At 69.6% G+C, this 56,714-nt stretch carries 49 protein-coding genes (2 of these 49 running past the window's edge); 29 read left to right on the top strand and 20 right to left on the bottom strand.

What is annotated here, in order from left to right; genetic code table 11:
• Positions 1-700, top strand: the final stretch of a protein-coding gene (locus tag HUA74_RS24380; protein ID WP_174456469.1) for a hypothetical protein. 1,214 nt of this gene lie to the left of the window's left edge; only the last 700 of its 1,914 coding nucleotides appear in the window; its start codon lies off the left edge, out of view; its stop codon occupies positions 698-700.
• A 14-nt stretch (positions 701-714) separates the two neighbouring features.
• On the top strand, positions 715-1,848 hold the full coding sequence (locus tag HUA74_RS24375; protein WP_254614574.1) for a hypothetical protein: 1,134 nt from the start codon (positions 715-717) through the stop codon (positions 1,846-1,848).
• 28 nt (positions 1,849-1,876) lie between these two features.
• Here the strand turns inward: HUA74_RS24375 and HUA74_RS24370 are convergent, their stop codons facing one another.
• Positions 1,877-3,157: a TldD/PmbA family protein gene (locus HUA74_RS24370; RefSeq protein ID WP_254625216.1), complete on the bottom strand. Its 1,281-nt coding sequence runs from the start codon at positions 3,155-3,157 to the stop codon at positions 1,877-1,879.
• Between the two features lie 183 nt (positions 3,158-3,340).
• Here HUA74_RS24370 and HUA74_RS24365 point away from each other — a divergent pair, with 183 nt between their 5' ends.
• Positions 3,341-4,702, top strand: coding sequence for a metallopeptidase TldD-related protein (locus HUA74_RS24365; protein ID WP_174456467.1), 1,362 nt, complete (start codon positions 3,341-3,343; stop codon positions 4,700-4,702).
• A 4-nt stretch (positions 4,703-4,706) separates the two neighbouring features.
• Here HUA74_RS24365 and HUA74_RS24360 read toward each other — a convergent pair whose 3' ends face one another.
• Complete coding sequence (locus HUA74_RS24360; protein ID WP_174456466.1) at positions 4,707-6,029, bottom strand: cupin-like domain-containing protein; 1,323 nt, start codon at positions 6,027-6,029, stop codon at positions 4,707-4,709.
• 151 nt (positions 6,030-6,180) lie between these two features.
• Between HUA74_RS24360 and HUA74_RS24355 the strand changes: the two genes are divergently transcribed.
• Both HUA74_RS24355 and HUA74_RS24350 read left to right on the top strand, forming a co-directional pair.
• Positions 6,181-7,065: a pirin family protein gene (locus HUA74_RS24355; protein ID WP_174456465.1), complete on the top strand. Its 885-nt coding sequence runs from the start codon at positions 6,181-6,183 to the stop codon at positions 7,063-7,065.
• Between the two features lie 91 nt (positions 7,066-7,156).
• Positions 7,157-7,801, top strand: a complete 645-nt coding sequence (locus HUA74_RS24350) for a hypothetical protein (protein WP_174456464.1) — start codon at positions 7,157-7,159, stop codon at positions 7,799-7,801.
• A 37-nt stretch (positions 7,802-7,838) separates the two neighbouring features.
• Here the strand turns inward: HUA74_RS24350 and HUA74_RS24345 are convergent, their stop codons facing one another.
• From HUA74_RS24345 to HUA74_RS24330, 4 genes are all read right to left on the bottom strand, one after another.
• Complete coding sequence (locus HUA74_RS24345; protein ID WP_217443555.1) at positions 7,839-8,432, bottom strand: 50S ribosomal protein L11 methyltransferase; 594 nt, start codon at positions 8,430-8,432, stop codon at positions 7,839-7,841.
• 3 nt (positions 8,433-8,435) lie between these two features.
• Positions 8,436-8,864 carry a 2TM domain-containing protein gene (locus tag HUA74_RS24340; protein WP_174456463.1) on the bottom strand — a complete coding sequence of 143 codons (429 nt, stop codon included), beginning with the start codon at positions 8,862-8,864 and terminating at the stop codon, positions 8,436-8,438.
• A 71-nt stretch (positions 8,865-8,935) separates the two neighbouring features.
• Positions 8,936-9,412: a carboxymuconolactone decarboxylase family protein gene (locus HUA74_RS24335; RefSeq protein WP_141643687.1), complete on the bottom strand. Its 477-nt coding sequence runs from the start codon at positions 9,410-9,412 to the stop codon at positions 8,936-8,938.
• A gap of 161 nt (positions 9,413-9,573) precedes the next feature.
• A complete protein-coding gene (locus HUA74_RS24330; RefSeq protein WP_174456462.1) occupies positions 9,574-11,115 on the bottom strand; it encodes a PLP-dependent aminotransferase family protein in 1,542 nt (513 codons plus the stop codon).
• 165 nt (positions 11,116-11,280) lie between these two features.
• Between HUA74_RS24330 and HUA74_RS24325 the strand changes: the two genes are divergently transcribed.
• The 6 genes from HUA74_RS24325 (at position 11,281) to HUA74_RS24300 (ending at position 17,415) form a co-directional block, all read left to right on the top strand.
• Entirely contained in the window at positions 11,281-11,604 is a 324-nt protein-coding gene (locus tag HUA74_RS24325) for a helix-turn-helix domain-containing protein (RefSeq protein ID WP_141643685.1), read from the top strand.
• 363 nt (positions 11,605-11,967) lie between these two features.
• Positions 11,968-12,174, top strand: a complete 207-nt coding sequence (locus tag HUA74_RS24320) for a cold-shock protein (RefSeq protein ID WP_141643684.1) — start codon at positions 11,968-11,970, stop codon at positions 12,172-12,174.
• 75 nt (positions 12,175-12,249) lie between these two features.
• A complete protein-coding gene (locus HUA74_RS24315) occupies positions 12,250-12,432 on the top strand; it encodes a hypothetical protein (protein WP_141643683.1) in 183 nt (60 codons plus the stop codon).
• Between the two features lie 199 nt (positions 12,433-12,631).
• On the top strand, positions 12,632-12,838 hold the full coding sequence (locus HUA74_RS24310) for a cold-shock protein (protein ID WP_141643682.1): 207 nt from the start codon (positions 12,632-12,634) through the stop codon (positions 12,836-12,838).
• Between the two features lie 89 nt (positions 12,839-12,927).
• Positions 12,928-13,803, top strand: coding sequence for an ABC transporter ATP-binding protein (locus tag HUA74_RS24305; RefSeq protein ID WP_174456461.1), 876 nt, complete (start codon positions 12,928-12,930; stop codon positions 13,801-13,803).
• Positions 13,804-13,812: 9 nt separating this feature from the next.
• Positions 13,813-17,415 carry a M1 family aminopeptidase gene (locus HUA74_RS24300; RefSeq protein WP_174456460.1) on the top strand — a complete coding sequence of 1,201 codons (3,603 nt, stop codon included), beginning with the start codon at positions 13,813-13,815 and terminating at the stop codon, positions 17,413-17,415.
• On the opposite strand, the gene HUA74_RS24295 is transcribed toward HUA74_RS24300, so the two are convergent.
• From HUA74_RS24295 to HUA74_RS24285, 3 genes are all read right to left on the bottom strand, one after another.
• Entirely contained in the window at positions 17,412-18,176 is a 765-nt protein-coding gene (locus tag HUA74_RS24295) for an MBL fold metallo-hydrolase (protein ID WP_174456459.1), read from the bottom strand. The genes HUA74_RS24300 and HUA74_RS24295 overlap by 4 nt on opposite strands.
• Before the next feature lie 83 nt (positions 18,177-18,259).
• Positions 18,260-19,936: a long-chain fatty acid--CoA ligase gene (locus tag HUA74_RS24290; protein WP_174456458.1), complete on the bottom strand. Its 1,677-nt coding sequence runs from the start codon at positions 19,934-19,936 to the stop codon at positions 18,260-18,262.
• Positions 19,937-20,082: 146 nt separating this feature from the next.
• Positions 20,083-20,727 (bottom strand): YafY family protein, encoded by a 645-nt coding sequence (locus tag HUA74_RS24285; RefSeq protein ID WP_141643678.1) that lies wholly within the window; start codon positions 20,725-20,727, stop codon positions 20,083-20,085.
• A 56-nt stretch (positions 20,728-20,783) separates the two neighbouring features.
• Between HUA74_RS24285 and HUA74_RS24280 the strand changes: the two genes are divergently transcribed.
• Together HUA74_RS24280 and HUA74_RS24275 are read left to right on the top strand one after the other, a co-directional pair.
• Positions 20,784-23,237, top strand: coding sequence for a DNA polymerase domain-containing protein (locus HUA74_RS24280; RefSeq protein ID WP_174456573.1), 2,454 nt, complete (start codon positions 20,784-20,786; stop codon positions 23,235-23,237).
• A 119-nt stretch (positions 23,238-23,356) separates the two neighbouring features.
• On the top strand, positions 23,357-24,997 hold the full coding sequence (locus tag HUA74_RS24275; protein ID WP_174456457.1) for a sigma 54-interacting transcriptional regulator: 1,641 nt from the start codon (positions 23,357-23,359) through the stop codon (positions 24,995-24,997).
• 119 nt (positions 24,998-25,116) lie between these two features.
• Here HUA74_RS24275 and HUA74_RS24270 read toward each other — a convergent pair whose 3' ends face one another.
• The gene (locus HUA74_RS24270) at positions 25,117-25,527 is read right to left on the bottom strand and encodes a nuclear transport factor 2 family protein (protein ID WP_174456456.1); all 411 of its coding nucleotides are present in this window, start codon (positions 25,525-25,527) and stop codon (positions 25,117-25,119) included.
• Between the two features lie 197 nt (positions 25,528-25,724).
• On the opposite strand from HUA74_RS24270, the gene HUA74_RS24265 reads away from it, so the two are divergent.
• The 3 genes from HUA74_RS24265 (at position 25,725) to HUA74_RS24255 (ending at position 32,516) form a co-directional block, all read left to right on the top strand.
• A complete protein-coding gene (locus tag HUA74_RS24265; RefSeq protein WP_174456455.1) occupies positions 25,725-27,296 on the top strand; it encodes a sigma 54-interacting transcriptional regulator in 1,572 nt (523 codons plus the stop codon).
• A 215-nt stretch (positions 27,297-27,511) separates the two neighbouring features.
• Complete coding sequence (locus HUA74_RS24260) at positions 27,512-30,217, top strand: hypothetical protein (RefSeq protein WP_174456454.1); 2,706 nt, start codon at positions 27,512-27,514, stop codon at positions 30,215-30,217.
• A 601-nt stretch (positions 30,218-30,818) separates the two neighbouring features.
• A complete protein-coding gene (locus HUA74_RS24255; RefSeq protein WP_174456453.1) occupies positions 30,819-32,516 on the top strand; it encodes a dihydroxyacetone kinase family protein in 1,698 nt (565 codons plus the stop codon).
• On the opposite strand, the gene HUA74_RS24250 is transcribed toward HUA74_RS24255, so the two are convergent.
• Positions 32,506-33,561 carry a hypothetical protein gene (locus HUA74_RS24250; protein WP_174456452.1) on the bottom strand — a complete coding sequence of 352 codons (1,056 nt, stop codon included), beginning with the start codon at positions 33,559-33,561 and terminating at the stop codon, positions 32,506-32,508. The genes HUA74_RS24255 and HUA74_RS24250 overlap by 11 nt on opposite strands.
• Positions 33,562-33,690: 129 nt before the next feature.
• Here HUA74_RS24250 and HUA74_RS24245 point away from each other — a divergent pair, with 129 nt between their 5' ends.
• From HUA74_RS24245 to HUA74_RS24235, 3 genes are all read left to right on the top strand, one after another.
• Positions 33,691-34,302 carry a hypothetical protein gene (locus tag HUA74_RS24245; protein ID WP_174456451.1) on the top strand — a complete coding sequence of 204 codons (612 nt, stop codon included), beginning with the start codon at positions 33,691-33,693 and terminating at the stop codon, positions 34,300-34,302.
• A 168-nt stretch (positions 34,303-34,470) separates the two neighbouring features.
• Positions 34,471-36,585, top strand: coding sequence for an endo-1,3-alpha-glucanase family glycosylhydrolase (locus HUA74_RS24240; protein ID WP_174456450.1), 2,115 nt, complete (start codon positions 34,471-34,473; stop codon positions 36,583-36,585).
• Between the two features lie 39 nt (positions 36,586-36,624).
• Positions 36,625-37,524: a WG repeat-containing protein gene (locus HUA74_RS24235; protein ID WP_371817303.1), complete on the top strand. Its 900-nt coding sequence runs from the start codon at positions 36,625-36,627 to the stop codon at positions 37,522-37,524.
• Between the two features lie 9 nt (positions 37,525-37,533).
• Here the strand turns inward: HUA74_RS24235 and HUA74_RS24230 are convergent, their stop codons facing one another.
• Positions 37,534-39,036 (bottom strand): hypothetical protein, encoded by a 1,503-nt coding sequence (locus HUA74_RS24230; RefSeq protein ID WP_174456449.1) that lies wholly within the window; start codon positions 39,034-39,036, stop codon positions 37,534-37,536.
• 217 nt (positions 39,037-39,253) lie between these two features.
• Between HUA74_RS24230 and HUA74_RS24225 the strand changes: the two genes are divergently transcribed.
• The 3 genes from HUA74_RS24225 (at position 39,254) to HUA74_RS24215 (ending at position 42,141) form a co-directional block, all read left to right on the top strand.
• A complete protein-coding gene (locus HUA74_RS24225; protein WP_371817302.1) occupies positions 39,254-40,270 on the top strand; it encodes a sensor histidine kinase in 1,017 nt (338 codons plus the stop codon).
• The gene (locus HUA74_RS24220) at positions 40,267-41,052 is read left to right on the top strand and encodes a LytTR family DNA-binding domain-containing protein (RefSeq protein ID WP_141643908.1); all 786 of its coding nucleotides are present in this window, start codon (positions 40,267-40,269) and stop codon (positions 41,050-41,052) included. The genes HUA74_RS24225 and HUA74_RS24220 overlap by 4 nt, the downstream gene beginning before the upstream one ends.
• Before the next feature lie 114 nt (positions 41,053-41,166).
• A complete protein-coding gene (locus tag HUA74_RS24215; RefSeq protein WP_174456447.1) occupies positions 41,167-42,141 on the top strand; it encodes a PD40 domain-containing protein in 975 nt (324 codons plus the stop codon).
• A gap of 138 nt (positions 42,142-42,279) precedes the next feature.
• Here the strand turns inward: HUA74_RS24215 and HUA74_RS46870 are convergent, their stop codons facing one another.
• On the bottom strand, positions 42,280-43,110 hold the full coding sequence (locus HUA74_RS46870; RefSeq protein ID WP_174456446.1) for a helix-turn-helix transcriptional regulator: 831 nt from the start codon (positions 43,108-43,110) through the stop codon (positions 42,280-42,282).
• A 90-nt stretch (positions 43,111-43,200) separates the two neighbouring features.
• On the opposite strand from HUA74_RS46870, the gene HUA74_RS24205 reads away from it, so the two are divergent.
• Entirely contained in the window at positions 43,201-43,719 is a 519-nt protein-coding gene (locus tag HUA74_RS24205) for a DUF3224 domain-containing protein (protein ID WP_254625215.1), read from the top strand.
• Between the two features lie 84 nt (positions 43,720-43,803).
• Here HUA74_RS24205 and HUA74_RS24200 read toward each other — a convergent pair whose 3' ends face one another.
• The 3 genes from HUA74_RS24200 to HUA74_RS45850 form a co-directional block, all read right to left on the bottom strand.
• On the bottom strand, positions 43,804-44,403 hold the full coding sequence (locus HUA74_RS24200) for a hypothetical protein (RefSeq protein ID WP_174456445.1): 600 nt from the start codon (positions 44,401-44,403) through the stop codon (positions 43,804-43,806).
• 90 nt (positions 44,404-44,493) lie between these two features.
• A complete protein-coding gene (locus HUA74_RS24195) occupies positions 44,494-46,953 on the bottom strand; it encodes an ABC transporter permease (protein WP_174456444.1) in 2,460 nt (819 codons plus the stop codon).
• Between the two features lie 148 nt (positions 46,954-47,101).
• Positions 47,102-48,238, bottom strand: a complete 1,137-nt coding sequence (locus tag HUA74_RS45850) for a leucine-rich repeat domain-containing protein (protein ID WP_246137278.1) — start codon at positions 48,236-48,238, stop codon at positions 47,102-47,104.
• A 171-nt stretch (positions 48,239-48,409) separates the two neighbouring features.
• Between HUA74_RS45850 and HUA74_RS24185 the strand changes: the two genes are divergently transcribed.
• Complete coding sequence (locus tag HUA74_RS24185) at positions 48,410-49,615, top strand: serine hydrolase (RefSeq protein WP_174456443.1); 1,206 nt, start codon at positions 48,410-48,412, stop codon at positions 49,613-49,615.
• A 9-nt stretch (positions 49,616-49,624) separates the two neighbouring features.
• On the opposite strand, the gene HUA74_RS24180 is transcribed toward HUA74_RS24185, so the two are convergent.
• On the bottom strand, positions 49,625-50,500 hold the full coding sequence (locus tag HUA74_RS24180) for an NAD(P)-dependent oxidoreductase (RefSeq protein ID WP_174456442.1): 876 nt from the start codon (positions 50,498-50,500) through the stop codon (positions 49,625-49,627).
• Positions 50,501-50,523: 23 nt separating this feature from the next.
• The gene (locus tag HUA74_RS24175; RefSeq protein ID WP_174456441.1) at positions 50,524-51,270 is read right to left on the bottom strand and encodes an SDR family oxidoreductase; all 747 of its coding nucleotides are present in this window, start codon (positions 51,268-51,270) and stop codon (positions 50,524-50,526) included.
• Between the two features lie 168 nt (positions 51,271-51,438).
• On the opposite strand from HUA74_RS24175, the gene HUA74_RS24170 reads away from it, so the two are divergent.
• The 3 genes from HUA74_RS24170 (at position 51,439) to HUA74_RS24160 (ending at position 53,043) form a co-directional block, all read left to right on the top strand.
• Entirely contained in the window at positions 51,439-52,251 is an 813-nt protein-coding gene (locus tag HUA74_RS24170; RefSeq protein WP_174456440.1) for an AraC family transcriptional regulator, read from the top strand.
• A gap of 47 nt (positions 52,252-52,298) precedes the next feature.
• Positions 52,299-52,535: a hypothetical protein gene (locus HUA74_RS24165; protein WP_174456439.1), complete on the top strand. Its 237-nt coding sequence runs from the start codon at positions 52,299-52,301 to the stop codon at positions 52,533-52,535.
• A gap of 67 nt (positions 52,536-52,602) precedes the next feature.
• Complete coding sequence (locus tag HUA74_RS24160; RefSeq protein WP_174456438.1) at positions 52,603-53,043, top strand: GFA family protein; 441 nt, start codon at positions 52,603-52,605, stop codon at positions 53,041-53,043.
• Between the two features lie 55 nt (positions 53,044-53,098).
• Here the strand turns inward: HUA74_RS24160 and HUA74_RS24155 are convergent, their stop codons facing one another.
• Positions 53,099-53,728, bottom strand: coding sequence for a TetR/AcrR family transcriptional regulator C-terminal domain-containing protein (locus tag HUA74_RS24155; RefSeq protein WP_174456437.1), 630 nt, complete (start codon positions 53,726-53,728; stop codon positions 53,099-53,101).
• 68 nt (positions 53,729-53,796) lie between these two features.
• Between HUA74_RS24155 and HUA74_RS24150 the strand changes: the two genes are divergently transcribed.
• Together HUA74_RS24150 and HUA74_RS24145 are read left to right on the top strand one after the other, a co-directional pair.
• A complete protein-coding gene (locus HUA74_RS24150) occupies positions 53,797-54,402 on the top strand; it encodes a peroxiredoxin-like family protein (RefSeq protein WP_174456436.1) in 606 nt (201 codons plus the stop codon).
• Between the two features lie 124 nt (positions 54,403-54,526).
• Positions 54,527-56,362, top strand: coding sequence for a M4 family metallopeptidase (locus HUA74_RS24145; protein WP_174456435.1), 1,836 nt, complete (start codon positions 54,527-54,529; stop codon positions 56,360-56,362).
• A gap of 9 nt (positions 56,363-56,371) precedes the next feature.
• Here the strand turns inward: HUA74_RS24145 and soxR are convergent, their stop codons facing one another.
• Positions 56,372-56,714: the 3' portion of a redox-sensitive transcriptional activator SoxR gene (gene soxR, locus HUA74_RS24140; RefSeq protein ID WP_141643923.1), read on the bottom strand. 125 nt of this gene lie beyond the right edge of the window; the window shows 343 of its 468 coding nt (coding positions 126-468); its start codon lies off the right edge, out of view; it ends in the stop codon at positions 56,372-56,374.

Below are 56,714 nucleotides of genomic sequence, written 5' to 3'. Positions count from 1 at the left end.
CGGCTTCAAGGTCGTCGGGCCGCTGCAGGACCTGAAGGTCGTCAACGGCGGCTTCGTGCCCACGGACTACTTCTCCTATCCCGCCTCGAGCGAGCCGCAGTTCTACGTGCCTCCGGACATCATGGCCGTCGCGGGCGGCCCGTGGGTGCAGCCGACGACGCGCTACACGGTGACGTTGCCGCCGGACGCCAAGCCCGGCACCTACGCCATCCTGCTCAAGGGCCACCGCAACTTCGAGGGCGAGCGGCTCAACCGGTTGGACCCGTTCTTCTTCCAGGTGGGCCAGGCCGAGCCCACCACGTACCCGGGCCGCATCGGCAACTGCCAGGTGTGTCACAACGGGGTCAGCTCGCTGAGCAACGTGCACCACGGCGTCTCTGTTGACCACGTGGAGACGTGCAAGGTGTGTCACCACGACGACGTCGTCGGGCACGTGTCGGACTTCGTCCACCGGCTGCACATCAACTCGCCCAAGTACGTCCAGAACAAGGGTGACTGCACCCTGTGCCACCTGACGCGCGAGAGCACGCTGCGCCCCAGCATGATTGCCTGCGCCGGCTGCCACCCGGGCACCCATGGCACGGAGTACTTCGACCTGCCGTTCCAGGAGATCAACTCCCCCCCCAACGCTTTTGGCAATTGCGCCAACGCCTGCCACGTGACCACGGCTCCCGCCGAGCACGTGCTGCCAGTGCGCTGAGCCCCGAGGACCCGATGAAGCTCCGCTCCCTGGCTTCCAGCTTCCTGCTCTGCGCCGCCGTCGGCGGGTGTGCCGACTCCGAGGCGCCCGTCATCACCCTGCCCGACACCGCGCCCGTGGTTGACCTCCCCGCGCGCACGACGAACGTCTCGGGCGTGGTCTACGACCCGGAGGCGTTCCTCATCGCCTTCATGACGCTCCCCGAAGAGGTCACCGAGGAGGCGATACCCGGCGTCTTCAACGGGCCCTACACCGCCCTGTCCGCCATCATGGGCGGGAGCGTGACGCTGTCCTCGCCCGAGGGGAGCAAGTTCGCGGCGGCTCCCTCGGACTTCGGTGGGACGTGGCAGCTGGTCGGCGTTCCGTCGGGCGACGCGGCGACGTACCTCGCGTCCGCCACGCCCCCCGAGGAGGGTGTGGTGCTGGACCCCGAGTTCCCCATCCCGCTGCCGCCGACGACGTACTTCCCCACCACGTACGTGCGGCCCATCCTCGCCAGCGTCACGCAGTGCTACGGCCAGTCCGCGGTGCTGGTGGGCAACACGGGCGCGCTGGACGCGGTGGCCCAGGCGATGACGGCGGCGGGCACGCCCACGACGCCGGCGGACCTGTTGGACTCCACGAAGACGGGCGGTGTCGCACTCCTGTGGGTCCACGACATGAGCTTCCTGGCGGACCTGTTCCAGACGCCGGTCGGTAGCATCGCGGAGGCGTCCGCCGGCCAGCTCTTCGCGCTGGACTGGGCTCCCCCCGAAGGCTTGCCGGGCCAGTCGCCCATGGGCTTCAGCGTGCTCCCCGGCTCGGAGAGCTTCCTGGGCTACTTCGCGCTGGTGCTGCCACCCAACTCCACCGCGCCGGTGACCATCAACCTCATCGACACCTTCGTCCCGGAGCCGGGCGAGCCCGACCCCGACGCGCCGCCCCGGCCGTACCTGCTTCCGTCCGTCATCGTGGAGCCGCGTCCGGGCGAGGTCAGCGTGTACCGGGCCTTCGGGCAGTTTCCGCTTCCGCCGCCGGGCGAGGAGCCGCCGCCGGGCGGTGGCCTGGAGGACCCGCCTCCGCCGGAGCCGGAGACCACCTGGGCCTGCTACATCCCGCCCGAGCCCGTGGAGCCCCCGGCCGAGCCCGTGGGGCCCCCGGCTGAGTAGTCACGCGAGAGGTCCAGGCCTCGGGGATTCACGCCCCGGGCCGGACCTGCAGCGCGCGGAAGCGGACCGATGGCTGCCCGAAGGATACGGGCAGCGGGCCGTGGTCCAGCTTGCGGCACCCGCGCGTGGCGAAGAGGTTGAGCGCGTCGGAGCCCACGGCGTCGATGGCGGCCAGCGCCGTCAGCCCGTTGCCCCAGAGGATGCCTGGGCCCACGCGCGCCCCCGCGCGCCCGTCGCGGACCTGGCGGGCCTCGACGATGTAGAAGCTGAAGTCCCCCGACAGCAAATTCATGTGCCGTGGCGTGAGGTGCTGCACGAGCAGCCCTTGGCCCATGTCCGCGAGGAACGCGTTCAAGTTTCCCTCATGGGGCTCCACGCGGGTGTGGGCCATGCGAGGCAGCGGCGGATGGCGGAAGTCCACGCGCCGGCCGTGGCCGTTGGGCTCCAGGCCGAGCGCCCGAGCGCTGCGCGTGTCCAGCAGGGGTGAGGTGACGACGCCCTCGCGCAAGAGCGGCACCGCGCGCGCCGCGTGTCCCTCATCGTCCCAGGCGAAGCCGAGCGCGTTCTGTGCATCCGTGGGGTCGTCCGACACGTGGACGAAGGGCTCCGCCACGCGCTGTCCCATCCGGCGCGCGAGGAAGGAGCCGCCGCGCGCGACGACATCTCCCTCCAGCGGATGGCCGCAGACCTCGTGGAAGAAGCACGCGGAGGCCGCGCCCGGTGGGAGGAGGATGGGCAGCGCCTCGGAGGGACATGGCAGCGCGGGAGTCGTCTCCCGAAGCTCGCGCACCAGTGCATCCACCCAGACCTCCAGGGCGGGCAGGGCCGCATGGAGGTGCGCGGCGTCGGGGTGGCTGACGCAGCGCCAGGCATCGAACCGGGGGCCACCGGGCTCGCCGTGGAAGGCCTTCACCTCCAGCAGGGCATGACGGGTGTGCTCCTCCACGAGCCGCTCGGGATGGGCATGGAGCGTCCAGCGGTCTACCTCGCGCAGCGTCACGTCCAGGTGGGCCGCGCCCGCCTCGCGAGCGACTGTCACCAGCCGGCGAACGACGTCCTCGCGAAGCGCCGCGCCTTCCGCCAGCGCGGAGGGACGAACCAGCGGCCCGCGTGTCCGCTCCAGGACCTCACCGGGGAGCAGCCCTGGCGCGGGCGCGTCCCGTGCCAGCTCCGTCCAGGTGTATTCGCCGTGGCTCGGGCTGCCCTTGCGCGCGCAGACACCGCGCTCGAAGGTCGCGGGCGGCACGCGGATGCCAGAGCGGAGATGGAGCACGTCGGAGACCTCGCGTCGCTCCACGAACCAATCCAAGGCGAGAGGCTCCTTCCGTCCGTGTCGAGGGACGCGCGAGGTATCGCGCTCCCGGGTTGTATCACGCCGCGTGGCGGACCGAGACCGGGGCTGGTGGAGGCCCTCCACGAGACGCATGATGCGAGCACGTGAGCGCGTGGCGCGACGGGGCTCGGAAGCAGGCCCTCCGGTGAATGAGTCCGCATGTCGAAAGGTGACGAGGACGTGGAAGCGACCGAGGCCGACCTGACGGACACGGCGGGCCTGTCACCTCATGACTGGAGTGTCGAGGCGCGGAAGGTGATGGACCGCCTGTGTCGCGAGCGAGGATGGCGGAGCGCGGAGCTCTACCTGCTGTCGCATGCGGACCTGTCCATGGACTACGACGTAGCCACGCGGACCTCCTCCTGTAGCTGGGGTAGCGGGTTCACCGCTTCCGCCCGGGTCTGGACCGAAGCGCTCATGGGCACCGCCGTCGAGTCCGTGGATGGCGTGGCGGCCCTGGAGCGGTTGCTGCTGTCCGCGGAAGGCAAGGCACGCACCGGTACGCCCGCGCCTCTTCCCGCCTCGCCCGCGAGCACGCCCATTTCCCAGGCCGCGTGGCGCCTGGAGACGCATCCCTCGCGCGCGCGCCTTTGCGCCGAGCGCATCGTCGAGGAGGTCCTGCCCGCGGGAGTCGTCGTCCAGGCCCTGGTGGTGAAGCAGGAATGCTCGGGGGCGTTGCTCGTGCGCAGCGATGGCTTTGAGTCCTTCCGACGGGCCGAGCATGAGGCGGCCTTCCTGCGCTGTGAGACGTCGCGTGGCGCGCTGGTGGATGCCGTGCCCCTGCTGGCCTTGATGACGAAGGGAGAGGGGGACCTTGGCCCGGTGCGCGTTCGCCTGGCCGACGCCGTGTCCGCGCTGGAAGGACCCGCGAAGCAAGCGGACCGCTTGCTTCCCCTGGTGCTGCGGCCCGCCGTCGCGGCGCCGCTCGTCGCGGGGCTCGCCTGGCTGTTGCGAGGAGACATTGGTGCGGCGATGCCCGCGCTCACCCGCGCCGTGGGCCGCAAGCTCTTCCCTTCCATCTTGTCCGTGGTGGATGACCCGCTGGACCCCCGAGGCACTCAGCACCGGAGCATCGATGACGAAGGGCGGCCCGCCCGCGTCCTGCGACTCGTCGACGAGGGCCGCCTCACGGGGTTCCTCCACACGGAGGAGACGGCCGCGCGCCTCGGCGGCGAGTCTGGGGGCCGAGGACTCCGAGAGCTCGCGCACCCCGCGACGCCCACGCCGCTCAACCTGTGTGTCCTACCGCGCGAGGATGCGCTGCCCGCCGACTACACGGAGCTGGTGGCGCGCGTGGAGAACTTCTCCACCATGCCCACGCCGGGCACGGTGTCGCTCATCGCGGGAGGCTGGGAGGTCCGCGACGGACGCCGGGTGCACCGCGTGGAGCCGCTGGAGCTGGAGCTGCCCGTGCTGGAGACGTTCCGCGGCTTGCGAGGCGTGGGCTCGGACCTGGCCTTCTTTCCCTCGGCCGAGGGTTGCGGCACGCCCACCCTGGTGCTGCCTCCCCCGGGGGGCTGAGGCCTCAGCGTCGGCGCGTGGGCACGTGGCGCCACACCGCGCGCCACCGCGCCAGCTCATCCAACAGTGTGCGCACGCCCGCGCGGGGAAACGCGCGCGGAGGCAGGCGTTGGAAGAAGGACTCCTCCAGCGCGCCCACCACCTGGGGCCGGCCGGAGTTCAGCGCCTCCACCAGCGCATGGAGCCGCCGCCGCGCGCCCGGCGTGGAGCGCAGCGTCCGCGAGTATCCGTTGGCGGCCACGACGAGGCGTGCTTCGTCCAGGGGCACGGTGACGATGGGCCGCGCGGGGCTCGCCACCACCGTGTCCTCGAGCGTGAGCGGCACAAGGCCCCGCGCCTCGGGAGGAGGACCGTCCAAGGCGCCGTTGGAGAGGAAGCGCGCCCATCCCTCGGTGAGCGTGTCGCGCGTGGCTCGCAGCCCCGGGCCCCGGCCCTGCCTGGCGAGCGCGGCGCGCACCGAAGCCGGCAGCTTCCAGTCCCTGTCCTGGGGCAGCTCCCCATGGCGCAGGCTGCCAGGCCACGGCTGCTCGGGCGCGCGGTCCAGGAACATGGGCGCGCGGAAACCGAGGCCCAGCGAGGCGGCGATGGTGAGGCCCTTGCTCGGCTCGGAGCGGTGCCAGTACGAGGAGGGCCAGTACATGAAGTCCCCCGCGCCGGCCTCGAGCACGCGTGCCTGGGCCATCATCTGACGCTCGTCCTCCGCGTCGCGCGGCACCACGCCGTGTGGCCGGTCCTTCAGCCCCGGGTCCGCATGCGGCGCCACCTCCGGCCGCGAGCTGAGCGCCTCCAGCGGCCAGAAGCTCATCCTGCGGCGGCCCTGGATGACGAAGTAGAAGACGTGCAGGTCGTCCTTGTGCACGCCGAAGGGCGTGTGGCGGTAGTTGCCCAGGAACAGCGCGGAGTCCGCGCCCCCCAGCGGCACGCCGAGCGCGCCGTGGAAGCCCGACAGGAAGCTGCGCATCTGGAGCCAGTGACTCCAGTGGTGGCTCTCCGTGCTGCTCAGCACCAGTCCGAAGCGCCGTCCCTGCAGCAGTCGCTCCATCCGCCGCGCGTACCCGTCGACGTCACCGTCCTCCGGCAGGGGCAGGTAGCGCGACAGCGCGACGGCGGCGAGGACCTCCGGCGGCCCCTCCGCGGTCGCCTCGCTCTCCACGTAGAAGCGCACGGGCAGCATCGACTCGCCCTGCCGGTAGCGCATGCCCACGTTCAGCAGCGCCTCGAAGATTTCCGAGGGCGACGGGAAGTGGCGGGGGAACATCCCCGGGAACACGGTGGGTCCCTGGTCCCAGTGCTCGCGGGCGAAGCGCTTCCAGAAGGCACGAGGCAAGGCGAGAGACGGTTCAACCGGGAGTGCGGCGGAGGCTCGTGCCATGGGTCCGGGGGGATGCGCGAGGGGAAGAGTGGGTGATACTAGCATCCGGCATTCGGGCTCCACGACAACGCGGGTTCACGCGGACGCCCGGCGAGGAGAGTCGAGCATGGGGACGGATTCAGCGTCGGCGGCGCGCGTGGATGCCCTGGCGGAGCGTGGCGTGGCGGCCCTGTGGCCCGCGAAGCCGACGGAGTTGGTGGGGGACTCGCGGGTGCTGCGAGCCCTGCCCCGGGTGGAGCTGCGGCGCGTGGGGCCCTTCGTCTTCTGCGACCACTTCGGACCCTCGCCCGCCGTACCGGGCACCATGGCCGTCCCCCCGCATCCCCACGTGGGCCTCCAGACGGTGACGTACCTGTTCTCCGGTGCCCTCCGTCATCGCGACTCCGTGGGCTCGGTGCAGGACATCCATCCGGGTGATGTGAATTGGATGACCGCCGGACGCGGCATCGTCCACGCGGAGGACGTGGACTCGCGCCCCGGCGCCGCGCCGCTGCACGGCATCCAGACCTGGGTCGCCCTGCCTCGCGAGCAGCGCCACACGGAGCCCTCCTTCGAACATGTCCCCGCGTCGCGGCTGCCCCTCGTGGAGCGCGAGGGCGCCCGCGTGCGCGTGCTCGCCGGTCGCCTGGGCGACGCCGTCTCCCCCGTGCCCACCTTCCATCCCTTGACGTACCTGGACGTGGAGCTGGAGGCGGGGGCCTCGGTGTCGCTGCCCGTGCCGCCCACGCACGCGCTCGCGCTCTATGTGGCGGACGGGGACGTGGCCGTGGGTGGGACGACGGTGGAGCGGGGCGTGCTCGCGCACCTGGACGAAGGCGCCTCCATGTTGTCGCTGCACTCGGTGAAGGGCGGGCGGGCGGTGGTGTTCGGAGGTGAGCCGCTGCCGGACCCGCTCGTCATCTGGTGGAACTTCGTGGTGGACAGCGTGGCCGAGGGGCGCGCCCGGCTGGCGGACTGGGAGGCGGGTCGCTTCCCGTCGCTCGCACCCTGAGCATCCGGGGTGACAGGCCCTCGTACCCGAGGGCCTCCTTACCGCGTCGGGAATCCAGTGCATGCTGCGCGCCCACTCGGGAGGAGCTGGGATGTCGAGTCAGTCGTTTGCGATGAAGCTGCTGGAGGGCGCGCGGGAGTGGGCGAAGCGGCTGCCGTCCCCGCTCTCCGGAGACGTCGCGGTGGACGTGGGCGGCAAACGGCTGCGCCTGTCTCACGTGCGGGTGGAGACGGTGGTGCGCCAGCTGCTCGGCAAGGCGAAGAACGTGGAAATGCGCCACTGGGAGACCCGGCCGGAGCTCTATGACATCCGGCTGTCCGTGAAGGGCTGGAAGCTGCGCGTGGAGACGACGCTGGAGCGGGTGGAGTTCGTCTCGGGGCGCTATCGGCTGTGGCTGCGCACGCCCGGCCGTGTCGAGTTGGAGGAGTCGCGCGGGGCCTCGGCGCTGGTGATGGGACTGTTGCGCGCGGGCGCCAGCCGCTCCGCGCTGCGCGCCATGGCGGAGCGGTTCTTGCCTCCGGGGTTCCATTGGGACGGCCAGGTGCTCCAGGTGGAGGGCCGCCTCCCCGCGGAGGGTGTGCTCTCCGCGAGGCTCTTCGAGACCGCGTCACTTGCCATGAGCGTGGAGCACGTCGAAGAGGGACTGTGGCTGGGCGCGGAGGAGTGGCCTGGACTGGTGGACATGCTCCAGGCGGTGTTTGGCACGGAGCTGCCGCGCACGCCGCCGGGGACTTGAGCCGCCACGGCGTGTGGGCCACCCCGCCGCCGTCCCATCAGGCGAGGGCGATTTTGAACCGGTGTCCGTGGGAGCGGTTGAGCGTCGAGACGATTCTCACCCGGTCTCCGGGCCGCACCTGCACCCGCTCCTTGAACTCCTTCACCTGGAAGCCCCAGCACGTCGGCGGCGCGGAGGGCGAGGTCGACAGGACGGTGTGCTCGTCCATGTGCGCGCGGAAGTAGATGGCCACGCCACCCAGGATGCCGGGAGCGTTCACCTCGAGCACCGATTCGACGGACTGCTCGTTCATCGCCTCGGTCAAATCTCCGTCGAGCTGGACGTCCCGGAGCAGGCAGGGGCGGGTGAGCAGCGTCTGCGGAGCGGTGGGGGGAATGACCATCCTGATGCGGTCCGCGACGCCATTCTCGGCGTACATCTCCAGGGCCACCTCCGCGATGGCGGACTCCTCGATGGCATAGACATGTCGTGCCCCGGCCTTCGCGGCGAGAATCGCGAGCAGGCCCGTCCCCGTTCCGATGTCGAGGACGACCTGGTCCCTGGCGTGCCGGAACAGTGACGAGCGGTAGGCGTGGACGCGCACCGTGTCGTAGAGCATCCGGTGATGCTCGGCGATATTCCCAACCGACACGCCCTACTCGTCGTCCTCCACCTTCAGCTCGCGTCTGGCCATCCCCATCACCGTGCCCATGGCATGGAACGCCAGCCCGATGCCCCAGCCCAGCGCGGGCCAGTGCACCCACCAGCCAGGGCCGGAGAAGAGGTCAATCAACGTCAGCCCGCCGAGGACGATGGTGTAGCTGAGGCCGTGCGTCGCCAGGCCCAGCAGCTCCTTGCGGTCCTTGCGCTGGTGCTGCTCCTTCTGGGCGCGGGAGACCAGGGCGACCTCCACGGCCGCCTCGCTCAGGCCCATCTCCCGCGCCATGGTGAGCACCTCCTCACGCGTCAGGGTCCGCGCAGGCTCGCGACTCGCGAGCGCATGCGCGCTGGCCTCGCGGATGATTTCCGCGGCCTCTCGCTCCGTGAAGTGCGTGGGGGGCGTTTTCTGTCGGGTGTCCGCCATGAGTCCCGGACAGTAGTGCTTCGCCCGGGCTCGCGTCGATACACCCGGGCGGCGTCGCGAACCGCGTGGCTTCAGCCGGCCTTGTGCGCCGACTTCGGCGGCTGGTACGCCCCCGGCACCGAGCGCGCGGCGATGGCCAGCCGGTTCCACGCGTTGATGGTGGCCACCGCGCCGGTGAGGTCCGCCAGCTCCTTGTCCGTGAAGTGCGGCTTCACCGACTCGTACACGGCCGAGGACACATGCCCGTCCCGCAGGTTCGTGACGGCCTCCGTCCAGGCAAGGGCCGCGCGCTCCCGCGCCGAGTAGTAGGGGCTCTCCTCCCACGCATCCAGCCCGTAGAGCCGCTGCTCCGTCTCGCCGATGGCGCGCAGGTCCTTCCAGTGCATGTCGATGCAGTACGCGCAGCCGTTGAGCTGGGAGGCGCGCAGCTTGATGAGGTGCAGCAGGCCCACCTCCAACCCGCACTGATGCAGATACTTCTCCAGTCCCATCATCGCGGTGAAGATGCCCGGGGCCAGCTTCGCGGTCTCGAAACGCTGTGCTTCCATTGTCTTTCGTCTCCGTCAGGGAGGGACGTCGTGTCCCCCTCGCTGATGCGTGAAGTAACCGGGGGGCCCACGACGCGCGAGGGCCACTCGCACACCCCTCGATGGTGCCACTTCGGACCTGGGTGGGGGGCCACTTCCCAGCGAGCCGCGAGGGACTCTGTTCAGCGCAGCGCGCGCGCGAGCAGGCGCACGCCCTCGGTGATTTCCTTTTCGGGCACACACGCGTAGCCGAGCAGGAGCGCTCCGGGGCCCGTGGACTGGGTCCGGAAGGCGGACAGGGGCTGCGTCATCACCCCGGCTTCGATGCCGCGCGTGCTGGCCTCGCGGTCCTCCATTCCCTCCGGCAGCCAGCCCACCAGGTGCATGCCCGTGTGGAGGGGGGACACGTCCAGTTGCCCGCGCAATTCGCGCCGGGCTGCTTCCACGAGCGCCTCCTGCCGGCTCCCATACAACACGCGCATGCGGCGCACGTGGCGGCTGAAGTGGCCCTCGTCGATGAAGTCCGCGAGCACCGCCTGCTCGATGACGGGTGTGTGGCCGTCCGCGAAGCGCCGCGCCGCGCTGAAGACGTCCACCAGCGACTCCGGCACCACCAGGTAACCCACCCGCAGGGCCGGAGACACCACCTTGCTGAACGTGCCGATGTAGATGACCCGCGCGTCCGGCGACAGCCCCTGGAGCGCGGGCAGCGGACGGCCCACGTAGCGGAACTCGCTGTCGTAGTCGTCCTCCACGATCCAGGCATCCGAGCGCACAGCCCACGCGAGCAGCGCCTGCCGCCTCTCCTCGCTCATCGCCACGCCCAGCGGGAAGTGGTGGGCCGGGGTGACGATGGCCAGCCGCGCGTCCGGCCGCAGCCGCATGCCGGCGTTCACGTCCAGTCCCTCCGCGTCCACCGGCACGGGCACCAGCGTGGCGCCCGCGGCGACGAGCGCGCCCCGGCTCGCGAAGTAGCCCGGGTCCTCCACCCACGCGGCGTCGCCCGGGTCCAGCAGCACCTGCGCCGCCAGGCTCATCGCCTGCTGCGCGCCATTGACGATGATGACCTGCTCGGGGACACACCGCACGCCCCGCGAGGTCGCCAGATAGTCCGCGACGGCGCGCCGCAGGGGCGGATGGCCCGCGGGCTCCGCGCGCTTGAGCAGATCGCCCCACGAGCGCCGCCAGCGCGTGTTGAGCAGCCGTCCCCACAAGTCACTCGGGAAGGCATCCACCGACGGCGTGCCCATGCGGAACGCCAGCCGGCTTGCGGGAATGCCAGGCGCGGTGATGCGCAGGTCCGGCAGGCCGGCCACCGCCCACCCCCGCTTGGAGATTCCCGGCGTGTGCTTCGGCTTCGGCGCGGCCACGGGAGCGCCGGCGCGCCGCGAGGCATGAAGCCGCTCCGGCAGCTCGTGCGCCACATACGTGCCCGAGCCCAACTGGCCCAGCAGATAGCCCTCCGACAAGAGCCGCGAGTACGCGTTGAGCACCGTGTTGCGCGACATGTCGAGCTGCTCGGCCAGCGCGCGCGTGGACAACAGCCGCGTGCCCGGCGCCAACCGCCCCGCGACGATGGCCGCGCGCAGCGCCTCCACGAGCTGCGTCTGGAGCGAGGCGCCCGAAGCGGCGTCCAACACCAGCGACGTGGCCGCCATCACCGCCGGCCGCTTGCGTGCCCGCCGCCGAGGACCCCCCTTCGCGCCGGGCTTCGAGGGCGTCATGTCCCGCGCATCCCAGTCCCGGAGAATTCACACCGGTGATGTTTGGAATCACGAGCCATCACTGTTGGAAACGTCCGCAAGCAGGTTACGTCCCGGCCGTAGCGCGAGTCGCGGCCGTGGCCCGCCCTGGGTCCGGAAGCCTGAAGGAAGAGAAGGGGAAACGTCATGCTGGGGTGGCCCTGGTTTCACCTCATCGTCGCGCCGCCGCGCGCGGGAATCGAGGAGGGAATGCGTGAGCGGCTCCTGCACGTGGCGGAGCAGCTCGTCAGGGAGCACGGACTGGAGGCGCTGACGCTCGCGGCGGTGGCCCGGCACGCGCACGTGGGACGCGGCGCGCCGCGCTACCACTTCGGCGGCAAGCGTGGGCTGGTGGACGCGCTGGAAGAGGCGCGCCGCGGCAACGTCGTGGAGCTTCGCGCGGTGCGCCAGCAGCGGCTTTCAGTGGCGTCCGGACGCCGTCAACGCGCCGCTGTCCACAGGCGCCGTTGAGTCCTTCACAATCCGGGTGGACGTCGCGCCCGCTCCCAGGCATGACGGGGCCGGGCGGGGGAGCTGGGGTGTCGCGGAGGTGTTGGCCGCCTGCCCGAGGAGGGCTCCGGCAGAGGCTGAATGCGCCCTTTTCGCCGGGTCTTCTTACCTTCCGGAATGCGGCGGGTGGGAGCGCCCACCGTTAAACTGAAACGAGAATTGTTCGGGTAGCTCGTGCGTTGTTCCGCGCGGGGTTGGGGTAGGTTGGTTTTTCGAGGCCTGGATGTGATGACAGGGGCCTCCTATCAGGCTAGAGGCAGTCCGGCACCCCAGATTTTGGGGTGAAAGGCGGCCTCGAATGCCGCAAGACGAAAGAAGACGCATATGGCGACTGGTTCCGTGAAGTGGTTCAACGACGCGAAGGGCTTTGGCTTCATCGCGCAGGATAATGGCGGCCCTGACGTGTTCTGCCACCACACCGCCATCCAGGCGGACGGCTTCCGGACCCTGGCCGAGGGTCAGAAGGTGGAGTTCGAAGTGCAGAAGGGGCCCAAGGGACTTCAGGCCTCGAACGTCCGCCCGATCGGCTGAGCGCGTCCGCTCCAGCACTCATGCCCGGTCTCCTTTTGAGTGAGGTCGGGCTTTTGCTTTCAGGAGGGAGGCGACATGCAAGGAAGGTCGACGAAGCGTCAGAAAGAGCAGGCGCGCAAGCAGCATCAGCAGGAAAAGGATGCCAAGCGCGAGCAGCGCAAGAAGGACAAGGGGGACAAGACGCCCCGCCAGCCTGGTGAAGTGGACCCGGACATCGCGGACATCATTCCCGGTCCGCAGCCGGTTGTGGAGTACTAGGTCCCCACCGCAGTCGGGCCCACCACGAAGCACCGTGGTGGGCCTTGTCGTATCCAGGGGGGGCGGCCGAAAGCTCACCGGTGGATAGTCGCGAACGTCGCCCGTCGACAGGCGCCTCGGGTCCGGGCTACGCGTCGTCCCCCATGCCACTTTCCGGGCATGTGGCGACGCAAAAGTCGCGACAGGGAGGATGCCGCGTATGGCGACGGGTACCGTGAAGTGGTTCAACGACGCGAAGGGCTTCGGCTTTCTCGCGCAGGACGACGGTGGCGCGGACGTGTTCTGCCACCACACCTCCATTCAGACGGATGGCCACCGCACCTTGAGGGACGGGCAGAAGGTGGAGTTCGACGTGCAGAAGGGGCCCAAGGGACTCCAGGCCTCGAACGTCCGTCCCATCGACTGATGCGGGTCTGTTCGCCCCACGGCGCTGCAATCGCGCGGGGAGCCGGAGCGTAGCAAGGCGGTCATCCCTACCGCCCCACCGCGCTCCCCATGCTGCGAATCTCCGCCGTCTCGAAGTCGTATCCCAATGGGGTTCGAGCCCTCCAGGGCATCGACCTGACCATCGAACGAGGACTCTTCGGCCTGCTCGGGCCGAACGGCGCCGGCAAGTCCACGCTGATGCGCATCCTCGCCACGCTGCAGGAGCCTGACTCGGGGCAGGTGGTGTTCGACGGGCTGGACGTGCTCGCCCAGCCGCAGGCCCACCGGCGCCACCTGGGCTATCTGCCCCAGGACTTCGGCGTGTACCCGGGCGTGTCCGCCGAGGAGCTGCTCAACCACCTGGGCCTCCTCAAGGGCCTCACGCGCGCCAGGGAGCGCCGGGAGCAGGTGCAGGCGCTGCTGCACCTGACGAACCTCCATGCGCACCGCAAGAAGGCCGTGAGCGGCTTCTCCGGCGGCATGCGCCAGCGCTTCGGCATCGCCCAGGCGCTGTTGGGCAGCCCCCGGCTGCTCATCGTGGACGAGCCCACCGCGGGGTTGGACCCGGAGGAGCGCCAGCGCTTCCACAACCTGCTGGGTGAAGTGGGGGAGCACGTCGTCGTGCTGCTCTCCACGCACATCGTCGAGGACGTGCGCCAGCTGTGTCCGCGCATGGCCATCCTCAGCGAGGGGCGGGTGCTGTGCGAGGGCGCGCCCGAAGCGCTGGTGGCGTCCCTGGAGGGGCGGGTGTGGCGCAAGACGGTGGAGAAGGGGGCGGTGGCGCGGTATCGCGAGTCGTTCCCGGTCCTCTCCACGCAGCTCCAGGCGGGCCGCACGCGCGTGCATGTCCTCGCGGATGCGCGCCCGGAAGAGGGGTTCGAGCCGGTGGCTCCGGACCTGGAGGACGTCTACTTCTCGACGCTGTCCCACCGGCGCGCGGCGTAGGGACCCACCATGCTCCGGGGCATCCTCCACTTCGAATGGCGCTACCAGATGCGCCAGGCCGTCTTCTTCGCCGCGTCCGCGTTCTTCCTCGGGCTGGGCGTCCTGTTTGTCGCCACGGGCTACGGCGGTGACGGCATCCACGTCAACTCGCCCTACAGCGTCGCGAAGTCACTGGGGTTGTTGTCGCTCACGTCGCTCTTCGTGCTGGGCATCTTCTGCGCGAACACCGTGCAGCGCGACGCCGAGCACCGGATGACGGAGCTGCTCTACACCACGTCCGTCACCCAGCGGGACTACCTGCTGGGCCGCTTCCTGGGAGCGCTGCTGGCGACGCTCGCCGTGTTCGGCGTGGCGACGCTTTCGTTGATGGTGTCGCCGTTCGTGGTGGCGGTGGCGCCCGAGCAGTTGGGGCCCCTGAGTGTCGTGAGCTACCTGTGGGCGCTCGTCGTGCTCGTGGTGCCCAATGTCGTGTTCGCCGCGTCGCTGCTGTTCGCCGTCTCCGCGCTGTCGCGCAGCACGCTGGCCAGCTACGTCGGCGGCGTCCTCGTGTATGCGCTCTATATCGTCGGCGCCATGTGGGCGGACTCGCCGCTGATGGCGGGGGTGTCGCCGCAGACGCCGGAGGCCATGGCTCGCGCCGCGCTGTTGGACCCGTTTGGCCTGTCCGCCTTCTTCGAGCAGACGCGCTACTGGACGGAAGCCGAGCGCAACACGCGGCTGCTCTCGCTGGAGGGAAACCTTCTCTGGAACCGGCTCCTGTGGCTCGGCGTCGCGGCGTGCGTGCTGGGCGGGGTCCATTGGCGCTTCTCCTTCCGGAGCGCGGCGGTGAAGCCCCGGCGCGACGAGCGCTCCAGCGAGTCCGCGTCCACGGCGCCCTCCACGTACCGGCCTGTCGAAGTGGAGTCATCCCAGGGGCGCGGCATGACGTGGGACGTGCTGGTCTCCGCGACGCGGCTGGAGTTGCGGCACCTGCTGCGCAGCTGGCCGTTCCTGGCGCTGCTGGCGCTGTGGCTGTTCATGGTCGGCATGGAAATCGTGACGGGGGCGGGGCGAGGGGAGTACGGCACGCGTCGCATCCCCACCACGGGCCGGGTGCTGGAGAGCATCTGGACGCCGCTGTCCCAGCTCGGCACGCTGGTGCTCATCTACTTCGGCGCGGAGCTGGCGTGGCGGGAGCGCATGGCGCGCTTCGACGCGCTCCTCGACGCGACGCCCGTCTCCAGCGTCGTCTTCGTCGTGTCCAAGCTCGCGGCGCTCGTGGCGTTGGTGGGGGTGCTGACCGGGACACCCATGGTGCTGGGGGTGCTCTTCCAGCTCGCGCGCGGCCACCAGCTCCTGGAGCCGGGCCTCTACCTGTCGCTGTTCTACTTCGCCGGGCTGCCGCTGGTGTTGTTCGCGGTGGCGGTGCTGTTCATCCAGACGGTGAGCCCGCATCGCTACGTGGGCATGGTGCTGAGCCTGGTGCTGGCCATCGTCGTGGGTCAGGGCGCGGGCTGGGGGCTGGAGCACCCGCTGACGCGCTTTGGCGCGGCGCCCGAGGTGATTCACACCGACCTGAATGGCCACGGCCCGATGGCCGCGTCGTTCACCGCCTTCATGGTGTACTGGAGCGCCTTCGGGGGACTGCTGGCCCTGGTCACCTGGGGGCTGTGGCGGCGCGGGTTGGCGCCCCGGCTGGGGGCCCGGTTCCAGGCGCTTGCCGCTCGGTGGGGACGCGGGGGCCTGGCCGGCGCGGTGGGCTGTGGCGTGGTGCTCGTGGGCACGGGAGGACTCATCCTCCACGACACCTACGGGCTGAATGCCTACGAGTCCCGCGACACGTTCCTCGCGTGGCAGGCCGACTACGAGCGGACGTACAAAATCCACGAGGCGCTTCCGCTTCCCAGCATCGTCGCCGTGAAGTCCGCGGTGGACCTGTTCCCGGCCGAGGGCCGCTATCGCGTCACCGGGACGTACCGGCTGGAGAACAGGACGTTGTCGCCCATCGACACGGTGTGGGTCGCCGTGCCTCGGACCGCCCGGCCCGTCTCGCTGGCGCTGCGAGGCGCGGAGCAGGTGGCCCACGACGAGCGCTTCGGCATGTACCGCTTCAAGCTGGCCTCCCCGCTGCTTCCGGGAGATGTGTCGGAGCTGTCCTTCGACGTCACGCGGGAGGAGCGGGGCGTGAGGGCGGGGGACTTCGAGCTGTCGCTGGTGGAGAACGGCTCCTTCATCCGGCAGACGGAGGCGTTCCCCACGCTCGGCTACCGACGGACGTACGAGATGGGCAACCCGGCCCGGCGGAGGGAGCTCGGCCTGCCGGAGATTCCGAGGATGCCTCCACTGGACGAGAGTGGCGCCGCGCCCGCGCCGTCGCCCCAGGTCTGGCACACCCTCGACGTGACGGTGTCCACGGTGGAAGACCAGACGGCGATTGCGCCGGGGACGTTGCGCAAGGAGTGGAGCGAGGGTGGGCGGCGCTACTTCCACTACGTGGTGGACAGGCCGATGACGCCGATGTTCGCCATCGTCTCGGCCCGCTATGCCGCGGAGAAGACGCGGCACCAGGGCGTCGACGTGGAGGTGTATTACCACCCCGCGCATCCCTACAACGTGAAGGCCATCCTGACGGCGATGACGCGCTCGCTCGACGACTTCGGCGCGCGTTTCCATCGCTATCCGGACACGCAGTTGCGCGTGGTGGAGATTCCCTCGTACTGGGACTTCGGCGCGTTCGCGATGAGTCAGGTCATCTACTTCGTGGAGGACCGGGGCTTCCTCACCGACATGGGGCGGGAGGACGCGGTGGACCTGGTGACACGGCGCACGGCGCACGAGGTGGCCCACCAGTGGTGGGGTCACATGTTGGACCCGGCCTCCGTGGAAGGCGCGACGATGCTGGTGGAGTCGCTGACCAAGTACTCCGAGCAGCGGGTGCTGGCGGGGCTGCACGGAGAGCGCTCGCTGCTCCCCGTGCTGGCCTTCGACCGGGACCGCTATCTCTCGGGTCGCGCGGAGGAGGCGGAGCAGGAACCGCCGCTCTACAAGGGGACGGGCCAGTCGTACCTCTACTATGGCAAGGGCGCGCTGGTGATGAACGCGCTGCGGGACTTGCTGGGCGAGGCGAAGCTGGACGCGGCGCTGCGCCACCTGCTGCACGCGCAGGCCCGTGAGAACTCGCTGACGACGCTGGACCTGCTGGACGCGCTGCACGCGGAGGCGTCCGCCGAACAGCAGGTCCTCATCGACCAGTGGCTGAAAGAGGTCGTGCTGTACGACTTGAAGGTGGAGTCCGCCACGGTGGAGGCGCAGGCGGATGGACGCTTCCGGGTGACGGCCCGGGTGTCCACGTCCAAGCACGCGCGCCGGGGCAGCGAGGCGGTCCCCCTGCCGCTGGACGAAGCCCTGGACGTCGCCGTCTACAGCGAGTCCCCGCGAGACGGCTCCGGAGAGGACATCCCGCTGCACGTGGAGCGCCTCCGCTTCCAGGGCGCTTCGACGGAGGTGTCCTTCGTGGTGGACCAGCGCCCGACGCACGTCGGGGTGGACCCGTTCTTCCTGCGCATCGAGCGCGAGCGCGGCGACAACTTCCGGAAGCTGGAGGCGCGAGCGGAGGCGTCGGCGTCGCGTTAGTCGAGCACGGTCCGCTCGCCCGGGGTGAGCCACTTCACCCGGGCGTCCAGGCCCGCCTCGGAGAACACCTGGCGTGCCTGCTCGGGCTTCTGCCGGAAGTGGCTCCAACCGGAGTAGTGCACGGGGATGATGCGCGGGGCGTTCAAGGCGTTCGCCGCGATGACGGCCTCCTTCGCGTCGAAGGTGTAGCGAAGCGGGCCGGTGAGGGAGAAGCCCACGCTGCCCAGGTGCAGGAAGGCGGTGTGGATGCGGAACCGCCGGGCCACCTCCGCGACGCCGTCGAACCACACGGTGTCCCCGGAGATGTAGACGGGGCCGGGCAGCGCGTCCGCCTCCAGCACGAAGCCCACCACGTGGCCGACGATGGGCAGCGAGCCCGGAGGCCCGTGGCGCGCGGGTGTCGCGGTGACACGCAGGTCTCCCACGCGCGTGGACTCGAAGGGCTTGAGGCCCGTGAGGTTCGCGTGCTGGAGTCGCCGCGCCGCCGCGTGCGTCGTCACCACCTGGGCCGCGCGCGGAAGCAGCGCCCGGCCCGCGTCATCCAGATTGTCCGCGTGCTGGTCATGGCTGATGAGCACCGCGTCCAGCTTCCCCAGCTTCTCCACGGGCAGCGCGGAGGTGTCCAGGCGCCGCGAACTCGTTCCCCAGCCGAAGCTGTACTTGCGCCCCGGCGCGTCGAAGACCGGGTCCGTGAGGATGCGGAGCGGACCGATTTCGAGGAGCAGCGTCGCGGTGCTGATGTGGGTCGCGGCGAAGGGCATGGCCCATGATGCCCGAAACCCGCGTGCGGCGACGACCGGAGCGGCGAGGATGCCGCTCCGGCCGACGTGACGTCACCTGGAACTCAGGCGACCTTCTTCTCGCGCAGCTCGCGCCGCAGAATCTTGCCGACGTTCGTCTTCGGCAGCTCCGTGCGGAACTCGATGTGCTTGGGACGCTTGTAGCCGGTGAGCTGCTCACGGCAGAAGTCCATCAACTGGGCCTCCGTGAGCGACGGGTCCTTCTTCACGACGAAGAGCTTCACGACCTCGCCCGAGTGCTCGTCGGGGATGCCCACGGCCGCCACTTCCAGCACGCCGGGGTGCATCGCCACCACGCCCTCGACTTCGTTCGGGTACACGTTGAAGCCGGACACCAGAATCATGTCCTTCTTGCGGTCCACGATGCGGGTGTGGCCGCGCTCGTCCATGATGCCGATGTCGCCGGAGCGGAAGAAGCCGTCGGCGAACATCACCTTCTCCGTCTCGTCCGGACGGTTCCAGTAGCCGGCCATGACCTGCGGCCCGCGGATACAGATTTCGCCCGACTCTCCCATCGGAACGTCGTTGCCGTCCTCGTCGCGGATGGCGATCTCCGTGCCGGGAACCGGCAGGCCGATGGTGCCCGAGTACTCCGTGGCGATGGGCGTGTTGCTGGTGGCCACCGGAGACGTCTCCGACAGACCGTAGCCCTCGATGAGCGGCACGCGCGTGGCGGCGAACCACTTGTCCGCCACCGCCTTCTGCACCGCCATGCCTCCGCCGTTGGAGACCATCAGGTGGGAGAAGTCGAGCTTGCTGAAGTCCGGGTGGTTGACCAGCGCGTTGTAGAGCGTGTTCACCGCCGGGAGGATGTGGAACGGCTGCTCCGACAGCGTCTTGATGAACGCCGGGATGTCGCGCGGGTTGGGGATGAGCACGTTCATCGCGCCCATGCGCATGCCCATCAGGCCGCACACGGTGAGCGCGAAGATGTGGTACATCGGCAGCGCGCAGATGATGTTCGCCTGCTCGATGTTCCGGCCCTTCATCGCGGGCTGGAGCCACGCCTCCACCTGCAACAGGTTGGCGATGACGTTGCGGTGCAGCAGCATCGCGCCCTTCGACACACCCGTCGTGCCACCCGTGTACTGCAGGAACGCGATGTCATCGCGCGTGGTGGTGGCGGGGGTGAGCGTGCGCGAGCCTCCCTCGGACAGCACCTGCTTGAAGCTGGTGGCGCGCGGAAGCTGGAACGCGGGCACCATCTTCTTGACCTTGCGGACCACGAAGTTGACCAGCGTGCCCTTGAAGCCGCCCAACAGGTCGCCCATCGTCGCGACGACGACGTGCCGCACCGGCGTCTTCTCCAGCACCTGCTGCAACGTGACGGCGAAGTTCTCCAGGATGAAGATGGCCTGGGCGCCGCTGTCCTTCAGCTGGTACTCCAACTCGCGCGGCGTGTAGAGCGGGTTGATGTTCACCACGATGTAGCCAGCGCGCAGAATCGCGGCGATGCACACCGGATACTGCAACACGTTGGGCATCATGATGGCGACGGTGGCGCCCTTCTCCAGGCCCCGGGATTGGAGCCACGCGCCCACGCGCCGCGACAACGCGTCCAGCTCCCGGTACGTGATGAACTTGCCCATGCACTTGAAGGCAGGCCGGTCCGCGTACTTGGTGAACGATTCTTCCAGCAGGTGCGTCAGCGTCGGGTACTGCCGGTCATCGATTTCCGCCGGAACTCCAGGCGGGTAGTGCTTCAACCAGGGCTTCTCCATCGGGCTCGCCTCCAAGGCGCGTGTCGTTGATGGGTTCGGGGACGCGGATGCTATCCCGATTGCGCGCACGACCGGCCCCCGGGTCGGCGGTTGTTGGGTGTCTGCCTTTGATGCGCTGCGGCATGACCGCGCGAGACGGGCGTCGGTCAGGTCCCGAAGGCGCGCGTGACTTCGGCCTGGACGATGCGGTCCACCCGGTAGTGCCGCCGCTCGCCGCTCCTCACGTCGAGTGCGTCCAGGCGAGTCTCGTGCCGGTCCATCACCACCGAGACGATTCGCACCTCTCGCGTGGTTTCCAGGAAGTTGCCGTCCACGTAGGTGATGCGCAGGGGCTGCTGCTCGAACCAGGCGCGCTCAATCGCCGCTCGGACGGACGCCTTGCTCGGCAGCGACGGCACTCCGAGGAAGGACAGCTCCTTGAGCCTGTCGAGCAGCTCGCGCTGCGCCGACGTGGAGAGGGCCGCCCGCACCTTGTCCAGCGCCGACTCCAGCGTCCCCGTGAAGGGCAACAGCCGCATGTCGATGGCGAAGCGCCCCAGCGCCACCAGCAGCGCCGCCTCCCGCGCCGTGAAGTTCACCGGCGGTAGGCTGTAGCTGCGGTCCAGCGCGTAGCCGCCCCCTCGCCCACGCTCCGCGGCCACCGGCATTGACGCGGCGCGCAAGGTGTCGAGGTCGCGGTAGATGGTGCGCACGGTGACACCGAAGCGCTCCGCCAGCGTCTCCGCCGTCACGCCGGTGCGGCGGCCTCTGAGGTACTCAGCGAGGGCGAAGAGTCGCTCGGTGCGTTGCATGCGGGGTGATACCTGACATACCGCTGACAACCGTGGGCGGCAAGCTGTGGGGCATGATGAGCGGCATGGTGGAGGACGAGTGGCTGTGGGGTTGGGACGCGACACCGGGCATCGTCTCGGTGTGGGCGGAGCCCGACGGCCGCGCGTCCATATGGCGGCGGATTCCGGGGACGGGGGAGCTGGTGCGCGAGGACGTGCGCTTCCGGCCCTGGCTGGTGCTCTCCACGCTGGAGGACCTGGACCACCTGGGCGCGCGGCTCAAGCCGGAGCGCGAGGGCTACGTTCCGGGCCGGGTGACGTTCCAGGAACTGTCGGGGCCGGGGGCGCTGCGCTTCCTCATCCGCGCGGAGGATGGGCGCGCGCTGGCGTCGGACGTGCTGCAAGGCGTGTCGCGGCGGCTGGGGCGCCCGTATTCGAACCTGCGCGACTTGAGCCCGGGCACGGTGCTGTCGCTGCCGCCGGAGGAGCAGTACCTCACGGCCTCAGGGCGCACGTACTTCCGGGGGCTGGGCTTCGACGAGCTGCATCGGCTCCAGTTCGACCTGGAGACCACCGGGTTGGACCCGGGCAGGGACCGCATCTTCCTCATCGCGCTGCGCGGGCCCCAAGGCGAGCCGGAGGTGCTGGAGGCGCATGGTGAAGGTGATGCGGCGGAGGCGGACCTGCTGCGCCGCTTCGTCGAGCGGGTGCGAGTGCTGGACCCGGACGTCATCGAGAACCACAACCTGCACGGCTTCGACCTGCCGTTCGTCGCGCGGCGCGCGAAGCTGCTCAACGTCTCCCTGCCCCTGGGCCGCGCGGGAGGTCCCGGGTTGCGGCACCGGCCGTCCGCGCGAGGCTCGGCGCTGGGACGTGGCGCGGAGCGCAGCGCGGACCCGATGCGGCGCGCGCGCTTCACGGTGCCCGGACGCGAGTTCATCGACACGATGGACGCGGTGCTGCGGCACGACTTCGCCGTGCGAGACCTGCCGGGCCACGGGCTCAAGGCCGTCGCGCGGCACTTTGGCATCGCGGGGCCGGCGCGCGAGTACATCCCGGGCGCGCGCGTGCACGAGGTCTTCCAGACGGACCCGGAGCGCGTGCGGCGCTATGCGCGCGACGACGTGGGGGAAGCGGAGGGACTGGCGCGACTGTTGGGCGGGGCGGCCTTCGCGCTCGCTCGCATGGCGCCCCGCCGCTACGAGCGACTGGCGGACGCGGGCGCGGCCACGGGAGTGCTGGACCCGTTGCTGGTGCGGGCGTACCTGCGGGCGGGGGCGGCGCTCCCCGCGCACGAGGAGGGAGATGGCACGTCGCACAGCGGCGCGGCGCTCCACCTGTTCGCCACCGGAGTGGCCCGGCGCGTGGTGAAGGCCGACGTGGCCAGCCTCTATCCGTCGCTGATGCGCGAGTACCGCATCGGCCCGAAGCGGGACCGGCTGGGGGCGTTGCTGTCGATGGTGGACCGGCTGACGGACCAGCGACTGGCGGCGAAGAAGCGGGCGCGCGCGGCGGCGCCGGGCTCATCCGAGCGACACGAGAACGAAGCGCTCTCCGCGGCGATGAAGCTGGTCGTCAACTCGGCCTATGGTTACCTGGGCGCCTCCGGGCTGACGCGCTTCTCGGACGTGCACGCGGCCAACGAGGTGACGCGGCGTGGGCGCGCGGTGCTGGCGCTCCTGTGTCGCGAGCTGGCCCGCAGGGGTGTCACGCTGCTGGAGGCGGACACGGACGGCGTGTACTTCGCGGTGCCGGAGGACTGGCGCGAGGAGGACGAGCGCCGGGTGGTGGCGGAGGTCGCCGCGCTGCTGCCCCAGCGCGTCCAGCTCGAGTTCGACGGCCGCTATGCGGCCATGCTCTCGCATGAACCGAAGAACTACGCGCTCCAGGCCTACGACGGGACGCTGCTGCTCAAGGGCGTGGCCTTCCGCTCCAGCCGCGCCGAGCCCTTCGGTGAGGCCTTCCTGCGTCGCGCGGTGCGCTGCCTGCTGGCCGGAGACCTCGCGGCGGTTCGGGACGTGTATGTCTCCACGGTGATGGCGCTGCGCAGGCGACAGGTGCCCACGACAGAGGTCGCCGCGCACGTCCGGCTGACGAAGGACTCCGCGCAGTACGGCACGTTGCGCGAGCGCCGGCGCGAGCTGCCCTACGAGGCCATGCTCGCTGCCGGAAGGAAGAGCTGGGGCTCCGGCGAGCACATCCGCGTCTACCGAGCCGTGGGGGGACGTGCGGGGCTGTTGCCGGAGCCGGAGCCGGACGACATCGGGAGCACTTCCTCCGAGGCGGGGAACGAACCGCGCGACTACGACGTCGAATACTACGTGCGGCTGTTGAAGGAGACATTCGCCGCGCGGCTGGTGCGGGGGCTGACGCCGCTCGACTTCTCCACCGTCTTCGATGACCCGGGCCAGCCGTCCCTCTTCACGCCCTCGCTCGCGGACGCGAAGCCCATCCTCACCGTGGTGGCGGAGCCGCCGGAAGACGAGGCGTCGGAGGACTCGCGGGCGGACGAGTCCCCGGGAGGTCCGTAGGTTGAATCGCCCGCTCGCCAACGTCCGGCGGGGTGTGTTGGCTTCTGGGCAGGTGAGGGAAGGGCGCGTGGGACCGCCGTGTAGGATTGAAGCCGCTGACGAGAGGTCCAGGTCGCTTCATGCAGCGCAAGTCCGCCGACCAGGGGGAATCGACCGCGGGGCACTCATCCGGAGCGAGCGCCCTGGTTCGTCGGCGCGTGCCCACGCTGACCATCGTCTCGCACCCCGACCTCCAACGAGCGGGGGAGCGGGTGCTGCTCGAGGTGATGGAGACGCTGGGCGTGCCCATTTCCGTGTCGCGCAACGGACCGGACTTCGCGCGACCGGGCGCGAGCGGCGCGCGGCCCCTGGATGACCCGTTCCTCAGTCGCACGCCGTTGATGCTGGAGCCTCGGCCCCACGGTGGGCTCCGGCTGATGACTCCGATGCAGGGCACCCACGTGCGAGTCGGCGACCTGACCGTCAGGAGCGGCGGCGTGGAGCTGACGCAGGCGGAGCTGGGCGCGGGTGTGCCCCTGGTGCTCGCCGAGCGCGTGGTGTTGTTGCTGCACCTGACGTCCGTTCCGGGCCCGAGAGCCGGTGGGGACCTGGGACTCGTGGGGCCCTCCGAGCAGCTCCAGCAGCTCCGGGACGACATCCTGCGAGTGGCGGACCTCCAGGTGCCGGTGCTCATCCGAGGTGAGACGGGCACGGGCAAGGAGCTGGTGGCGCGCGCCATCCACGAGCACGGCCCGCGTCGCTCGGGGCCCTTTGTCAGCGTCAACCTGGGCGCGCTTTCCAAGGAGCTGGTGGCCTCGGAGCTGTTCGGGGCGCAGCGAGGCGCGTACACGGGGGCCAGCAGGGACCGTGAAGGCTTCTTCCGCGCCGCGCATGGCGGCACCCTGCTCCTGGACGAAGTGGGGGAGGCTCCCGCCGAAGTGCAGACGGCGCTCCTTCGCGTGCTGGAGACGGGTGAGGTGTATCCGGTGGGAAGCCATGTCCCGGTGCCCGTGGACGTGCGGCTCGTCGCGGCGACGGACGCGGACCTGGAGACGCGCATCGCGGAGCGGCTCTTCAAGGCGCCGCTCCTGCACCGGCTGGCGGGCTTCGAGCTGCGGGTGCCCGCCTTGCGCGAGCGCCGCGAGGACATGGGCCCCCTGTTCCTCCACTTCGCGCGTCGGGAACTGGCGGTCATCGGTGAGGCACATCGACTGATGGCGGGAGATATCCGTGGCGAGCCCTGGCTGCCCGCGTCCCTGGTGGCGCGGCTGCTGCGTTATGCGTGGCCCGGCAACGTGCGGCAGTTGCACAACGTCACCCGGCAGCTCGTCATCGGGAGCCGGGGGCTCTCCCAACTGCGCGTGGAAGCGCACCTGGAACAGCTGCTCGACTCCGCGACCACACCCGTCGGGGGACGCGCGCTTCCAGAGCCCGCCTTGCGCTGGGCCGACGTGGATGCCTTGGGGAGGACCTTGATGCCGGGAGTGTCCATCCGTCGGCGGCCGTCGGACGTGGGGGAGCAGGAGCTGCTGGCGACCCTGCGCGCCAGTGGGTGGGACCTCCAGGCGACCGCGGTGCGGCTGGGCATCTCCCGGTCCTCCGTCTACCTGCTCATCGAGAAGAGCACGCTCCTGAGGTCCGCGGGCGACGTGAGCCCCGAGGAACTCACCCGGTGCTTTCATGAGTGCGCGGGTGACGTCGATGAGATGGCGCAGCGCTTGGAGGTCTCCCGCCGCGCGCTCCAGCGCCGCATCCGCGAGCTCGGCCTGGACGGCGTCTGACGTTCGGGCGTGCCTGGGCGCCGTGGCCTGCTTCGGCTTGAGGATGCTGGCCGTCCTCCAGCACTGGCGGCTTCCCTCCGTGCCAGTGCCGTGAGAGGCGGTGGACCCGCTGGCGGGACTCAGCGATAGCGCCGCTCCACCTCGAGGATGGGGATGTCGTTGGCGCTCATGTCGCGGCGGCGCATCAGTCCCTCGGCGTCGAACTCCCAGTGCTCGTTGCCATGGGTGCGGAACCATTGCCCCGTGGCGTCGTGCCACTCGTATTCGAAGCGCACGGAGATGCGGTGCTCGGTGAAGCACCACAGCTCCTTCATCAGCCGGTAGTCCAGCTCCCGGGCCCACTTGCGCCGCAGGAAGTCCGTGATGGCCTCGCGCCCCCGGAAGAACTCGGTGCGGTTGCGCCACTCGGAATCCTCCGTGTAGGCGAGCGCCACCCGCTCGGGGTCTCTGCTGTTCCACGCGTTCTCGGCGGCCTGGACCTTGGCGCGGGCCGTCTCCAGCGTGAAGGGCGGGCGAAGAGGGGAGGGCATGTCCTGCTCCTGTCTTGGGATGGGAAGCAGGGCCTCCCATGGAAGTGAAGCCTCCACCCATTGCACCCCCCGTGCCCTCGCCGCGCTCGCTGCTGACGCCGGACTGAACCAGGATGCGTACTTCACTCGTCACCACGAAATCTCGGGGTGGACGAGAAGTCGTGGCGACCCGAGGCGCGCCTGGGTAAGCAGGAGCGATGTACGCCGAGGCGCTCCAGTCCATCTCCCTGGCCATGGCCCAGGTCCGCTCGGTGGACCTGCTGCTCGCGCGCATCGTCCAGGGGCTCGCCGCGCAGCCGGATGTGGCGCTGGGCCGCATCTGGCTCATCGCGCCGGGTGACCTCTGTGGGACGTGTCCCATGCGCGCCGAGTGTCCGGACACCTCCCGGTGTCTGCATCTGGCGGCGAGCGCGGGGGGCTCCCGGAAGAGCGACGAGGCGTGGTCAGGTCTGGAGGGAGCCTTCCGGCGCTTTCCCCTGGGCGTGCGCAAGGTGGGCCAGGTCGGGGCGACCGGAGAGGCCGTCCTCCTCCAGTGCGCCTCCGGAGATGCGGACTGGCTGGTGCGGCGGGAGTGGGCGCGCCGCGAGGGCATCCAGAGCTTCGCGGCCCAGCCCCTCGTCTTCCGGGGCGAGGTGCTCGGGGTGCTGGCCGTGTTCAGCCGCCGCAAGCTGGGGCGCTCGGAGTTCTCGTGGCTGCGTGCGTTCGCGGACCATGCGGCGGTGGCCCTCTCCAACGCGCGGGCCTTCGAGGAGGTGGCTCGGCTGAGAGGGCAGCTCGAGCTGGAGCGCGACTATCTGCGGGAAGAAGTGAAGGACGCGCTCTCCTTCGGAGAAATCGTGGGCCGCGGGGGTGCCCTCCGGCGGGTGCTTCAGCAGATTCAGCCCGTGGCGGCCACGACGGCCAGCGTGCTGATTCTCGGGGAGTCGGGGGTGGGCAAGGAACTCATCGCCCGTGCCATCCACGAGCAGAGCCCTCGCCGGGAGCGGCCCCTCATCCGCGTCAACTGCGCCTCCATTCCCCGGGAGCTGTTCGAAAGCGAGTTCTTCGGCCACGTGCGAGGGGCCTTCACGGGAGCGCACCGGGACAGGGCGGGCCGCTTCCAGGCTGCTGACGGGGGAACGCTCTTCCTCGACGAGGTGGGGGAGATTCCCCTGGAGCTGCAGGGCAAGTTGCTGCGGGTGCTCCAGGAGGGCTCGTTCGAGCGCGTCGGTGAGGACGTCACGCGCAAGGTGGACGTGCGCATCATCGCCGCCACCAACCGGGACTTGAAGGGGGAGGCGGCGGCGGGTCGGTTCCGCGAGGACCTCTACTACCGGTTGAGCGTCTTCCCCATCGAGGTGCCGCCGCTGCGTCAGCGACTGGAGGATGTCCCGCTGCTCGCCGAGCACTTCCTCGAACGTGTCTCCGCACGGCTCAAGGTTCCCGTGCCCCGGATGAGTCAGGCCCAGGTGCAGGCGCTCCAGCGCTACGACTGGCCCGGCAACGTCCGAGAGCTGGAGAACGTCCTGGAGCGCGCCGTCATCCTCTCGCGCGGTGGGAGGCTGCGGTTGGACCAGGCCCTTCCGGAGGGCCGCCAACCGATGACGGGGGGCGCAGCCTCCTTCCTCTCCGAGCGGGAGTGGCGCCGCCGGGAGAAGGACAACCTGAAGGCGGCCCTGACCGCGGCGGGCGGCAAGGTGTACGGACCGGGTGGCGCCGCCGAGCTGCTGGGCCTGGCTCCAACGACGCTGGCCTCCCGACTCAAGGTGCTGGGCATCAAGGTCCGCTGAGCGGCACCGCGCGTTCGTGACGCCGCGCCACGAGACTTCGTGATTTACGAATTGTCGTGGTTCCCGGACTCCCCGCGTCAATGTTTCAACTCAGTAGCAATTGACTCAGGGTGGTGTGAATCGCCGGATTATCCGCCCATCCGGAAACTATTGTATCTGAATTGACGATATTTCGGGATGACTGGCCGCTCCGGCCCCCCCTCCTGGAGTCTCGCGTGCTTCGTGCGCCGTGTTTGCCGCTGTGCCTGCTCGTCTTGGGGTTGTCCTCCACCGCCCTGGGACAACCCTTGGTGGACGCGGGGGCACCCTTCGGGATGCTTCCCCTGATTGACGAGGTGAACTGCGGAGACCCCGCGGATCCACATCCCGTCATCCACGGCGCCAACAGCACCTCGACGATTCGCTCCCTCACGCTGGACGGGGTGACGCGTCCGGTGCGCGCGATGACGATGGGGCCGCGGGCGAAGTCCTTCTCCTACAAGCTGGGGGCGGGCAAGGGGCTCCAGGCCGGACGTGCCTACCTGTTGGTGGTGGAGTACCCGGATGACGAGTCGCGGCTGATGGGGGTGGCCAACAAGGGCGCCGACAAGTTCCGGGGCATCAGCACCGGCACGTCCATTGGCGACTTCCGGGAGCAGTACGCCTATCCCAATCCGGAGTCGCTCAAGTATCCGCTGTCGCGCAAGTGGCAGCAGTTCCGGCAGTTCTTCTACCTGCACGACCGCTTCGCGCCCATCGTCGGTCAGCGCAACGTGGAGGACACCCGGCGCCCCGAGGGACCGGCGAATGGTTTCTGGGTCTCCGTGGGGCACTTCGCGCGCCATGGCTCACCCACGGACAAGGGCACGGCTGTCTCTCGCATCCGGCTCTTCGAGGTCCCGAATCCCGCGAGCCTGGACCTGGCCATCAACTATCCGCCCGCGCCGCTGCCTCGCAGGCATGTCTTCTGGCGGGAGGAGATGAACGACGACACGGCCATCTGCGCGCAGGGCGCGGAGACGGACTGTCAGCCCGCGACCTCGCCCGGCACGTGGTTCGACTACCGCATGAAGCAGGCGAAGTTCCTCGGCATCGACACGTACGGGCACGACCTGATGGAGTTTGGCTACACGGAGGGTTGGGACGCGGACTCGTTCTCCGCGCCGCCGTGGTACGTGCAGCCCAGGGACCCGACGCTGTGGGCCACGGCGGTGTCTCGCCCGGCGGCCAACGGGTTCTCCGTGCTGCCGTATTACGAATACACCGGTGCCATCTCCGGTGAGCGCGTCTACACGAGCACGTCGTGCGTGCAGGACTCCGATTGCAAGTCCATCTCCAAGTGGCACACCTGCATCGAGCCCTGGCAGCAGCCGCCGGTGTGTGGGCTCAAGCCGCTGGGTGAGCAGCGCCGGTGCAAGCCGCTGTTCGACCGGGACGGGGACATCTACTCGCCCATCTACTGGGCGGACGATAACTGCGTGGATGTGTCGGACCCGGATGCGCTGGCGGACGTGAAGAAGTTGATGGACGCCACGGTGCTCCATTTCAAGAGCCAGGTGAACTTCCTGGGTGCGTGGTTCCGCACGCGCCCCACGGACCTGCCGGTGAGCTTCGCGCCGGAGGCGCTGGGCCGGTTCTCGAGCGACACGGGTCAGAGCGTGTCGCGCCCCATGCTCCAGACGAACGTCACGCTGCGGGCGCAGTACTACGCGTGGTGGTTCGGCAAGCGGCGCGCCTTCCTGGAGGCCATCCGCGACTATCTCCGGCAGAACGGCGTGGCGAATGCGCAGGTCCTCTTCACTCCGTATCCGGAAGAGGGGCTGCCCACGCCGGAAGACCTGCCGGACATGGCGGTTACCGTCACGGACGATCCGGCCGCATGGTCCGTCATCGACAACCAGGGGTGCTGCGCGCCGGGTGACACCACGGACCGCTGCTGTCAGTACCGCTATCCCCCCACCGAGCCCGCCGCGTTCCTCCAGGACGGCACGTACCGCAAGGCCCTCACCTCGGACGAGCTGCCGCCCACCGAGCACCTGAACCGCAGCTGGGGCGAGCCCTTCAACAGCTTCCCGCCGGCGGACCCTGACCGCTACAAGACGTCGGAGGGCGTCTACCTGACGTATCCGTTCAATCGCCTCTACAGCGTGGCGGACAGCGCTCTGCTCAACCGCTTCCGCACCGCATCCGGTCTGGCGATGGTGCACCACTTCCCGCTGAACGAGGACGACGGCAAGGGTGACTACGCCAAGGACACGGCGGACGAGCGCTATGGCAACTGGCCGATGGGGGGCTTGTGGGGTTACCTCTCCATGTCGGTGGACCGGCAGGGGCCGTACTCCATGCTGGCCGAGGCGCGCGCGGTGGCCAACGGGGACCCGACGCTGCTGGGATATCTCGAAGCCTCGTCCATCAGCCGTGGCTTCCCCGAGTACACGCGGGCCTTCCATGCGGCGTATCTCGCGCTGCCCGCGCTGCCAAGCACCGTGGTGGCCGGCGCGGCGTCGGACGCGGAGGTCGTCGTGCGGAAGATGGCCACGGCGCAGGGCAACTTCTACGCGGTGGTGAACACGTCGATGCAGTCGAAGCAGGGCGTGACCATCACGCTGCCCGGGGAGACGCAGCCCATCGTGGACCGGGTGAGCCGAGGCGTCGTGACTGGTGTGAGTCTCAGCCTGTACCCGGGCCAGCTCCTGGCGTGGCAGGTGGGAGGCGCGACGGGCGGCGGGACGGATGGTGGAACGGGACCGACGGATGCGGGCTCGGGGCCAGGGTGTCTTGACGCTACGGGCATGGGGGACGCGGAACCGTTCAAGGCGCTGGGCGCGGACGCCGAGGCGGAGCAGGGCTGTGGCGGTTGCGGCACGCGTGGGGGAACGGGCGCCATCACGCTGATGGGGCTCATGGGGCTCGCGCTGTGGTTGCGTCACCGACGCGCGTGAGGAAGCACGACGGCGGGTGACGCGCACCAGGTCCGCCGTTTCCGCCGAGGCTTCAGTGTGGAGCGGAGGGCCCTGGATGTGGGTTTGCGTGCTGGGGCTCCCTTCCGTCGCTGTCGGACGCAAGTGCCATGAAGTGACGAGCACCAGGTCTGTCGTTGCCGCCGAGGCTTCAAGTTGCTGGGCGTGGTCTGCATGCCGGGCTCGCGTCCATCGCCGTCGGACGCGACCGTCATGCGGCGCCGCGCACCGGGCCTGTCGTTGCCGCAGAGGTTTCAAGTGGGAGCGGCGGGCCCTGGATGTGGGTTTGCGTGCAGAGGGGATCCTTCGTCGCTGTCGGACTCGAGCGTCATGCAGTGACTCGCACCGGGTCCGCCGTTTCCGCCGAGGCTTCAGCGGGGAACGGTGGGCTCGGGCGTGGGTTTGCGTGCAGGAGTTCGCGTCCGTCGCCGTCGGACGCGAGCGTCATGCGGCGTGGCGATTGCTGGCGGACGTTTCCGACGCGGGCGCCCCCGTCATGCCGCTCGTCCCGACGCCGTGCCGGTATGCCCGTGCTTTACTCCCGCCGTTCAGGCCGTCCGCCGCAGCCAAGGAGCAGGAACCGGTGAAGAAGCTCGTCAATGAGCCCAGGGCCGTCGTGAGGCAGATGCTGGAGGGATTCGTCGCGCTCGCTCCGGGGCAGGTGTTGCTCGACGACGAGACGGTGGTCATCCGCGCCGACACGCCGGCCGACCCCCGGCAGCGCAAGGTCTCCATCATCTCGGGGGGGGGCAGCGGGCATGAGCCGGCGCATGCGGGCTACGTGGGCGCGGGCATGCTCGACGCGGCGGTCGCCGGGGACGTGTTCACCTCACCGAGCACGGACGCCGTGCTCACCGCCATCCGAGCGGTATCCGGCCCCGAGGGCTCGCTCCTCGTGGTGAAGAACTACACCGGTGATCGGCTCAACTTCGGCCTCGCCGCCGAGCTGGCCCGCGCGGAGGGCATCCCCGTGGAGGTCGTCGTGGTCGCCGATGACGTCGCCCTGCGCGACACCGTCGAACCCGCGCGACGTCGCGGCATCGCCGGCACCGTGCTCGTCCACAAAATCGCGGGCGCCGCCGCGGCTGCGGGCCTGTCCCTGAAGGACGTGCTCCGTGAAGCGCAGGCGGCCTCGGCGGAGCTGGGCACCATGGGCGTCGCGCTCGGCCCGTGCACCGTCCCCGCGGCGGGCCGTCCTGGCTTCACGCTGGGCGACGATGAAATCGAGCTGGGCCTGGGCATCCACGGTGAGCAGGGCGTGCGACGCGTCCCACTCCAACAGGTCGATGCGCTGGTGGACACGTTGCTCTCCACCATCATCGAGGACCGGAACCTCGAAGCACGCACCCCGGTGGCCCTGCTCGTCAATGGACTGGGTGGCACTCCACCGATGGAACTGGCCATCGTCACGCGTCGAGCCCTCACGCTCCTTCGCGAGCGCGGCCTGCGAGTCGAGCGGGCCTGGACCGGGACGTTCCTCTCCGCGCTGGAGATGCCGGGCTGCTCGCTGTCCGTGCTGAAGCTGGACGACTCGCGCCTCGCCCGGCTCGACGCGAAGACCACCGCGCCCGCATGGGGAGGGGAGGGCCGCCTCGCACCCGAGCGGCCCGTGCGTTCCGTCCCCACCACGCCGCTCACACCTCCCAGCCAGGAGGCACGTCAACCGGGAATGGAGCGAGTGAAGGAGGCCGCGCTCGCCGTGGCCGCGGCCTTCGAGGCGAGCGAGACACGCCTCACGGAGCTCGACAGCGCGGCGGGAGACGGGGACCTGGGCCTCAGTCTGTCGCGCGGCGCGGCGGCGATTCGCACCCTGCCCGAGTCCTCCTGGACGAATCCCTCGCGAGCCCTCACGTCCATCGGCGATGCCCTGCGGCGCGCCATCGGCGGAAGCTCGGGGCCGTTCTACGCCACGGCGCTGCTGCGCGCCGCGCGTCGGCTCTCCGAGGGCTCCACTGATGCTCCCGCCTGGGCGGACGCGTTCGGCCTCGCCGTCGACGCGGTGGCGCAGCTCGGCGGAGCCCGGCCCGGAGACCGCACCATGCTCGATGCGCTCAAGCCCGCCGCCGATGCCTTCGCGCGAGAGCTGAAGGCCGGAAGGTCGACCGCCGAGGCCTGGGCCGCGACGGTGCTCGAGGGTGAGCAGGGCGCGGAGGCCACCGCGCGCATGCAGCCTCGGCTCGGACGCGCCAGCTACCTGGGGAGCAGGGCGCTCGGTGTGCCCGATGCGGGCGCCGCCGCCGTCGTTGTCTGGTTGAAGGCGCTCACGCCCTTCATCGGATGAGCGTTGGAGAGTTGCCCTGCGGCGCGGCCCGCTCCGGCGGACCACCGACGGGCCGGATGGCTTCCCTGGGGCGACGCGGAGGACGCCAGCCGAGCGATACCCGGAGATAGGGCGCCGGGCCCGTGGACTGGAGCAACCCCAACTCCACCCGGTCCCGGTTCTTGTCGAGCAGCGCGTAGTCGTTCAGGAAGTCGAGCCCGATGGACGAGCTGACCCAGAGGTTTCCAGTGCCCAGGCGCGCATTCACCGTGGGGCCGAAGCGCAGTGCCGTCTCCCGGATGTAGTGCGGCTTGGGGCCCTGCTCGTCATACGGGATGCGAGAACGGAAGACCTGCTGATCGAACATGCCGGTGATGCCCAGCTCCAGCCCGTCGCCCACCTTGTACAACATGGCGAGCCGAGGCAGGCCCACCTCCAGGATGTACGGCCCCTTGCGGTACGCGAAGGCAATCATGGGGACGACGGGCGTGGCGTCGAACGGATACAGCGCCACCAGCCCGAACGTCAGCCGCACGTCCGGGTCTCCTCCAATCAGGTAGTTCGCCATGGCGAAGCCCGCCCACGAGGTGTCCAGCCCGAAGTCGAAGGAACTCTTGAAGTCCGTGCGCGTGTTCGCCACCGCGCCTGTCACCAGCATCCACCGGGGTGTGAGCGGACGAATCAGCGTGAGTCCGAGCTGGAAGCGATGGAACTGTCTTCCCAGCTTCTCCTCGGCGACGTCCGCGAGCGGGCCGTGCTGCTCCAGCCCCATGAAGCGCGTCTCGTAGCCGAAGGAGGGCACGAGCACCGTGCGACCCAGGAACACGGGCGGGAGAGGGAGGCGCAGCTCCAACTGCTTGCGCTCATCCAGTCTGCCGCCTTGTGAGCCAATCTCGGTGCCGCGCGCGAAGGTGACGCCAACGTAGGCCCGGTCCTCCGTCGTCTGCGCACCCGCCGTCCAGGCGAAGAGCAGCGCGCAGGCGAGCAGCGCTCCCTGGGCGGCCACGCCCCGAGCACCCGCGCTCCAGAGCGTCGAAACCCACCGGACAGTCCTGGTCAATGCCACGCAGACCTCACACCGTTTTCCCGGCCGAAGCTCCCAGTATACCCGGAGCCGAGCGGCCAAGGCTTCTCATGGAGGTTCGACCAGGACATTCCACTCGTCAGGAGCCGGGCGGACTCCTAGCCTGGATGCATGACGCTCTTCGAAAAGTTGCTCCAGGAACCCTCGCTCCACGCTCACGCTGGCTCGGCCGCCAAGCGGGCCTCGCTCAAGGCGAAGCTGTCGCCCTCGGCCGAAGTGAAGCAGGTGGCCACGGACCTGAGGATCTCCGAGGGACAGGACCAGCTTCTCGACGCGAAGAGCGTCACCGTGAAGGGCAACCTCATCATCGAGGACCAGGGCCGCCTGCTCGTCGCGGGAGACCTGGTGGTGGAGGGCAACATCATCCACGAGGGCTTCGACTACTCGCTGCTTTTCGTCGGAGGCTCGCTCAAGGCGAACAACCTCCTCTTCCACGGAGAGATTGTCGTGCTGGGCGACTTCGCCCTCCAGGGTGTGGCGTGGACCTACTACAGCGACTACTCCGCCTACGCGGACACGCTGTCCGCCCGGCTCGTCGTCTCGGATGACCGCGAGGACGCCATCGACAAGGTGCGCGCGCCGCAGCACCTCGTGGGCCATTCCAGCGAAATCGGTCCCAAGCTGGGCAAGCTGCTCCACAAGGGGCTGGTGGATGAGGAGGGCGAGTGGTCCTACACCACGCTCGCGAAGAAACTCCTGAAGAAGGAAGAGCTGCTGCCGTGACGTGAGCCCCGGCCAGGGCCTCGCTCCAACGGTCCGCTCGGCTCAAGGACTTGCAGGTAAAACGCGAAAGACATCCGGATTGTCTGCGCCATCCGGAGACCTCCTGTGTCTCGGGGATAACCCCCCTCTCTTCGTCCCCCCGGGCGAAGGGCCTCTCGAGGTCGATCGATGCGCATCCCGATGGATTTTCCGAGGGCGCGGCTCGCCGCGTTCCTGCTAGCGCCCCTGCTGTCGATGTCCTGCGCGGGAGGCGCTCCTGACGAGTCGCTTCCCTCTGGAGACGGCGCCCCCGAAGTGGGCGCGCTCCCCACGACGCCGGACGCGGACCTGGCCGCTGCCGCCGCGCCTTCACTCGCGACGGTGCTCGTCGCGACGGGCGCGTCGTGGCGCTACCTGGACACGGGCGTGGACCTGGGCACGACGTGGTCGGCGACGGGCTTCTCCGACGCGGCCTGGCCCGCGGGTGCTTCGCCGCTGGGCTACGCGGAGACGGACCTGTCCACGGCGGTCTCCTACGGCTCCAACGCGACGAACAAGCACATCACCACGTACTTCCGGCACGCCTTCACCGTCGCGGACGCGGCGCGGGTCAGCGAGCTGCTGGTGCGGCTGCAGCGGGATGACGGGGCCATCGTCTACCTGAACGGCACGGAGGTCTTTCGCAGCAACCTGCCCGCCGGAACGGTGGGCTACCGTACGCTGGCGCCCGCCACCGTCTCGTTGCCCGCGGAAGAGCAGACGTGGATGAGTCAGGCCGTCGACGTGGCGGCGCTGCGCACGGGGACGAACGTCCTCGCGGTGGAGCTGCACCAGTCCGCGGCGAACACGTCCGATGCGCGCTTCAACCTGGAGCTGAGCGCCACGCTGACGACCGCGCCGACGCCCATCTCCGCGTGCTACCCGTTCGACATGCCGACGACGGCGGCGCTGCGCGCGGCGCCGAAGAAGGTCTTCGGTTTCTATTACCCCATCTTCCCCATCTCCATCGACAACGCGCAGCCCGCCTCGGACTACTGGACGGGCTGGATGACGCCCGAGTCGCGCAACGGCGAGTACGCCAACATCGGTGGACTGATGAGGGACCGGCCGTTGCCCCGCGCCCCCTGGGCCGACAGCGCGTGGCGGCAGCGTGACTTCGAGACGGAGGTGCGCCGCGCGATTGCCTCCGGCATGGACGGCTTCCTCTACGAGCACCCGTACCGCGTCTCGTCCGACACGCGGAACAACCAGCTCACCGTCATGCTCGCGGCGGCGGCGGCGGTGGACCCGGAGTTCCGCATCGTCCTCAGCCCGGACTTCCCCACCGAGGCCGCGGGCACCACGGATGGACTGGTGTCGATGATTGCCTCCGTGGCCAACCACCCGTCCGTGCACAAGCTGGATGGTGCCATCGTCCTCGCCACCTTCAACCCCGAGCGCAAGTCGGTGGCCTGGTGGACGGAGCTGAAGACGCGGCTGGCGGCGCAGAACATCCAGGTCACCTTCTGGCCGCTCCTGTCGTACACGGGCGACGTGACGAAGTACGCGGAGTGGAACCCCCTGGTGACGGGCTTCTCAACGTGGGGCGAGCGCACCGCGCAGTCCGCGGAGAACATGCGCCGCTGGAGCGTGGAGTCGCACCGTCGCGGCAAGAAGTGGATGTCGCCCGTCGCGTTCGAGGACGTGCGCCACAAGCTCACCGACAGCGAGAACAGCAGCCGCGTGTACTGGGAGGCGCAGAACAGCCTCGCGTTCCGCTCGCAGTTCGAGAAGGCGATTGAAGGCGACGCGGACTGGGTCACCCTGCTGACGCTGACCGACTACGGCGAGTCGTGGATGACGGCGTCGCAGGAGCGCGGCTACGTCGTCATGGACTGGATTGCGTACTACACCACGTGGTTCAAGACGGGTCAGCGGCCCACCATCGTCCGCGACACGCTCTATTACACGCACCGCCGGCACCGCACGGATGCGCCCTTCAACGCCGCGAAGCAGACGGCGCGCGTGATGAAGCTGCGGGGCGGGGTCGCCGCGTCCAACCAGGTGGAGCTGCTCGCCTTCCTCAAGGAGCCGGGCCGGCTGGTCATCACCCAGGGCACCGACGTGCGCACGCTGGATGTGACGAGCGCGGGAGTGACGGCCTTCCAGGCGGCGCTGGTGCCTGGCACCACGCCTGTCTTCGAGCTCCAGCGCAACGGTGTCACCGTCCAGCGCCTGGAGAGCAAGACGCCCATCCTCGCGCAAACCGTTTATCAGGACCTCATGTATCACGCGGGCGGCGGACGCTCCTGCACGCGGCCCTGAGCGTCGACGGGCGCGGGCCCGGAGGATAGGGTCCGCGCCGTGACAACGCGTTACGGCTTCATCGACACGAAGGGGGAGCTGGTCATCCCCAGCCCCCATGGCACGCCCTTCAGCTTCAACGAAGGCCACGCTCGCATGCCCGTCGAGGGCGGCTGGGCCTTCATCGACGTGAAGGGCCAACGGACGCTGGACGTGAAGCGTGCGTTCACCGGCTTCAGCGATGGGCTGGCCCTGACGGACGCGGGCTTCATCGACGTGAAGGGCAAGCTCGTGTTGCCGGTGGAGTTCAAGGCGAACTTCACGAAGTACGTCGTGGCCGGGGCGACCTACGTCAACGTGGGGCGCTTCGGCTCGGGGCTCGCGCCGGTGATGCGCGCGGGGGCGAAGGGCTCCGATTCGTACATCAACCGGAAGGGCGAGGTGGTGCTGGACGGGTTCGGCGGTGGACTCGCCCGGCCCTTCTTCGACGGCAAGGCACACGTCGTCTTGAAGGAGCGCCCCAAGGCAGAGCAGAGCCGGCTCATCGACCCCAAGGGCCAGTGCCTCGCCAGCTTCGACTTCGAGACGATGGGTCGCTTCTCGGACGGGCTGGCGCTGGTCGTGAAGGGCAAGAAGTTCGGCTTCGTGGACGAGTCCGGCGCCTGGGTGCTGGAGCCTGGCTTCTCGAACTGGGACACGAGCCTGACGGAGTGCGCGTTTCGCGAGGGGCTTGCTCCCGTGAAGCAGAAGGGCGCCTATGGCTTCATCGACCGGAAGGGGGCCCTGGTCATCGAGCCCCGCTTCCAGGCGGTGAATGGCACGTTCTCGGAAGGGCTGGCCGCCGTGAAGGAGAACGGCCTGTTCGGCTACCTGCGCCCGGACGGAAGCTGGGCGGTGACACCCCGCTTCGCTTCCGCTCAGCCCTTCTCCCACGGGCTGGCCGTGGTGTTGAACGGCTGACGACGCGCGCTACTTCGACGGCGTGTCGGTGCCCGTGGTCAGCAGGTGCGCGGGCACGGGCGTGGCGGTGGCCACGTTCCAACTGTCGGGGCGGCCGGCCACGTCACCCGTGGGTCGCACGCCGTTGCCCAGCACGCCCGTCTTGTTCCGGCCCCAGGAGTAGATGGTGCCGTCCGTCGCGGTGGCGTAGTTGTAGAACGACTGCGCGGTGTTGTGCAGGGCCGTGAAGGTAACGCCCGGGGCCACCTGCACGGGGCGGAAGACCATCTTCTCGTACTTGCCCCAGTCCCAGTTGTACGGGGAGTGGTAGGTGGCGAAATCCAGCATCGCTCCATTGCCCACCTCGCCCAGCGCGCTGTCGCCCCAACCCCACAGCGTTCCGTCGTCCAGAATCACGTGGGTGACGTGGCCGCTCGCGGAGACGTGGACGACCTTGTGCGTACCGAACTCCGGGAATGACAACTTCACGGGCGTGGACACCGGATACCAACCGCCTTGCGGTGGGCCGAGCCCCAGGTATGTCCCCTGGAGGCCCCACCCCCACAATCCCCCGCTCTCGTCGAGCGCGATGACCCACTGGCTTCCTCCCGCGGCAAGCTCTTTGACGCGAGCGGGGATGTTCAACGAATTCGGTCGCGCATAGTCCGGGTTGTTGCCCCTGCCCAAGGTCTCACCGCCAGCGCTGCTGCCCCAGGCCCAGACCTTGCCGGTGTCATCGAGCGCGAAGATGCTGCTGTCGTTCGTGGTGAAGCCCGTGATTCGCACGCCCTGCGGCAGCGGGACGCGCACGGGCCGGGTGATGTTGCGCGGCTCCCTGTTGCCGTCTCCCGCGATGCCCAACGTGTCTCCAATCGCCTTGCCGCTCATGCCCCAGACCCAGACGGAGCCGTCCGCCTTCAGCGCCATGTTGAACAGCAGCGCGCTGCGCACCGCGATGACGTTGTCGAACGTCGCGCCGGTGGAGTCCTGGAGGATGAGGTACGGCTGGCCGTTGTTCGGCGTCGTCGTGCGGTTGGGGTAGTCGTTCGTGGTGCCGTCGCCCCGCTGGCCGTAGAGGTTCTGTCCAAAGGTCCAGACGCGGCCCTGGACGTCGAGCGCGACGCTCTGGAAACCGCCGCCCGCCACGTCCTTGAAACGCAGCTCCGCGGGCAGGGCGATGTCGACGGGCGGGACCTGGTTGTATGGGTTGGCATGGCCGACGCCGAGCTGCCCGGCGCGGTTGGAGCCGATGCCCAACACCCGACCGTTCACCAGGTAGAACAACTGGTACTCGGCGCTGGCGATGCGGGTCAGCCCCGCGAGGCTGTCGGTGGGCCCTCCACCCGCGTCCTGCGTTCCCGCATCCTGAGTCCCCGCGTCTGGTGCTCCCGCGTCTTGTGTTCCCGCGTCGTCGCCGGCCACCTCGACGAACCCCGTGTCTGGAGGGTCCTCCGTTCCCGAGTCATCGGACGACGCGGAGCACCCCATGAGGACCACGGCGAGCGAGACGAAGAGCGTACGGAAAAGTGACATGTGTCTATTGTCACTTGATTGCCGCAATAAAGGGAAGTCAGGCGGAGATGGACTCCGTCCGACATCCTTCAATCGCCCCCGGTCACGGGGCTGACCTGCCTGCTCACTCGGGCCCGCGAGCCTGGCCTTCAGAGGGGAGACCGGCGTGGATGTGAAAGCCGACGCGAGTCCGTGTACCTTGGGTGGCATGTCACGCGGACGCGGTTGGATTTTGTGGGTGGCGGCCTTCGCCTACTGGACCTTGCAGGGGCTTGCCGCCTCCAGTGAGGCGCACTCGGTGCGGGGCGTGTCCTGGGCTCATGCGCTGCTCACGGATGGCTTCGCCACCGCGCTGTGGGCGCCCGTCACCATCGCCGTCGTGTACTACGGCCTGCGCTTCCCCTTCGAGCGGCGTCGCTGGCGCTCCCGTCTGGCGCTGCATGTGGGCGGCGCGCTCGCCGTCTCGTTCTTCCGCGCCACGGTCATCTACTCGCTGGACCCGTACTTCCACTGGTACGACGCGCCCCCCGCCTACACGGCCGTCCTCGAGCACGCGCTGCTCTACAACCCGTTCATCTACCTGACGCTCCTGGGCGTGGCGCACGCCATCTACTACGCCGAGCAGCTCCGGCTTCGGGACACCCAACTCGCCCGCGCCCAGCTCCACGTCCTCAAGTCCCAGCTCCACCCGCACTTCCTCTTCAACACGCTCAACTCCATCTCCGCCCTGGTGCACCGGGACCCGATGGGCAGCGAGCGGATGATTGCTAGGCTCAGTGACTTGCTGCGGGGCACGCTGGATGCCGCGGGCCGCGAGGAGGTGACGCTGCGGGACGAACTGCGCACCCTCCAGCTCTACCTGGACATCCAGGGCGTGCGCTTCACGGACCGGCTCCAGGTGAAGCACGAAATCGAGCAGGACACGCTCGGCGCCCACGTGCCGCACCTGTTGCTCCAGCCCCTGGTGGAGAACGCCATCCAGCATGGCATCGCCCCCCGCTCCGCCCCGGGCACGGTGACGGTGTCCGCCCGGCGTGAGGGCTCGGCGCTGCTCCTGGAGGTCCGCGACGACGGCGTCGGGCTGCGCGAGGCGACCACGCCCAGGACCTCGGGGGGCGGCAAAGGCCTGTGGATTACGCGGGAGCGGCTGGTCCAGCTCTATGGCCCGGACCACCGGCTGGAGCTGCGCGGACGCTCGGAGGGTGGGGCGCTGGTGTCCCTGGCCATTCCCTTCCGGACGGAGCCGGCGACATGACTCCGCCCATCCGCGTGCTCATCGTCGACGATGAGCCGCTGGCCCGGGAGCGACTGAAGGAGCTGCTCGCGGACGAGTCGGACATGGCCGTCATCGGCGAGTGTCGCGACGGTGTGGAGGCCATCGCCGCCATTGGCAGGGAGCGTCCGGACCTGGTCTTGCTGGACGTGCAGATGCCGGAGCCCGACGGCTTCGGCGTGCTGCGCGCGGTGGCCCAGGAGCAGCAGCCGGCGGTCATCTTCGTGACGGCGCACCGGGACTTCGCGGTGCAGGCGTTCGAGGCCAACGCGCTCGACTACCTGCTCAAGCCGTTCGACAGGGAGCGCTTCCGCCTCAGCCTCGCGCGGGTGCGCGAGCGCCGCCGCACCGGGGCCATGGAGTTGGACTCGGACCTCATCGAGCGGCTCGAGTCGCTGTCGCAGCGCCTGCCTCCCACGTCGGAGCCCTACGCGACGAAGTTGGTGACCAAGGTGGGCTGGCGCATGCGGTTTCTTCGCGTGGAGGACATCGACTACCTGGAGGCGGAGGGGAACTACGTCTCCGTCCACCTGGGGAAGCAGTCGTACCTGGCGCGCGAGACGATGAACGCGCTGGAGGCGAAGCTGGACCCGAAGGACTTCGTGCGCGCGCACCGCTCGCTCATCGTCCGCGTGGACCGCATCGAGGAAGTGGAGCCGCTGCCCCCGGGCGAGTTCGTGCTGACACTGAGGGATGGCACGAAGCTGACGTCCGGCCGGAGCTACCGCGCCAGGCTCCAGCGGGCCCTGGACCTGCCCTCCTGAGCGGGGTGGGGCGGCGATTCCACCGTTGGCCCCAGGACCTCCACCGTTCGTCACAACTCCATCGCGAGTCTCGGGAGGTCGGGCGACTGTGTCTCCAACACAAGGAGACGTCGCATGAATCGATTCACCCCTGGGAAGTCGTGGTCTCTTGGCCTCTTCGTCGCCATGTCCTCCATGACGATGGCGTGCGCCGCGCAGGAGCCTGAGTCCGCCAAGGTGGCGGAGGCGCTCGGCGCGCAAGAGGTGTCCAGCGAGTCGTTGCGGTTCCTGACCTGCCCCGCGGGCGGCAGCATGTTCGCGCCGGGAGAGGTCTCCCTCCCGGACCGCTCGGAGTACCGGCTCACCTTCTCCTCGGACGGCAACACGGCGTACTACCACGTGGATGCGGCGGAGGCGCCGTTCCAGGCCATCTACGAGACGCACAAGGTGAACGGCCACTTCACCCCCGGACAGCTGGTGTCCTTCTCCGGCACGTACCTGGACACCGACCCGTTCCTCACGCCGGACGGCAACTCGCTGTTCTTCTCGTCCACCCGTCCCGTGACGGGCACCGAGGAGCGCGCGGACTCGGACCTGTGGGTGGTGCACAAGCAGGCGGATGGAAGCTGGGGCGCGCCGCAGCACCTGGGCCCCAACGTCAACTCGGACCGCCAGGAGCTCTACGTCAGCGCGACGCGTGATGGGACGGTGTACTTCGCCAGCGGTACGTTCGACTCGGACTTCAACATCTACCGCTCGGAGCGCCGCGGCCCCGGCTACGCCCCCGCGGAGAAGCTGGGCACGGGCGTCAACAGCCCGGACTACTGGGAGTACAACTCGCACATCTCCGCGGACGGCCGGGTGCTCATCTTCGCCTCGCTGAACCGTCCGGAGGGTCACGGCCTGGGAGACCTGTACGCGAGCATCAACGTCGGGGGGCGCTTCACCAAGGCCATCAACCTGGGGCCGGCGGTGAACACGGAGAAGGACGAGTTCCACCCTTCGCTGAGCGTGGACGGGCGTCACCTCTACTTCGTGCGGCAGACGTGGGCGCCGTTCGTGCCGTCGGACTTCTACCAGCTCGACACCTACTGCCTGCTGTTCCAGTGACGGCGAGGGAGACCGCCACCCGGGGCGGCGATCTCTTGACGTGAAGCAAGGCGGGGCGGGCGGGGAGTGGCGCAGGGGCACTCCACGCTCGCCTCGCTGTTTCGTCGGGGGGGATTCAGCCGGCGATGTGCCGCGCGCCTATCGCGAGGCGCGCTTCCCACGCGCGGCGGCGGCCTGCGCGGCGTACTGCCCGGGCGCGCGGCCCACGAGCGCCTTGAAGTCCCGGATGAAGTGGGACTGGTCGAAGTAGCCGAGCTGGAGCGCGAGGCTCGCCATGTCGGGCGCGTCCGCTCGCGCGAGCTGCTCGGCGGCTTCGTGCAGGCGATAGCGCTGGATGACCCACTTGGGGCTCACGCCCACGGCCGCGCTGAAGCGCCGCTGGAGGTTGCGCGGCTCCAGCCCCGCGAGCGCCGCCACCTGCTCCATCCGCGTGAGGGACGCGTCCACGGCGAGCCGCTCCACCAGGTCGCGCATCCGCGCAATCGGCTCGGGCATGGCGGGCATTCGAGGCCGCAGGAAGTCCTCGGCCAGCACCATGCACCGCCGCACGTCCGGCTCCGCGAGGATGGCGTCCTTGAGCGCGATGCTCTCCTGCCCGAACACGGAGCGCAGGCTCACCGTCCGGTCCGTGAGGCGCGACAGCGGGGCCTTGAGCCAGGGCTGGAAGGCGGCGGGACGGAACTTGATGCCGAACACGCGCGACTGTCCCTGGAGCCTGCGGTGGAACCGGCGTGACTGCACGCCCGCGATGCGCGCCTGTCCCCGCTCGAACACCAGGTGCACGCAGGGGTGGGGCAGGGTCTCCGCCAGCAGGGGCGGCTCGCCGCGCAAATCCCAGCGCACCGTCCAGAAGTGCTGGATGAACGCTTCCAGGTCAGCGGAGGGAGCGAAGCGCTCGTGCGCAATCCTGCCCTCGGGGGCGGGGCGCTGAAGGACGCCACGGGGCGCGTCGATGCGAGGGCGGCTCACCGGCGGGCATTCTGTCGGCGTGTCGCGTTTTTGCAATCGGCGCGGAACAGGCACCTGTATCTGGTGGGCCACTCGATGAGGGGCCAGCGCATGATGAAGCCCGGGATGATGATGTTGTTGGCGTGGGCGCTCGGCGCCGTGCTCGCACAGGGATGCGCGGGCAGTCAGGCGACGGTTCCCCTACGGACAGGGAGCGAGACGAACATGACGAAGCGTGTACAAGGGCCTTTTGACGTCAAGGTGAAGCCCATGGCCCCGGATGAGGGCTCGGCGGCGTCGCCCATCGGACGGCTGTCCATCGACAAGCGGTACCACGGCGAGCTGGAGGGCACGGGGGTGGGGCAGATGCTCGCGACGATGGATGACGGCAAGTCGGGCGCCTATGTCGCGATGGAGCGCGTCACCGGAAGCCTCCAGGGGCGCAAGGGCAGCTTCTCCATCCATCACACCGGGCGCATGACGCGCGGCGCGTCCGAGCTCACCATCCTCGTCGTCCCCGACTCTGGAACGGACGAACTCAAGGGGCTCTCCGGCTCGATGCAGATTCACATCGACGACAAGGGCGCCCACAGCTACGTGTTCGAGTACACGCTCCCCGACTCGCCGTGAGCGTCCCACCTGGAGCCGGGCATTCCTGCTCCCCGGCTCCCCGGCTCCGGTGAAAGGCGCCAGGCCCGAGGCGCGCAGGTCCGCTCAGCGCAGGACGGAGCGCCCCGCCTTCAGCTCCTGATGGAGCGACTCGCCGAGGACGAGCTGTCCGTCCTCGCTGAGGACGTGGCTTTGGAGCACCGTCTCGAAGCCGCCAATGACGGCCTCCGGCTTCACCTCCCGCCACGTCTCGTCGTCGGAGATGAGCGCGCCCACGTCGAGCGCGCCGAACTCCACCTGGTGGCCATCCTCGATGAACACCTTCGCGCTGAGCTTCCCGCTCACGCCCAGCGTGTCCATGTCGAACGAGTTGGCGTAGAGCACGTTCTGCACCTCGAGGTTGCCCGTCACCCGCACCTCCGAGCCGCAGACCATGTCCCGCGCGCGCAGGTTCCCCATGACGTAGAGCTTGGAGAAGTCGTCCTCGTTGTAGAACTGGTCCGCGAGGCAGCCCGTCACGGTCAGGTTCCCCACGACGATGATGACGTCATTGGGCTCCAGCTCGAAGTCACCCTCGAACGTGAGGTCCCCCTGGCGCAGCGCGAACTGGAGGTGCTCGTCGTCTTCGCTGAAAGGCGTCTCGAGGAGGCTCTCGAGAATCATGTTCGCGCGGGCGCTGTCGATGGGGTCGAAGGAGTCAGCCATGCGAGGCACTCTAACGAGCGCCCCCGGGGCCTCAAGCACCGCGGGCCTCCTCGTTCTCCGGGGCCCGGGCGAATGCTGGAGATTCAGCGCTTACTCGCTTCGCAGGGCCACTTGCGGATCCACCCGTGTGGCCCGGTGCGCGGGCAGCCAGGTGGCCAGCAGGGCCACGACGGCCACCAGCAGCGACAGCGAGCCGAAGACGACGGGGTCCGTGGCGCTGACGCCGAACAGCAGGCTGGACAACACGCGCGTCAATCCCCAGGCGCCCACCAGTCCCAGCGCGACGCCTCCGAGCGCCAGCCGCAGGCCCTGGCTCAGCACCATGCGCAGCACGTCCGAGGGCCGCGCGCCCAGCGCCATGCGGATGCCAATCTCCCGCGTGCGCTGACGCGCCGTGTACGCCATGACGCCGGACAGGCCCACGCTGGCGAGCAGCAGCGACAGGACGGCGAACACCGCCACGAGCATGGACACGAAGCGAGGCCGCGCGGTGGACTCCGTCACGCGTTGCTCCATCGTCCGCGTCACGCCCACGGGCAGGTCCTTGTCCAGCGACGCCACGGTGGAGCGCACCGAGGCGGCCAGCGCCATGGGGTCGCCTTCCGTCCTCGCGACGAAGGACATGAGGAACAGCGAGCGCTGGAGCGCGGGCAGATATGCCTCCGGTCGGGTCTCCTGGGTCGGCCCGTCGTACCGCACGTCACCCACCACGCCCACCACGGTGAGCCAGGGCGTGCTCGCATCACCCACGCGCACGCGTTGCCCCACCGCGTCCGTCCCCGGGAAGTGGAGCCGCGCGGCCGTCTCGTTCAGCACCACCACTGGCTGTGACTCACGGGTGTCGGTGCTCGTCACGTCCCGCCCCTGGCGCACGGGGATGCCCAGCGACTCGAAGTAGCCGGGCGTGACGACCTGGAAGCCCACGCTCGAGCGCTCCTCGGGAGTCGCGGGCGCGCGTCCCTCCACTTCCAGGCCGAACCAGATGTCGGCACCCCCCAGCGGGAGGTCCGTCACCGCGCCAGCGCTCCGGATGCCGGGAAGCATCGACACGTGCTCCACCACCTGCTGGAAGAAGGCGCCCTGTCGCGCCTCGTCCGGGTACTTCTCCTTCGGCAGCGCCAGGGTCCACGTGAGCACGGACTCCTGGCGGAAGCCTGGGTCCACGTCCTGGAGTCGCCACAGGCTGCGCAGCAACAGTCCCGCGCCAATGAGCAGCACCACCGCCAGCGCCACCTCGCCCACGACGAGCGCGCCGCGCGAGCGACCGCCTCCCACGAGCTTGCCGCCCGCCGCCTGTCGCAACACGCCATCGAGGTCCGGCCGCGAGGCCTGGAGCGCGGGCAACAGGCCGAAGAGGATGCCGGTGCCCAGCGACATGCTCAGCGCGAAGGCCAGCACCCGGGCGTCCACGCGAACCTCGTCGAGCCGGGGCAGCTCCGCCGGTATCAGGCTCAGCAGGACGTCCATGCTCCACACCGCGACAATCAGCCCCAGCGCGCCCGCGAGCAGGCCCAGCAGCACGCTCTCCGTGAGGAGCTGCCGAATCATCCGCCCGCGCCCCGCGCCGAGCGCCGCGCGCACCGTCATCTCCTGTCGCCGCGCCGCCGCGCGCACCAGGAAGAGGTTGGCCACGTTCGCGCAGGCGATGGCCATCACGAGCCCCACCGCGGCCAGCAGCACCCACAGCACCGGCCGCACGTCGCCGAGAATCTGCTCGCGCAAGGGCACCAGGGTGATGCCGGAGTGGACGTTGCTCGCGGGGTACTCCTGCTCCAGTCGCTGGGCGATGGCGCCCATCGCCGCGCTCGCGCGCTCCATCGTCACGCCGGGCTTCAGCCGCCCGAGCACGCGCAGGTACGTGGTGCTTCGGGACTGACTGAGGTCCAGCGTCCCATCCGAGCCGAGCTGCGGGATGTCGTGCGAGGGCGCGGGAATCCACAGCTCGGGCGCATCCGCGGGCGCGGAGGTCTTCGGTCCGATGTTGGGCAGGGTGAAGCGCTCCGGCATCACCCCGACGACCTGGTAGTCGCGGTCCTCGAGGCGCACGTCCCGGCCGATGATGCGCGGGTCCGCGCCGAAGCGGCGCTGCCACAGTCCGTGGCTCAGCACCACGACGTGGCGAGGCCCCGTCTCCTCGGCGACGGGTTGGAACGCGCTGCCCAGGGCCGCTCGCACGCCGAGCACCTGGAAGTAGTTGGCGGACACGCTGGCGCCGCGCAGGCGCTCGGGCGCTCCGTCCCCGGACAGGCTGACGCCGATGTGGGAGAACGCCGCGAGCTCCTCGAACACGTCGCCTTGTGCACGCCAGTCGAGGAAGTTGGCGGGCGCCACGGTCCACCGAGGCTGGCTCGGCAGCCGGGTCCAGGCCAGCACCAGCCGGTCCTGCTCGGGGAAGGGCAGGGGCGACAGCAGCACCGCGTTGACCACGCTGAAGATGGCCGTGTTGGCCGCGATGCTCAGCGCCAGCGTGAGCACCGCGACGACGGTGAACGCCCGGTGCTTGGCGAGCATCCTCACTGCGAGGCGAAGGTCTTGGGTGATGTCGGACAAGGCCCCTCCGGGGGCGAAGGCGGTGGCCCAGCCTCCGAAGCAAGGCTCGCGCCATCCCTCTACCAGGGCGTGTCGAGTGACGCCCCGGAGTTGTCTCGGGTCGGGTTGCCCGTCCCTGGGAAGTGGCTTCCCATTTCTGGAACGCCGCTCAGGGGAAGCGCACCTGGCACTCCGGGCGCGTGTGCTTGAAGGCGTCGACCTCTTCCGAGGGCAGGCAGGTGAGCGAGACGTCGAGGGACTTGAGGTTCGGTATCCGTGACACCCACGCTGGGAGCGTGGTGATGGGCGTGGCCTTGAGGCTGAGAGCGCTCAAGCGCGGGAGCCGTCCAATCCACTCCGGAACGACGCGAAGTCCCGTGCGGTCCAGGGTGAGTGACTCGAGGTTCTGGAGTTGTTCCAGCTCGGGAGGAAGGGCGTCCAGCCCCTTGTTCCAGGACAGGTCGAGCTGTGTGAGCTGCGTGAGCCGGGCCAGCGCGGGGGACACTCGCGTCAGCTGCGCGTCCATGAGGGTCAGTTGCTCCAGCGCGGTGAACTCCCGGACCATGTCCGGTAGCACGCCCAACCGCCGCTCCTGGAGCAGGATGGACCGGGTGTCCCGAGGGAACGTGCCGAGGATGTCGGCGGCGGCTTGCTCCTGGATTCGCGCGGACACTTCTCCGTGTGACTCCTGCTCCAGGCCGAGCGGGTCTCCCAGTCCCTTGGGGGCACCACGGCGAGGCGGCTTCGCCACGGCCTTGCTCAGGGGGGCGAGCTTCTTGGCGAGCCAGGGCGTGAAGGGACCCAGCTCGCGCAGGGGCAGGCTGTCCTCGACCTCCCAGACGACGAGCGAGTCGTCGTGCTCGCTCTTGCCGAAGCAGTAGCCATTGACGTCATGGAGGTCCTCGGACGCGAACATCAGGAAGCGGTAGGCGTGATGGCCCGCCTCTCGTTCCTCGCGCACCTGGGTCCACGAGCGTTCCGGTACGCCCATGCCTTGGGACGCCTGGACGCGCCAGCGCGGCGGAAGGAATGCCAGCGCCTTCTTTCCGGTGGTGACCCAGCGAAAGCCCAGCGCCTCGGTGAAGCGCTGATACGCCTCCGGGAGCATGCCCGTCGTGTCGGGGGCCTGCTCGAAGGTCATGTGCAGTGGCTCCAGGTCCGCCGGGTACTGCCCCACCGCGTCCTGGCCCAACGTGTCCCGGAGCTGTTGCTCCAAGGCTTGCCAGGTCACCTCGGGCGCGACGGCGGGAGCCGCGGACGTCTTCTTCGAAGTGGCACGAGGGGCGGCGGTCTTCTTTTGCGCCATGGGGTCCTGGCTCGGTGGTGGCCCCGATTCCCTACCGCCCCGTCAGCGGGCCAGCAAGGGCGCTGGAGAGGAGAGCCCCGCGATGGTGAGATGCCGAAGAAAGCTGACACTCCCCTGTCATCTCCGGGGGACATGGTCCCAGCCTCGACTCGCATCTCCGGAGAGACCTTCATGAGCGCGCCCACTTCCCAGAAGTCACCTGACGCAGGAGCCGGTCCGCGAGGGCCCGCTGTCGCGCGGGAGCCCGCGCTCGCGGCGCGCGTGGACGCGGGCATCGACTGGGCGCTCGCGCAAAAGCGCATCGTGGGCACCGTCGTGATGGTCGCCAGGAATGGCAAGGAAATCTATCGACGCGCGGCGGGCTTCTTCGACCGTGAAGCCGGTACGCCCATGCGCGACGACGCGCTGTTCCGGCTGGCGTCCCTGACGAAGCAGTACGTGTCCGTGGCGGCGATGGCGTTGCTGGAGCAGGGCGTGCTGCGGCTCGAGGACCCCGTGACGCGGTGGATTCCGAGCTTCCGCCCGAAGCTGGAGGACGGGAGCGAGCCCGTCATCACCGTGCGCCACCTGATGACGCACACGGCGGGGCTGACGTACTCCATCATGGAGTCCGAGGATGGGCCGTACCACCGAGCGAACGTCTCCTCGGGCCTGGACCAGCCGGGCCTCTCCATGGAGGAGAACCTGCGCCGGATTGTCTCCGTGCCGCTGTCCTATGTGCCTGGGACGCGCTGGGGCTACTCGGTCGCCACGGATGTGCTGGGAGAGGTCCTCGCCCGCGCCGCGGATGCGACGCTGCCCCAACTCGTGGAGCAGCTCGTCACCGGACCGCTGGGCTTGAAGGACACGGGCTTTCACGTGGTGGACACTGCGCGGCTCGCGACGCCGTACGGTGACGGAAAGCCGGAGCCGGTGCGCATGGGGAAGGAGCACTGGGTGAGCTGCGTGCCCAGCAACGTGCCCTTCGTGCCCGACCGCGTCTTCGATGCGCGCTCCTTCGCGGCGGGAGGCTCCAGCATGGTGGGCACGGCGGAGGACTTCCTGACGCTGTTGGAGGTGCTGCGCACCGGCGGCACGCCCGTGTTGAAGTCGAGCACGGTGGAGGCGTTCGCGACGGAGAGCGTGGGCGTGGAGGCCGCGACGCTGGCCCCTGGCTGGGGCTTCGGGCTGGGCATGGGCGTGCTCGTGGACCCAGGTCTGGCCCGCAGCCCTCAGCCGAAGGGCACGTGGCAGTGGATGGGCGCGTATGGGCACACGTGGTTCGTGGACCCGGTGAACCAGTTCACCATCGTCGCGCTGACGAACACCGCGTTCGAGGGCATGTTCGGTGCCTTCCCGAAGGTGGTGCGCGACGCCGTCTATGGCGTCACGCGGTGAGCGCCCGGCTCAGCGCAGGAAGCGGGTGAGGACCGCGAAGTCGTCCTTCCCGTGTCCCGCCTTCAGGGCCGCCTGGATGAGCGCATCCATGGCCCGGGGGATGCCGTCGTGGATGCCGCGCTCCTTGCACAGGTCCAGCAGGTGCTGGAACGCGACGTTGTGGGTCTCCAGCGTCGCCAGGGTCTCCTCGTCGGCGCCCAGCGAGTTCCGCTGGATGCGGGCGAACACGTCCGCCACGGCGCCATCCACGACGGGGGCGAGGGCCTTGTCGAACGTCGCCAACGTCTCGAGCGGGAGCTTCTCCGCGCGGCAGATGGCCACGGCCTGCAGCACGCCGAACAGGGAACCCCACATGTGGACGAGCAGCGCGCTGTCGAGCGCGGATGCATGGCCCACGTTCTCGCCCACGTGCCGCGGGTTGCCTCCGAGCGCGAGCAGCGTGGGCCGGTGTTTCTCGAACAGCGCCGAGGGGCCCGCGTACAGGAGCGTTCCCTCGGGCTGGCCGATGAAGTCCGGCGTGCCCATGATGGCGCCGTCCAGGTAGTCGATGCCGTGCCGAGCCGCCCAGTCCGCCTGCTCGCGCGCGAGGGCAGGGGAGCCGGACGTCAACTGCACGAGCAGCTTGCCGCGCAGCGCCCGGGTCACCTCGTCCTGACGGAGCAGGTGGTCGCTGGTGTCGTAGTCATTCACGTTCACCACGACGATGTCGGCGGCGTGCACCGCGTCCCGCACGCTCTCCGCGATGCGAGCGCCCAGCGCGGCCAGGGGCTCACACCGGGCCCGCGTGCGATTCCAGACCGTCGTCACATGTCCGCTTCGAAGAAACGCCTTGATGAGCGCGGAGCCCATGCGGCCCGCGCCGATGACACTGATGTTGGGCTTCATGTTCGTGTGTCTCCTGTATCGAATCAGAACTGCGAGAGGCCGCCGTCGACGGGCAGCTCCGCGCCGGTGGTGAACGTCGCCTCGAAACCGAGGAACAGCGCCGCACGCGCCACTTCGTCGGCGGAGCCGATGCGCTTCATGGGCGTGATTTCCTCGCCCTCCTTCTCGAAGGCCGCCACCTCCTCGGGCGTGGCGCCGGTGACACCCAACGTCGGCGTCCGGGTGAAGCCGGGGCTCAGCGCGTTGACGCGGATGCCTCGGGGCAGAAGCTCCACGCCGAGCACGCGGACGAAGGCGCGGACCGCCGCCTTCGCGCCCGCGTAGGCGCTCATGCCCGGTGCACCCAGTTCGTCCGCCACGGAGGTGGTGAAGACGAACGCCCCGCCTTCGCGGACGTGAGGCGCCAGCCGCTGCGCGGCGAAGAACGCGCCCTTGGTGTTGATGCCGAAGGTCTCGTCGTACTCGGCCTCCGACACCTGGTCGAAGGGGCGCAACTTCGAGTAGCCCGCGTTGATGAGGACGAAGTCGACCGAGCCCAGCTTCTCCTTCACGAGCGAGGCCAGCACGTCGATATCGCGCAGGCTCGCGGTGTCGGAGCGCACCACGTGCGCCCGCGGCCCCAGCTCCTTGCGTGCCGCGTCCAGCCCCTGCTCGTTGCGCCCGGTGAGCAGCACCTCCGCGCCCTCCGCGAGCAACGCCTTCACCGTCGCGAGACCGATGCCCGCGGTTCCCCCGGTCACCACCGCTTTCTTCCCTGAATACCTGCCCATGTGCATGACTCCGGACGCCTGGCTGGAGGCGTGGCCGCGCGGCGAGCGCCACCGGACGGCCACGTCGTGTTGGATGTGGGAAAGGAATACCGACGGCCCCCGCGCGGGTCGCGCACGCGCGGATGATTCGGGAGCACGAAAAGCCGGTGGCCCCTATATTCGGGCGCCATGAGCGAGCACGCGCGACGAACTCCTCGAATCAGCCTCGGTGTCGAGATGCGCGTGACGGCCGTGGGTGACTTTCTGCACGCCGCCAGCGCGGACCACTTCATCAGCATCCATTCCGGCAACCCCGTCCGGGTGGCCTGTCACTCCAGCCGCATCCGCTCACTGCGCACGCGGGGCGACCTCAGCCTGATGCCCGCCGGCGTGTCGGACACCTGGGTGGAGGACGACGCGAGCACGGCGGTGGACCTGCGACTGCCCCACTCGCTCTTGCGGATGGCCGCCGAGGACATGGGCCTGGACCCGGACCGGGTGGGGCTGGAATCGCGCCACCACTTCCGCGACGAGCAGATTGAGCACATCGCCTGGGCACTGGAGGCGGAGTCTCGCGCGGACTTCCCCAACGGGCTGCTCTACCGGGAGAGCCTGGGGCTGGCGCTCGCGGCGCGACTGCTGGCCCGGTACCGGACCCAGGCCGAGGCGCGCGGCGGGCTCCCCGCGTCCCAGCTCCAGCGAGTCACGGACTACGTGGAGTCGCACCTGGAGGAAGACCTCTCCCTCGCGAGCCTGGCGCGCGTGGCGGGTGTCAGCGCGTCGCACTTCAAGACGCTCTTCAAGCGCTCCACGGGACTGCCCGTCCACGAGTATGTGATTCAACGGAGGGTGGAGCGGGCCCGCACCCTGTTGCTGCGCGGTGGGCTGCCCACGGGGCAGGTCGCGCTGGAGGCGGGCTTCTCCCACCAGAGCCACATGTCCCGGTGCATGCGCCGGGTCCTGGGAGTGACACCGGGCGCCATCGTCCGCTCGCGCGCGTGATTCCACGTTGCCCGTGAGGTGAGGCGCGGCGTAGAGCCGGGTCCACCATGTCAGAGACGCCCACCACGCAACTGCTCGCCTTGTTCCAGGCGAACGACCTCCACTTCGACTCCGCCGAGGACGCCTGGGCGCGAGCCAGGGGGGCCAGCCAGGCCATGGTGACGGCCTGGCTGGAGCACCAGGGCCTGGGCTCCAAGGACAATCCGGGGCGTCAGAAGGCACAGGGGGAGTTGCTCGACCTCCTGCGTCAGGCCCGGCAGGCGGGGGGCCTCGCGGAAACCTGACATACACCTGTCACTGGCAGGGTTCATAACTCCCTCCATCAACACGCCGCACCGAGGAGAACCCACCATGAGCGAGACCGCCCCCCAGAAGTCCCCCACCTTCAAGAAGTACGTCGGCGGCTGTCACTGCGGCGCCGTGCGCTTCGAGGCCGAGTTCGACCTCGCGGAGCCGGTGAACCGCTGCAACTGCACCGTCTGCACCAAGGTGGGAACGACGACGACCTCCATGCCCCCCAGCGCCTTCCGCGTTCTCCAGGGTGAGAGCGAGACGGGCGAGTACCGGGTGGGTGACAGCCAGAACTACCGCCGCTTCTGCAAGCACTGCGGCATCCAGTGCTACGGCGGAGGCTTCGTCGAGGAGATGGGCGGCCACTTCCGCTCCATCAACCTGGGCTGCCTCGACGGCGTGGACGTCTCCAAGCTCACCGTCCAGTACTGGGATGGCCGCTACAACAACTGGGAGGCCGGCCCGAGCAACCAGCCGTGGCCGCTTCGCCCCACCGCCTGATTCGCCACCACCCCTGTGTCGCCCACGCGGAGGGCGACACGCCTGGCCCCCGGAGTCATCGGCGGGCCACCGCCTCCTCGAGTCCGCGCAGGATGACCTCCAGGCTGCGTCGGAACTCCTCTTCCGGTGTGATGCGCCGCGCGCGCTGCGCGGTCTCCCGGAGGAGCGGATACGTGGACGCATCCAGCTCCGCGAGCGCGGCCGTGCCGTCGCCGGAGAGCGAGCCCAGGTGCGACAGCTGGACGGCTCCGAACACGTAGCTCACCAGCGTGCGGAACGCGATGACCCGCGCCGAGCCGTCGAAGCCTCCCTCCGTCAGCAGGCCCAGGAGCGCCTCACCCCACGCCAGCGTGCCCTCCGTGGAGTGGCGGCGCGTGAGCAGCAGGGGCGCGACGGCGGGATGTTGGACGACCGCCTCCCGCACGCGCGTCATCAGCCCCATCACCCGGGTCGTCCACCGCGCGCTCGACGACGGGGCGGGGAGCTCGATGTCGCGCATCACCGTGTCGACCACCAGCGACTCCAGCGCCTCGCGGCCCTCCACGTAGCGATACAGCGACATGGTGCCCATGCCGAGCGCGCTCGCCACGGAGCGCATGGTCAACGCGTCCAGCCCCTCCCGGTCGATGACGGTGAGCGCGGCGGAGGCGATGGCTGACGGAGTGAGCGAGCGGGGACGGGGCATTCGATTGACAGCGTAAGGGGCACCTTCTTAGTTTAGGAGTACAACGTACGCCTACGCTGGAGGAAGAGATGTCCGCGCGAACGGAAGGCCGGAAGTGGTCCGTGGGGGAGCGGTTCACCGCGAGGGAGCTGGAGACTGTTTCTGGAGGGACGGTCCGCATCCCCGAGCCGGGGATGACGGTGCACCTCCAGTTCCGGCGCTTCGCCGGGTGCCCCATCTGCCACCTGCACCTGCGCTCCTTCGCGCGACGCCACGAGGAGCTGAAGGCGGTGGGGGTGCGGGAGGTCGTCGTCTTCCACTCGAGCGCGGAGGAGCTGCGCACCTATGAGGGGGCCCTCCCGTTCGCCCTCGTGGGTGATCCTCGACGACGCCTCTATCGGGAGTACGGCGTGGAGGCCGCGCCCCGGGCGCTCCTGGACCCTCGGGTCTGGGGCGGGCTCCTCCGGGCGCTCATCAACGGCTTCGGGGACTTCTTCACCGGGCGGCATCCGGCCCCACCGGTGCTCCCGGCGGGAGGGCGGCTGGGGCTGCCCGCGGACTTCCTCATTGGAAGTGAGGGGGAAATACTGGCCGTGAAGTACGGCGAGCACGCGGACGACCAGTGGTCCGTGGACGAGCTGCTGGCCCAGGTCCGCCCCGCTCCCACGCGCCTCCAGCCCGTCCCAGTGCAGTGATTCCAGGGGGTTGGACGCATCGACGGGAAGTGTGTGCGGTTTCCTCTTACGGAGACACAACCCGGGCTCGCAGGAATCGAGAATACCTACGCAAGCCGTACTTCAACCTCTGGGCACCCCCACCATGAAGATTCGCGCCGACCTCCCGAAGCTTCCCGTCACGCGTCCCGCTGACTCCCGGCCCGTCACCGCGGAGGTGAAGAACAAGGCCGTGGGCTTCGCCGAGGGCTCCACGTTCGAGGCGCCGGTGCGTCCCGCGCAGGTGAAGCCGGCCGCGCCGCTGGCCCCGCCGGTGAAGTCCGGTCCCGTGGCCCTGGACAGCGAGTCGAGCAAGGCCGCCATCCAGACGACGGTGGACTACCTCCAGAAGCAGGGCGCGCCCACCGTGTCGCAGCTGCTGGCCGGCAGGCCGGGCGTCAACGCCACGGACTTCGCGCCGCGCGCGGTGGAGCAGGACGACCTGGGCATGACGCACGTGCGCATGGACCGCAAGAGCGAGGGCGTCCCCGTCTTTGGTGAGCAGGTGGTCAGCCACCTGACGCGCGAGGGCAAGGTCGACAGCGTCACCGGCGACGTGTCCACCATCCCCGCGGGCCTGGGCAAGAGCCCCACGAAGCTGAGCGCGCAGGACGCGCTGTCCGTGGCCCAGAAGGAGTTCGGCGGCGCGACGGACCGCAAGCCCGTCTCCGAGCGCGTCATCTTCAAGGATGCCAGCGGCGAGTACCGCGCGGCGTACCACGTGGAGATGAGCAACACGACGGACGTGGGCCCGGGCAAGGACCCGCGCCGCATGCACTACCTGGTCGACGCGAACACCGGCAAGGTGATGGAGCAGTACAACCAGATGGGCGGCGTGGGTCACCACGCTCACGGCGCGGGCCCCGCGCACGCCCGGCCCTCCCTCGCGGGCACCACCGAGCCGACGACGCCCACCGGGCCGTCGACGGAGCCCACGGCGAGCAAGGCGGACGACACCACCCAGTACAGCGGCAAGGTGGAGATCGGCAGCACGAAGAACGCGGACGGCACGTTCACGCTGGAGGACACCTCGCGCGGCGGGGGTGTGCTGACGCGTGACGCGCTCAACCGCAACCCGGATGACCCGAGGCAGGACGGCGTCCACGCCCCCGTCACCGACGCCAACAACGTCTGGGGCGAGGCGACCGACTCCGCGCGCACCAAGGACGCGGTGGACGCGCAGTACGGCGCGCAGGCGACGTACGACTTCTACAAGGAAGTGCTCGGCCGCGACTCCATCGACGGCAAGGGCGAGAAGCTCATCTCCGACGTGCACGTGGGCAACGACTTCGCCAACGCCTTCTGGGATGGCGAGAAGATGAACTACGGCGATGGCGACGGCGACCAGTTCGGCTCGCTCACCACACTGGACATCGCGGGCCACGAAATCACCCACGGTCTGACTGAGCGCACCGCGGGCCTCGAGTACCGCAACGAGTCGGGCGCCCTCAACGAGGCGTTCAGCGACATCATGGGCGTGGGCGTGGAGTGGCACGCGAGCCAGAAGAACGACGCGGTCAAGTTCGACTGGACGGTGGGCGAGGACACGTTCACCCCGAACAACGGCGACCCCACCGACGGCCTGCGTGACTTGAGCAACCCGTCCAGCGACGGCATGTCGCCGGACCACTACTCCAAGCGCTACAAGGGCTCGCAGGACAACGGCGGCGTGCACATCAACTCGGGCATCGCCAACAACGCCTTCTTCCTGCTGTCCGAGGGCGGCAAGAACCGCACCTCCAACGTCGAGGTGAAGGACGGCATCGGCATCGAGAAGGGCCTGAAGATCTACTCCCGCGCCCTGAGCTTCTACATGACGCCGCAGACCAACTTCGCCCAGGCGAAGGAGGCAACGCTCAAGGCGGCGCAGGACCTCTACGGCAAGGACTCCGTCGAGGCCGCGAAGGTGCTGGAGAGCTGGGCCGCGGTGGGCGTGAAGTAGCCGTCCGCTTCATCGCTCCTGGGTCGGTGGCTCGTGTTTCGGAGCCCTGACCCAGAAGCGTGGACCGGGCCCCTGTGCGGCGGCCCGGTCTCCTGGATTCACGTAGCGGCAGCGGTCCAATGAGAGACAGCCGCAGCCGATGCACCCTGTCAGCCCCGCCTTGAGCCGCTCGAGCTCGGCGATGCGCTCGTCGATGCGCTGACTCCACGTCCCGGACAGCCGAGCCCAGTCCTGTCGGCCTGGGACGGTGTCGACGGGCAGTCTGGCGAGCTCCCGGCCGACCTCTTCGAGGCTGAGCCCCACGCGCTGGGCGAAGACGATGAACGCCACGCGCCGGATGACGGGCCTGGCG

This window comes from Myxococcus sp. CA051A (genome assembly GCF_013336705.1).
In the GTDB taxonomy this organism is placed as follows: domain Bacteria; phylum Myxococcota; class Myxococcia; order Myxococcales; family Myxococcaceae; genus Myxococcus; species Myxococcus llanfairpwllgwyngyllgogerychwyrndrobwllllantysiliogogogochensis.
The sequence above is the reverse complement of the archived record's forward strand: the minus strand, read 5'-3'. Positions and strand labels throughout refer to the sequence as shown.

Excerpts from the sequence above, each read along its gene's own strand:
- HUA74_RS24375 (WP_254614574.1), top strand. The coding sequence starts at position 715 with ATGAAGCTCCGCTCCCTGGCTTCCAGCTTCCTGCTCTGCGCCGCCGTC.
- HUA74_RS24365 (WP_174456467.1), top strand. The coding sequence starts at position 3,341 with ATGTCGAAAGGTGACGAGGACGTGGAAGCGACCGAGGCCGACCTGACG.
- HUA74_RS24355 (WP_174456465.1), top strand. The coding sequence starts at position 6,181 with ATGGGGACGGATTCAGCGTCGGCGGCGCGCGTGGATGCCCTGGCGGAG.
- HUA74_RS24350 (WP_174456464.1), top strand. The coding sequence starts at position 7,157 with ATGTCGAGTCAGTCGTTTGCGATGAAGCTGCTGGAGGGCGCGCGGGAG.
- HUA74_RS24340 (WP_174456463.1), bottom strand. The coding sequence starts at position 8,864 with ATGGCGGACACCCGACAGAAAACGCCCCCCACGCACTTCACGGAGCGA.
- HUA74_RS24335 (WP_141643687.1), bottom strand. The coding sequence starts at position 9,412 with ATGGAAGCACAGCGTTTCGAGACCGCGAAGCTGGCCCCGGGCATCTTC.
- HUA74_RS24330 (WP_174456462.1), bottom strand. The coding sequence starts at position 11,115 with ATGACGCCCTCGAAGCCCGGCGCGAAGGGGGGTCCTCGGCGGCGGGCA.
- HUA74_RS24325 (WP_141643685.1), top strand. The coding sequence starts at position 11,281 with ATGCTGGGGTGGCCCTGGTTTCACCTCATCGTCGCGCCGCCGCGCGCG.
- HUA74_RS24320 (WP_141643684.1), top strand. The coding sequence starts at position 11,968 with ATGGCGACTGGTTCCGTGAAGTGGTTCAACGACGCGAAGGGCTTTGGC.
- HUA74_RS24315 (WP_141643683.1), top strand. The coding sequence starts at position 12,250 with ATGCAAGGAAGGTCGACGAAGCGTCAGAAAGAGCAGGCGCGCAAGCAG.
- HUA74_RS24310 (WP_141643682.1), top strand. The coding sequence starts at position 12,632 with ATGGCGACGGGTACCGTGAAGTGGTTCAACGACGCGAAGGGCTTCGGC.
- HUA74_RS24305 (WP_174456461.1), top strand. The coding sequence starts at position 12,928 with ATGCTGCGAATCTCCGCCGTCTCGAAGTCGTATCCCAATGGGGTTCGA.
- HUA74_RS24300 (WP_174456460.1), top strand. The coding sequence starts at position 13,813 with ATGCTCCGGGGCATCCTCCACTTCGAATGGCGCTACCAGATGCGCCAG.
- HUA74_RS24295 (WP_174456459.1), bottom strand. The coding sequence starts at position 18,176 with ATGCCCTTCGCCGCGACCCACATCAGCACCGCGACGCTGCTCCTCGAA.
- HUA74_RS24290 (WP_174456458.1), bottom strand. The coding sequence starts at position 19,936 with ATGGAGAAGCCCTGGTTGAAGCACTACCCGCCTGGAGTTCCGGCGGAA.
- HUA74_RS24285 (WP_141643678.1), bottom strand. The coding sequence starts at position 20,727 with ATGCAACGCACCGAGCGACTCTTCGCCCTCGCTGAGTACCTCAGAGGC.
- HUA74_RS24280 (WP_174456573.1), top strand. The coding sequence starts at position 20,784 with ATGAGCGGCATGGTGGAGGACGAGTGGCTGTGGGGTTGGGACGCGACA.
- HUA74_RS24275 (WP_174456457.1), top strand. The coding sequence starts at position 23,357 with ATGCAGCGCAAGTCCGCCGACCAGGGGGAATCGACCGCGGGGCACTCA.
- HUA74_RS24270 (WP_174456456.1), bottom strand. The coding sequence starts at position 25,527 with ATGCCCTCCCCTCTTCGCCCGCCCTTCACGCTGGAGACGGCCCGCGCC.
- HUA74_RS24265 (WP_174456455.1), top strand. The coding sequence starts at position 25,725 with ATGTACGCCGAGGCGCTCCAGTCCATCTCCCTGGCCATGGCCCAGGTC.
- HUA74_RS24245 (WP_174456451.1), top strand. The coding sequence starts at position 33,691 with ATGACGCTCTTCGAAAAGTTGCTCCAGGAACCCTCGCTCCACGCTCAC.
- HUA74_RS24240 (WP_174456450.1), top strand. The coding sequence starts at position 34,471 with ATGCGCATCCCGATGGATTTTCCGAGGGCGCGGCTCGCCGCGTTCCTG.
- HUA74_RS24230 (WP_174456449.1), bottom strand. The coding sequence starts at position 39,036 with ATGTCACTTTTCCGTACGCTCTTCGTCTCGCTCGCCGTGGTCCTCATG.
- HUA74_RS24220 (WP_141643908.1), top strand. The coding sequence starts at position 40,267 with ATGACTCCGCCCATCCGCGTGCTCATCGTCGACGATGAGCCGCTGGCC.
- HUA74_RS24215 (WP_174456447.1), top strand. The coding sequence starts at position 41,167 with ATGAATCGATTCACCCCTGGGAAGTCGTGGTCTCTTGGCCTCTTCGTC.
- HUA74_RS24205 (WP_254625215.1), top strand. The coding sequence starts at position 43,201 with ATGATGAAGCCCGGGATGATGATGTTGTTGGCGTGGGCGCTCGGCGCC.
- HUA74_RS24200 (WP_174456445.1), bottom strand. The coding sequence starts at position 44,403 with ATGGCTGACTCCTTCGACCCCATCGACAGCGCCCGCGCGAACATGATT.
- HUA74_RS45850 (WP_246137278.1), bottom strand. The coding sequence starts at position 48,238 with ATGGCGCAAAAGAAGACCGCCGCCCCTCGTGCCACTTCGAAGAAGACG.
- HUA74_RS24185 (WP_174456443.1), top strand. The coding sequence starts at position 48,410 with ATGAGCGCGCCCACTTCCCAGAAGTCACCTGACGCAGGAGCCGGTCCG.
- HUA74_RS24180 (WP_174456442.1), bottom strand. The coding sequence starts at position 50,500 with ATGAAGCCCAACATCAGTGTCATCGGCGCGGGCCGCATGGGCTCCGCG.
- HUA74_RS24175 (WP_174456441.1), bottom strand. The coding sequence starts at position 51,270 with ATGGGCAGGTATTCAGGGAAGAAAGCGGTGGTGACCGGGGGAACCGCG.
- HUA74_RS24170 (WP_174456440.1), top strand. The coding sequence starts at position 51,439 with ATGAGCGAGCACGCGCGACGAACTCCTCGAATCAGCCTCGGTGTCGAG.
- HUA74_RS24165 (WP_174456439.1), top strand. The coding sequence starts at position 52,299 with ATGTCAGAGACGCCCACCACGCAACTGCTCGCCTTGTTCCAGGCGAAC.
- HUA74_RS24160 (WP_174456438.1), top strand. The coding sequence starts at position 52,603 with ATGAGCGAGACCGCCCCCCAGAAGTCCCCCACCTTCAAGAAGTACGTC.
- HUA74_RS24155 (WP_174456437.1), bottom strand. The coding sequence starts at position 53,728 with ATGCCCCGTCCCCGCTCGCTCACTCCGTCAGCCATCGCCTCCGCCGCG.
- HUA74_RS24150 (WP_174456436.1), top strand. The coding sequence starts at position 53,797 with ATGTCCGCGCGAACGGAAGGCCGGAAGTGGTCCGTGGGGGAGCGGTTC.
- HUA74_RS24145 (WP_174456435.1), top strand. The coding sequence starts at position 54,527 with ATGAAGATTCGCGCCGACCTCCCGAAGCTTCCCGTCACGCGTCCCGCT.